Here is a 55,523-nt window from a genome sequence, read left to right on the forward strand (position 1 = left end):
CGTCCAGCAAAACGACCTCTGCACCGTCGCGAGCCAAGGTTTCCGCGATGGCCGCGCCGATGCCTCGGGCGGCGCCGGTCACCAGCGCTTTGCGTCCGGCCAGTGGGCGGGTCCAGTCCTGAACCTGCTGATTGCAAGCACTCAGGCGAATGACTTGACCGGAAATAAACGCGCTCTTCGGCGACAGGAAAAACCGCAGCGCGCCTTCCAGTTGATCTTCGGCGCCGTCCTCTATTTGCAGCAGCTGAACCGTGCCGCCGTTGCGCATTTCCTTGGCCAGCGAGCGGCTGAAACCTTCGATGGCTTGCTGCGTGCTGGCGGCCAGTGGATCGGATTGAGCCTCCGGCGCGCGCGCAAGCATCACGACGTGAGCGCTGTTATCCAGATGACGCAGGATCGGCTGGAAGAACTCGCGCAACTGACTCAGCTGAGAGGTGTGCAGCAGCGTGCTGGCGTCGAACACCACGGCCTTGATCTTCGCGCTCTGCTCGGCAGTCCAAGGGTGGGCGCCTGTGACTTCGCCGCCATGACTGAACAGCACATCAGTCAGACGCGGCGCAAAGGCGCTCACCCGCTCGGCCAGCGGACCTGTGCTCAGCAACAGCGCGCCTTCGACCGGACGCAGACGCCCGGCCTGCCAGCGCTCCAGACGTGCGGGGGCTGGCAAACCGACGGCGCCGACCAGCTTGCGGCCGAGGTCGGAGTTGACGAAGTCAATGTAGCGATCGGATGCCATGGAACACGCTCCTTGAGTCTGGGTTCAAATCAGTTGACCGCACCGGTGGGTAATAGGTCCTACGCTGTCAGTTGGCGAACTCTGTAGGAGTGAGCGTGCTCGCGATCGCTTTTCGTCAGGGGGCACAAAAACGCCAGGCCTGCTGCGGTCGTGCTTCCGCAACCGATGCCCGCAAGATCCAAAAAAGAGAAAGGAGATTTCGATGATTCAGACACGACGCGTGGCCATTGTCGGCGGTAATCGCATTCCGTTCGCACGCTCCAACGGCGCGTATGCCACCGCCAGCAATCAGGACATGCTGACCGCTGCGCTGGAGGGTCTGATCGAGCGCTTCAACCTGCATGGCCTGCGCATGGGCGAAGTCGCTGCCGGCGCGGTCCTCAAGCATTCCCGTGATTTCAACCTCACCCGCGAATGCGTGCTCGGCTCAAGGCTGTCGCCGCAAACCCCTGCCTACGACATTCAACAGGCTTGCGGCACCGGGCTCGAAGCGGCGCTGCTGGTGGCAAACAAAATCGCCCTCGGCCAGATCGAGTGCGGCATCGCTGGCGGCGTGGACACCACCTCAGACGCGCCCATCGGCGTCAACGAAGACCTGCGGCAGATCCTGTTGCAGGTCAATCGCAGCAAAACCACGGCCGACAAACTCAAGGCACTGACGCAATTACGCCTGCATAACCTCAAGCCGGAGCTGCCGCGCAACGGCGAACCCCGCACCGGTTTGTCGATGGGCCAGCACTGCGAACTGATGGCGCAGACTTGGGGCATCCCCCGCGACGCGCAGGACCAACTGACGCTGGAAAGTCACCAGAAAATGGCCGCTGCTTACGCGGAGGGCTGGCAGGACGATCTGCTCACGCCGTTCCTCGGCCTGACCCGCGACAACAACCTGCGCACCGACGCGAGCCTGGAAAAACTCGCGTCGCTCAAGCCTGCTTATGAGCGCAGCGCCAAGGGCACACTGACGGCGGGTAACTCGACGCCACTGACTGACGGCGCCTCGCTGGTGCTGCTCGCCAGCGAAGAGTGGGCGCATGAGCGGGGCTTGCCGATTCTGGCCTATTGGCGCGATGGCGAGGCTGCCGCCGTGGATTTTGTGCGTGGCAACGAAGGCCTGCTGATGGCCCCGGTCTACGCCGTCCCCCGCCTGCTGGCGCGCAACGGTTTGACGCTGCAAGACTTCGATTACTACGAGATTCACGAAGCCTTTGCGGCGCAAGTGCTGTGTACGTTGAAGGCGTGGGAAGACCCGGAATACTGCAAAACGCGGTTGGGGTTGGACGCGCCGCTGGGGTCGATTGATCGCAGCAAGCTGAATGTGAAAGGCAGCTCGTTGGCGGCGGGGCATCCGTTTGCTGCGACGGGTGGGCGGATTGTGGCGAACCTGGCGAAACTGCTGAGCAATAGGGGAGGAGGGCGTGGATTGATATCGATTTGCGCCGCGGGTGGGCAGGGCGTGACGGCCATTATCGAGGGCTGATGCTGATTAATTTTTAAAGAATGTTTTTTTAAAAGGGGCTGATTTATTTACAGCGTCTCATCGTAAATAAATCAGCCCCCGGTTTTAATAAATCAGCCCCGTTTATCGTTCAGTTGAGATAGGTCAGCCCACTTTGTCCTTGCCACTTACTATCTCGTAAATCGAAACCAATCTACAATTATCCAATCGTTCGGTCGGTACCTCGTTTCTGTCGTGCTGATATCTATACCTTTTAGATTCTCATGTGTAAATATCACTTCTGAGGGTTGATATCGATCGAGAAGCGGGGGGAGAGTTTGTTGAGAAAGGGTATTTCCATTCGAATCAAAAGCGCGAAATATCGTGTCATTATCATTCCAAGTACACCATAGGCTAACCTGTGAGTAAATATTCTTAAAGGTCAATTTTAATGTTTGATGTCCGCCGGTATTGTTGATGCCTAGATGTAATACCATTCCCTCTATTTTGCCAGGGACTGGTGGAGATCCACCGAGGACTTCTTGAGTCATAATTCCTGCTTGGCCTCCCCCTGAGATAAACTTTATGAACATTGATGGTGTTTCTATTTCTCCGTCTCGATATATGAGATTTTCCGGTAATAAATCAAAATTCTCAAACAGAGGTACTTGGATTACCTCTATACGTAGCGCTAAGATTGGCAGCGCTATTGTCTCTTCTATAATAGATGTTCCTGAAAACCCAGCGCTGCAAATAACCTGAATTTCACTTTCGTTTGCAAAAGTCTCCAGATCTGTCCGTCTGATAGCGATGTTAAGCCCACCGGTCACTTCAGGCGCTTGAATCGCATCACCCGCCAGCAAATTGATTGTCGGCACGCCGTCCGGACCGGTCACCGTCAACCAAACTGTCTGTCCCAATGCAATCAATGGCCAAGGTGCAACGGTGACATGCGCATCGCCAGTAAAGTCATTAAGATCCAACACTGACGTGGTCGGATTTACCTCTGGCACTACCGGCGTTGGCAGGGCGGCGGATGGTATTGCTAGCAACGTGAATGGCAAAATCTGTGACGTTGATACCTTGGGCCCTCTGATCACTTGATAGGCAAGATCGAAACTTTCGCCGAGGACGTCTGCCAGCATATCCACAGGGATATTGAAGTCGACCCTGTCTTGGTTACCCACCTCCTGCCATGGCACTACCACATTGCTTCCATTCCAGATCAATGCGGTCTGGTCGGTGGGCATCATGTCGTCATACTTCACGATCACGGCTGCGCCCGTTAGTGCGTCCATCGGGTTCAGTACGCCAGTTGGTGCTTTATCCACCGTAGGCGCCGGATAGGTTGCCGCAGGTTGGGCTTTTACCTGATACCCCGACACCGGCGAATTCTGGATACCCCCACCCACCTTGATTATTTGATAACTCAACTGCAGCGTCCCGCCGCCCAGCGACTCCAGATTAGCGCGAGGAACCTCGAAGCGCACCTCGCCGGCCTCGCCACCCGCCAGCACGGTGTATTCGCGGTTATAGGTGATCGGCGTGCCGTTGGCAGCGACTCCCGCCCAGAACAGCAAAAGACGGTCTCCGGCCGTTTGCCCTATGTAAGTGCGGGTGTGGACGGTCACCGGATCCCCGCTGACAACGCCCAGGTCAATGACATCTCCGGTGGCGCCAACCAGTTCCAGAGCTCCGAGAGCGTATTCCGGCGCGGTCTTGATTTGGTAAGTCCGAATCGGAAACGGCTGAAGCGGCAGCCCGTCATCGAACAACACTTCCAGCACCAGGTTTAGTTGTGAACCGTCGGTAAGGTTTTGCAGGTCTTTCCGCTGAACCGTGGCGACTTGCGCGCCAGTACTGCCAATTTCATACCCTTGCCAAACGGGCAGTTTTAAATTGCCGGAGCCTTGAAGTTGCATCCATGTCTTCTGTTTAAGCGCGATAAGTGGCCAGGCGTTTACGAAGATATCAGCGGCAGTTTGCAGCCCCCCGACGTCCAGAACGCCCCCTACCGCCTGAACGATCTGCGGCGCGGTTAATTGACCGACGGGAATCAGGTGCACGTCCAGATTGAGCGTTTGTGAGCGAGCCGCGCCAGTACTCCCTGCTACTGAATAGGAAACCTGCACGGTTTTGCCCACAGTCTTCGCAACATACTCCTTAGGCACGATGAAGGTTACTTTCAGCTCGGCGCTGCCCTTCTGCGGCACAAGAGTGTCCTCGCCGTTGAAGATCAGGGCAATCGTGTCGTCTACCGACATGGAGGGATACGTCACTTCCACAAGGAGGCCGTCGGGGTCTGCACGATTGGGTTCGAGCAGCACGCCGTCTGGGGCTAGAGGGACGTTGGGTGCAGGAAGGTTCGGGTCTTCTAGGGCTGCCGCATTCAAGGCCGAGTTGCTGGAACTCGCTGAAGCCAATTCATTGGCGGGTTGTTTTTCTTGCTCGTCGTTTGTCTGGGTCATTTCAGCGGTCCTTGGCTAGTTGGCGTGAAGGCGCGTCATCCATGGAGACAGAGTGCCTCGCGATACGCCGTGGTGACTACTGTCAGAAATGACAGTACGGCTGCGGTCTATTGATCAGTCGGCCGGTAAAGCAACGGCTGGGCGGCGTATATCGAGGATGGAAATTAGCGCTATGAGGAAATGGTCTGAGGCTCAAGGTGAGGGGGCTGATGTATTCAAGGATTTAAATAAATCAGAACCCTATATCCACTATATCAGGTCCCCTTATCAGGCGTAGGGATGACTAAGTTTCCAGGTTTCTGACAAATAGCTTTAAGTTGTCTATACGGATTTTTATTGGGAAGTCGTTATATATGGCAACGACTTTAAATGAGCTGATGTCATCGTGGATGAACTCGAAGGTCGTGATTTCCGCTAACTCTACCCGTTTCTCATCGACCTTGCCATTTTCATAAATGCATTGAAAAATCGCTGATCTCGAACTGCTCACCGACAGGTCAACCGTCGCGCGTTTGTAATGTGCTTTGAGATCTTTGAGATCTAAAGTCAGCTCTGCAACACCTGCTTGGATATCTGCGTCGAAGTATCTGTTGTCGTTTATTCCGGTACTGATCTGCAGATTTGTTCCTGTGAACGTAATGCTCGGCGTATCCCAAGGCGATGGCTTTACCCCGGATGCGTAGGTTTCAAAGTCCTCAGTTATATCTTTGGCGCCGTTTTGCAGCAGTAGTTTTAAATGGGGGAAGGGTCGGGCACCTGCGGAGGACCCACTGTCGTCTAATTGAACTTTCGCAGCGAACTCCAGAAGGGTGCCTTCTGGCTTAGCCACTAATGTATTTTCTAATACAGCTCTGCTAATCGATCCAGTTACACCTGCTGTCAAATCATCGGATGTCACTGAGTACTCCTTTAAAACGTGTTGCGTACTGCTCTCGCTTTCCATGTCCATCCAAACCAGTTGTTTTTCAGCAATTAGTGGCCACGGGGGGATAATGAACTCGGCATCGCCGGTAAATGTCGACAGATCGAGTTTGCCTGGCGTGCTCTCTGTCGCTTGTGGGATCTTAATCATTGTCATATCTTCTTCGAAGAGGGGTAGTATTTTTAGCGTTAACGATTCCGAGGCTATCTCGCCATCCACGCCGTTGATCACATATTTCACCAGAATGTCGTCACCAAGCGCTTTTGCCACATGGGAAGAGCCAACGGTGAAGATAACGGCTTTCGTGTCGTTGCCGTATTGCGGCACGAATGTGTCATCACCGTTGAAAATCAGAGCAATCACGTCATTGGGTGACATCGATTCATAAGTCACTTTCACGTGAATGCCTCCGGGGAGTACATCCAGAGGGGAAAGAACGTTGTTCGAGGCTTCCTCTACCGTCGGAGCTGGGTAGGCCGGATCTTGCCGGGCGGCTGCGCGTGGAGGCGAGGTGTCGGAACTCGCCGAAGCCAGTTCATTTGCAGGTAGTTTGTCTTGCTTTTCGTTTTTCCGGGTCATTTCTGCGGTCCTTTGCTAGTTGGCGTGAAGGTGCGTCATCCTTGGAGACAGAGTGCTCCGCGATATGCCGTGGTGACTACTGTCAGAAATGACAGTGATCGCTTGTAACTCCTCAAATTCTGCTCAGTGAAACAAGGCGTTATCAGGCGTTATCGCGTTGGGTTATAAATGTTATGAGGAATGCGTTTATAACTACCGCCTCCCAACACAGGCCCGTCCATGCCCACCACCGGACACATCTCCCCGCGAAACCCCGAAACCGAGCGACAAGTCCCTTCGCTTGACGATCTCCCGCATCCGCTTTACGCCCGCGCCGAAAGCCTTGGCGCGGGTTCCTGGATACCGATTCACCGCCACGACTGGGTGCAGTTTTCCTACGCCATCAGTGGCGTGCTCGGCGTGCATACACCCCACGGCAGTTTCTTCGCGCCGCCGCAATGGGGCGTGTGGATTCCCGCCGGGCTCGATCATGAAGTCGTCACCTCAACCCGGGCCGAGATGCGCAGCCTGTATGTGCGCAAAAAGGATCGCGGTAGGAAGGGGACTGATTTATTCACAACGCTCCACCGTAAATTAATCGGCCCCCGTTATTTAAATAAATAAGACCTCCTTTATCGCAAAAAAGCTTAGCGTGGTTATCTCTCATCCGAAGGCTGGCGTTTTTTTAGTATCTTTATTTCATTATGATATTGTCGATTGTCATCATTGTACCGAGGAACGGCCCCCTAAACTCAATGCGGTCTATGTTTTCTGTAAGAATCTCTACGGTCGTTGTCGACAAAGCTTCGAAAAATTGCGTTCTATTGTCTTGCGGATCGCTGCCGTAGCTTTCAATTACAGAATCTTCAGCTGTATAAAAGTCAAACGTGACGGTACAGTAGGTTTTCTTTATGAATTCCGCCACGGTCGCCACATTATTAAAGGCAATGAACTGAAGTTTCTTCGCACCAGGCACGCCTACGATTTCAGGCCTCATATCCGTGGCGCGGAACTCGAACTTAATGAGTGGTGTGTTCAGGAAGCCTCCGCTAATCAAGCCCAGCGACTCACCGTCAAAGTTCTCAATGTCCTCACCGCGACCTTTCTGCAGCACCACTAATTCAAGCGCTGGGAACGGAATAATTGCAGCATCACTAAAATTCACTTTCAGAGGCAGCTTGATCAACTTGTCGTGCGGCGCTTTTTCCAAATCCGTTCTAAGGATAGAGCGAGTCATTCCGGTCCCGACCTCGTCAGTAGTTACTTTCTCCCCAGCGATAATGGGGATAGCACCGGACTGGCCTTCGTATTCAAGGTCCAGCCAAACAGTCTGTCCTGCTTCAATCATTGGCCAAGGTGCCACTTTAACTTCTGCATCGCCCGTAAACGTCGCAAGATCAAGTACACCTGGCGTAGGTGGTGAGGCTTCCGTTATTTTCGCCATTTTCAAATCTCCTTCCATGAAAGGCAGCACTGTCAGCTGCAAGATGTCTGACTTCTGTCCAGCGCTCTCACCGCCAAGCGTGTATTGAATGTCGACGGTTGTTCCAAAGGCTTTGATGATGTGCGGCACCGAAACCCAGAAAGAAACAGAAGTCTGGTTCTCCACCTCTATCGGAACAAAGGTGTCGTCACCATTAAACTTCAGTGCGATCACATCCCCTGGCTTTATGGATGGGTAAGTCACCACCACTTCCAAACCCGAAGCGGTCACTTGCTTCGGCGACAGAAATTCGCCAAGCGCCACGGGAACGGTCGGTTTTGTGTAGATGGGGTTCTGCCGCTGCGGACTAGTGGACTGGCCCATTGGCGAGTTCACCGCTTTTTTGGGTTTAGACATGAGACGCTTCCTTGAAGGGGATCGCCTTGCACGTCTTCACCCCGTCGAAACTTGAAGGCTGGTTGAGGGCTGACCGCAAGGACGTTTTAATCTCTGGCGCAGGACCATCATCAGCGCCGGACAAGCATCTGTCTGCTGTCACAAATGACAGTGCACAAATCACGTAGGCGACGCACGCGCCTGAGAACAGGGGGTATAGGCAGCTAATCGCGAAACGAGCCATGCGTAATGAAAAATCCATCTAAGCCCTGAGCGCCGCACTCAATCAGCCTTGCGGGTCCCATTCGCAGCAAGCACGTAAACTGCAGCCTCTTACAGCAGGCCAGCCCATGCCCACCACCGGACACATCTCCCCGCGAAACCCCGAGACCGAACGACAAGTCCCTTCGCTCGAAGGCCTTTCGCGCCCGCTCTACGCCCGCGCCGAAAGCCTTGGCGCAGGTTCCTGGACACCGACTCACCGCCACGACTGGGTGCAGTTTTCCTACGCCATCAGCGGCGTCCTCGGCGTGCATACACCCCACGGCAGTTTCTTCGCGCCGCCGCAGTGGGGCGTGTGGATTCCGGCCGGGCTCGATCATGAAGTCGTCACGTCGACCCGGGCCGAGATGCGCAGCCTGTACGTGCGCAAAGAGGATTGCGATTGGGCGCCAGATCGTTGCCGGGTGCTCGAAGTCACGCCACTCGCCAGGGAGTTGATAAAGACGTTTTGTCAGTTGCCAGCGGATTACCCGGAGCTGGATAGCGCCGAGTCTCGTCTCGTTCAGGTACTGCTCGACCAATTGGCGAATTTGCCCGAGGTGGGTTTTTCGCTCCCGCTGCCTCGTCATCCACGCTTGCTGGGACTGTGTGGTGAACTGATCGAAACACCGGATCAAGCGGTCACCCTGAATGACTGGGCGACGCGTTTGAACATGTCGGAAAAGACGCTCACACGATTGTTTCAGCGCGAAACGGGCTTGAGCTTTCGGGGCTGGCGGCAGAGGGCACGCTTGCTGTCGTCACTCAATGCGTTGGAGGAAGGGGTGAGCGTTACGGGCACGGCGCTCAACTGCGGTTACGATTCGACGTCGGCTTTTATTGCTGCTTTCAAAGGGCTGTTCGGGAGGACACCTGGCGAACTGTTTCGCGGATGATGAGCGAAGCTTGCGTGGTTGCGCTGTGGTCGCTCGTCGACAAGCGCGGTGGTAGAGGCTATCAAGCGGTGTAGATATGCGTCGGCACGAATGCTGCTTGGCCAAGTGTCAGGGATATCGTGAGACAGCTGGCATACAGTCAATCGACCTGACCCCCTACTCGCTGGCAGAGGATTGCCGTATAACGAGCAACAATCGCGTGTTTGGCAACGAAGGACCCCCAATAAAAGCTGATGAAGACTCCTAAACGCATTGAACCCCTGATCGAAGACGGTCTGGTGGACGAGGTGCTGCGCCCGCTCATGAGCGGTAAAGAGGCAGCTGTTTATGTGGTGCGCTGTGGCAATGAGCTGCGGTGTGCCAAGGTTTACAAGGAGGCCAACAAACGTAGTTTCCGTCAGGCAGCGGAATACCAGGAAGGCCGCAAGGTCCGCAACAGCCGCCAGGCCCGCGCCATGGCCAAGGGTTCGAAGTTCGGCCGCAAGGAAACCGAAGACGCGTGGCAGAACGCCGAAGTGGCGGCTCTGTTCCGTCTGGCAGGCGCTGGCGTGCGAGTGCCCAAGCCGTACGACTTCCTTGAGGGCGTACTGCTCATGGAGCTGATCGCCGATGAATACAGTGATGCCGCGCCGCGTCTGAATGACGTGACGCTTGAGCCGGATCAGGCGCGCGAATACCACGCGTTCCTGATTCAGCAGATCGTGCTGATGTTGTGTACCGGTCTGGTGCATGGTGACCTGTCCGAGTTCAATGTGCTGCTCACGCCCACCGGCCCGGTCATTATTGACTTGCCGCAAGCGGTGGATGCAGCGGGCAACAACCATGCGTTTACCATGCTGGAGCGCGACGTCGGCAACATGGCGTCCTACTTCGGCCGCTTCGCGCCGGAGCTGAAGCAGACGCGCTACGCCCGGGAGATGTGGTCCCACTTCGAAGCGGGCACGTTGTCCCCAGCAACCATGCTGACGGGCGAATTCGCTGATCCGGACGAGATTGCCGACGTCGGCAGTGTGTTGCGCGAGATTGAAGCGGCGCGACTGGACGATGCAAGGCGTCAGGCCGCGAGAACGGCGGACGATGCGCCGCCGAACAAAACCGAAGAACCGCCTCCGCCCTGGATGCAGTGATCGACCCAGAAAAAGCCCGGCTCAGGCCGGGTTTTTGCGTTCACACCGATGCTACTCTGAGCAGTTGCGAGAACAGGTAGTGAGGGTCTCCCGGATTGACCCTTACGCTGCAATTGAAAACGGCCGGCTTTCCCCTGTTTCGAGCTAGCCAAGATGGATCAATCTTGAAGTTTAGATGAGGGTCGCTACCAAACGCATGCGTTATGTCTGCGGACCATTGATCACCATCAGCGCCAATGGCACGAACGCCAGTGGTGCTGTCGTCATTGAACTGGGGCTGCTTTTTTACCCGCAGATTATCGTGTCCATCGTTGATGGTCGGGGCATCCACTTGGAATGAATGTCCTTCTACGGTGAGGAGGAGTGTCAACGAGGTAAAAGTCTCTGTGTCGGGGGGGCGTTTTACGGTGTAGTAAAGAGATGCGTTGTGGCCTATGACATCAATGACTTCATATTTCGATATCGGAAACGGTTGCAGCGACGGTGGGCTTCCCACCGTTTGGATGGGTGAACCAATAGTGATGTTCCGACCCACCCAATACGCTTTCACGGTATCGCCAGACTTCATATTGTAGTTAGGAACGATACAGTGAATAACATCGTTTACCTGGTAATAATCCAGGCGCTCCCTGTTATCCGCAACCAAGGTTGCCTCCCTCACATGAGGTGCCACCAGATTCATCGCTGCCTCGGTCACCGTAATACGCCACTCATTGGAGCGACCTGTGATGGTGCGCGCGGTAAAAGTGTGCAAGCCCGATGGAAGATTTCGGGCGTTGAATGACCAAGTTGCACCGTTACTTGTAGCTGTGCCCAGCAGGGCTTCGCCATCGTAAATATTAATCAGGTCCACGTTTTGTGATGATTGGTCATTGGAAGGTGTGGGCAAATTCATGAACAGCTCCTTGCCGGTTTGCAAACTATAAGGTGAGAAGTGAAGGCTAGTAAGAGGGGTTTAAATCGTCAAGTTTACGCATTGTTTTTATTTTTTCTTGAGTAGTTGGTCGCCTGTCTCTTATAGGTTAATAATTTTTTCTTGCCCATGTACGGTTGCCAAGTGGCTAGAGCTATTTGCGATAAGCGCTGCATGGATTATTTCGAAGCGGTATCGATCACTGTCATATGTGTCAGTTGGCAAAGCCCGTCCAGTGAATGATGCTTGGACGGCCGAATATCATTTTTTGACATGGATTGCCATTGATTATCATCAGGAGATCAGCATGAATAGATTCGGATCTGTCGCCCTTGCACTTATCTATATCGGACTTGTTGCATGTGTAGGCGAGCAGTCTTCATTAAACGGGCCCCACGGTACTGATCCTCGATTTACGCAGAGTCCTGCTATTCAGCAAGATACCGGCGAAGATGTTGCGCGACATCTAGAAGACCGGTACAGCAAGACAGCTGCAGATTGCGGAACGCCTTCACAGCCGTCCTTTCTGTGCAATGGAGTGATGATTAGAGGCACCAGCAGTGAACCGACTTACCACGTATGGGAGAACAGTGCTGCTTCTATTGAAAAGGGTGGCGTCTCTATTTCCTACTTAAGGTCGGATGTTAATTACAATAAGCTCGCCTACGGGTACAACAACGGCTATATCTTGACCGCTTATTTTTATGCGGCTGAGAAACTGCACCCCGAGGTGCTGTGCCTCTTTCCGATCGATGCGGGTACCTCGGCCCGTACAAACAAGGGATGTGGTGATTACCCTGGTTATGCAGGTAGCGGCCCCTGCCATCTACAGGGCATTACCACCGCAACGGAGTGGTGGACGCATTACAACTCACACGCCAGCAGTCGCCATAGCTACCAATGCGGATTTGATGTTACCGATGCCAGAAACTCGGCGGCAGGACCTGCCTTCGCTGCGGGATTGGCGGCAATGGGTTTGATGGGGTCTGAGTCGTTTAGAGAGCAGAACGAGCTCATCCTTGCAGTCTGGGGAAATGGATTGGGCAAGACCCTCCCGCTGGAAGCTTTTTTCTACCTGGCTGGCCTGCCTGGATTGACTGTCGCACAACGTAATCAGCTGGATCTCAATAGTACTGATGGGGTATGGATACCTGTGATAGAGCTCACACTTCCGGCGAGTGAGGGGGGCAAGGCGACGTTTACTTACAGTGCAGGAGATCAGGCTATTACGAAGTCATAGTTATCATCCATTACTCCTGATGTTAACTCACAGATTTTTGGATGAATATTTGACGGAGTGTCCAGTTTTAAGTTGTTTCATAGCAGCTTGTGGTGTAACGAAACCGAGAAGGTGCAATGGTCTTTTTGGATTATTCTAGAAGTGTTCGTGTTTTGGCTTCGGAGGCCATTATGAGAAAGATTAATAAGGTGGTGTTTTTACTTGTATATGTCGTCCTTGTTGCTTGTGTCAGTGAGCAAAGATCGGGCTTCGATACAACTCAGCGTCCCATTCCGCATGTCGCGCACCGCGCTACGATACAGCAAGACTCTGGGGAGGACGTGGTCAGGCATCTCACCAACCGTTACGCCGACACAGCTGCAAATTGCGGAACGCCGTCGCAACCAGCGTTTTTGTGTAATGGGGTAATGATCCGCGGTACGAGCAATAGTCCCGGTGCGTATCACGTCTGGGACAACAGTCCAGCAAGTATTACACGAGGCGGCGTGTCCGCGTCTTACTTAAGGTCTGACGCTAACTTCAGAAAGTTGGCCTGGGGGTATAACAACGGATACATCTTGACGGCTTATTTATTTGCCGAGGGGAAGCTGCATCCTGAGGTGCGTTGCTTATTTCCGGTTGACGCAGGCACGGGGAGCAGGACTGACAGGGGGTGTGGTGAGCATCCAGGAACAGTAGGCAGTCGTCCCTGCCATTTACAGAACGTTACAACTGCAGCGCAATGGTGGACTCATTACACATCGCAGCCTGGCAATTTACACTATGCGCAGTGCGGATTCGACGTGAGCGACGATCGAAACAACAATGCAGGTCCCGCGTTTGTTGCTGGATTAGAAGCGATGTCCTTAATGGGATCTCAGGCTTTTGTAGAGAACAATGAGCTTGTCCTCGCCGTCTGGGATAGCGGCTTGGGAACAACGTTACCGCTCGAAGCTTTTTTCTACTTGGCAGGCTCAGCCGGATTGCCTGTCGCTCAGCACAACCAAAGCGATCTCATAAATACTGATGGAGTCTGGATACCCGTTATCAAAATTACCCTCCCCACTACCGCGGCCGGCAAAGTGACGTTTAGTTATAGCGCCGATGAGCAGACGCCTGTCCGTCCCCCTGTCCAGGGATGAAGGCTACATAACGTAGTTTTCAGACCATGTCCCCGCTGACCCATTCGCTTTGCGTGAGCTTACGCGTTGGGTCAGTTGTTATTGGGACATTGATGTCACCAGGAGGCGATTCAATAATTCAAATCCGCCTTCTTCAAGTACATCCCGTTCGGACCCGAAGCAATGCGGTATTTCAAAACGTCACCCGCATTGATGTGCAGACGCGTGTTGTTCTGCGCTTCGATGCCTGGCGAGCAGCCCGGCGTCTGACCAGGGAGCACACGCAAGCGCACCGACACGTCGCCTGCAGGCAGATTGAATGAGCGCGACTCCTCCTGGTACAGACGGCCGACCAGTTGGTCTTGCATGAAGATTCCGATTTCGCAGGAGGTGGAAACCTCCAGGCGCTCGCGGGAAATGATCAGCACGCCGTAGTCCTGATCGGCATGAGCCCAGGATGCGCACGCCAACAGGCCGGCAAAACCTGCAATACGAAAGGCTGACCAGCGCATGACTGATTCTCCTGATATGACGGTTGTAGGCGCACTCTGGCGCAGAGTGCAGATGAATGCCAGCCCGGCAGATCCCCCGGAAACTTGACCTTGCCCCGACGGGAAGGTCTTAGATGGCGCCATCACGTGTTTTCAATGAGAAGAGGAGTCAGCACATGCAGGTATTCAACGTTCAAGGCATGACCTGCGCACATTGCGTGCGTGCCGTTACTGGCGCCATTCAGGGGCAAGACCCCACGGCGCAGGTGCAGGTTGATCTGGCGAAAGGCGAGGTGAAAGTCCAGAGCCAGCTTGGCGCCGAGCAGATTGTGGAATTGATCGAAGAAGAAGGTTACGCCACGACGCGCACATAGCAGCGCTGGCCTCTTCCCGGCTAAAGCCAGTCCTACAGAACCGTCGCGCGCATCGTAGGACCGGCTTCAGCCGGGAAGGCGTCCGGCATCACATTGAGTAATTCGGGCGCCTGATACTCAATAGTGATACCACTTCAGCTCCAGCATCACTTCATTCACCGGCGAGGTCAGCTGGCTAAAATCCCGCTGCGCACTCAGCCGTAGGCCAAGGTTGCGCGACAGCTCCCACTGCTGGTTGAGGCTGATGTTGCGCCGCACTTCGCCGTTGGTGAAGTAATCGCCCTTGGTTTCCAGGCTGAAGTTACCCAGCGGATTACGCCACAGCACGCCGGTGTTGAAGCCCGCCGCCGGCGAAATCAGCGCGGAGAAATCGTTGTTGTGCTCGACTCGCACCGTTCCCATGGCGAAGCCCAGCACGTCATCTCCCAGCTTCCAGGTACCACCCGCGCCGCCGTTGACGTGACTGACCAGGTTTTCGTCGCCATGCTTGCCCAACACCCGCTCAAGGCCGCCCGCCACTTGCCACGACCATGGCTGCAGCAGCTCGTTGCGCGGTGTCAGCGAGCGGATGGTGGCCAGATCGAGCCGCTGCACCTGCCAGTGGCTGTCTTCGTACTGGCGCAGCTTGAGCTGCAGAATCTCGATCTGCGCGCCCAGCGGGAAGCCGTACGCGTTGTCGTTCAAATCGTGATACGCCATGCGCAGGCCGTATTCGGCAAATGCCTTGTCATCCCGCGTGCCCGCACCCAGTTGCCACGTGCGCGACTCATGCCCGTCTTCCGGCAGACCCGGGCGCTCAATCTCCAGCGCAGGCGGTGGATTGGTGCTGATTGCGCGCAGCAAGTCATAGCTGCGTTGCGCGCTGGTAGGGTCTCGCTCCTGACCGTTGGCGCGATACCGCTCCAGCCTGTAGGCCGCGTCCTGAATCAACGCGCGACGTTCCTTCGGCAGCGCGATGTATTCGGGGCTCTGCATTTGCTTCTGGTCCGCGCTGACTTTCAACACCCATTGCTGCTCGTCGTGGTTCAACGGCTCGGCGCGGCTCAGCAGTTCGCGCTCCCTGGACGGGCGATAGTCGATCTTCTCCACAAGCCCTGCTTCCTTCACCGCGCGCACGGTGTCCGTGGGAATCGCCGTCAGACGAAACTGCGGCGTCAGGTCCAGGCTCGGGCGAGCCACCTGAAGCAGCTCAAGCAGGCGATAGGAGCAGTTCTCGTCGAAGAAGAAATACCCAAAGCGAATCTGTTTGAGTTCCCACACGTGCTCGACCATGCGCCGGGTTTCTTCCGGCGTCAGATTGAGGCGGTATTCCCACAGATCGCGGTTCTCCAGGCTGCGGTATTCAGAAAGCTTTTCCTGGTACGGAACCAGTGCGAACAGCCCGGGGTAGCCGCCCGCCAGGCCTTTCCATGCGTACAAGATGCTGTTGTCGGAGCCCTCGATGTAGGCGCCGAAATTGATCGCGTAGCTGAGCAAGGCGGTCTTGTTCGCCTGCACGTCGGCCTGATCGATGCGCAGCAGCGTGTGGCCGAACATGGAGGATGGGCTATTGAGGTATGCCGCCGGGAAAATCAGCACCGTGCTGTCCGGGGCCACATCGGAAAACCATTTGTTGAATTCTTTGCAGTCGACCGCAGGCAAATCGGTCAGCTTCAATTCGTCACGCAAAAAGCGCGTGCGGGAGGGGTAGACGCATTGCGGGTGGACGTTTTCCTGGCCTTGAGTGACAGGACGGTAGATCGCCTCAAGCGTCGCAGACAGCTCGGCTTTGGGATCATGGGCGCCGTTCTGGGAGAGGAAAAACTTCGGGTCATCGACATAGCTGCGCCAGCCACCCAGTTTGCCGGCTTCGTAGTGACCGATGGAGATCCAGAACCTGGAATTGGCCAGTTGCTGCAAACGATCATTGTCGACGTGAGGCGCGGCGGACAGCGGGGCGCAGACACACAGCACCAGCCAGGCAAGGCGTTTGAGCATAGATAGGCAACTAGTCAGAAGTGGGCAGGGCGGAGAACCTGCCTTCCGGGGAGGAAGGCAGGCGGCACGACTTTAAGCTTGGGTCGCGTATTTAGCCAGAGTCGGATCGTTCTTCAGGACGTCGATGGTGTTGGTGTGAACATCTTCAGCAGTGGCGTCGGCCTTGGTGAAGATCTGCTGATAGTGCTCGTGGGTGACTGCGGCGAAATGCGCACGGTCTTCCGGTGCAACGCCCAACACGACCGCGTAAGTGGTCAGTGCTTCGCCTTGGCCCATGGCCATGTCTTTGGAGAGCTCGTCCATCATGCCGTTCATGGCAATCCAGGATTTGCCGCCGTAGGTCAGCGCGCTGTTGGTGGAGCAACCGTTGGTGCCCGAGGTCATGCCGAAGGTGGCGTTGCCCGAAGTACCGTTGGTGGTGGAAGCGAGGAAGTGAGCTGGAGTGCCGCGTTGACCTTCAAACAGCATGTTGCCCCAGCCGCAGTCCGGACCGCCAGGAGCTTGAGCCATGGCGTTGATGGACACAGCGGCGAAGAGAGTACCAAGAAGAATCCGTTTCATAGCTTTAGTCTCTGTTGTTTCAACCAAGGGTCGGATTCCTGGCCGGTAGGGCGCCAGGGCGGACCGGTTATTTAAATTGTTACCGGTCGCGCAAGTTGGAGTTTAGGCACGATATGAACGTTCCGTGAGTAATTGCAGATTGTTGTGCGTAATCCGCCTCCGCCGGGTGTGTAGGCCGGTTCCTCATACGGAAAAGCGATCACGCGGTTCTTGCCTTGCCAGTGCGGTGCGGCGAGCGCCAGAATGCGCCCATCTGCCCCGCCTGATGTAAGGATGTCCGATGCCCGATTCTGTTGCTGCCAGCTTGCGACTTGCGCCCGAAGCGCTGACCCGTCCCTTTTCCGCTGAACAGTTCAGCTTCACGACAACCAACGATCTGGAACCCTTTCGCGGCGTACTCGGCCAGGAGCGCGCTGTCGAAGCCCTGCAATTCGGCGTCGCCATGCCGCGCCCTGGTTACAACGTGTTCGTCATGGGCGAGCCCGGCACCGGCCGCTTTTCCTTCGTCAAGCGCTACCTCAAGGCCGAAGCCAAGCGCATGCAGACGCCGTCGGACTGGGTGTACGTCAACAATTTCGATGACGCCCGCGAGCCGCGCGCCCTTGAACTGCCGCCCGGCAGCGCCAGTGCGTTCATTGCCGACATCAACGGACTGATCGACAACCTGCTGTCGACATTTCCTGCGGTGTTCGAACATCCGTCCTACCAGCAGAAGAAGAGTGCGATTGACCGCGCCTTCAATCAGCGCTACGACCGCGCCCTCGATGTCATCGAACGTCTTGCGCTGGAAAAAGACATCGCGCTGTACCGCGACAACACCAACATTGCGTTCACCCCGATGCTCGAAGGCAAGGCGCTGGACGAGGCCGAGTTTTCGCAATTGCCGGAAGCCGAGCGCGAGCGTTTTCACACCGATATTTCGACGCTGGAAGAGCGGTTGAATGAAGAACTCGCCAGCCTGCCGCAGTGGAAGCGCGAGTCCAACAACCAGATGCGTGAGCTCAATGAAGAGACCATCATCCTTGCGCTTCAGCCGCTGCTGGCACCGTTGTCCGAGCAGTACGCCGAGAACGCCGCGGTGTGCGCCTACCTTCAGGCAGTGCAGGTCAACCTGCTCAGGACCGTGGTCGAGCAACTCGTCGACGACAGCAAAACCGATGCCCAGGCGCGCAAGCTGCTCGAAGAGCAATACTGCCCGAGCCTGATGGTGGGCCATTCCGCCAGCGGCGGCGCGCCGGTGGTATTCGAGCCGCACCCGACCTACGACAACCTGTTCGGACGCATCGAATACAGCACCGACCAGGGCGCGCTTTACACCACCTATCGTCAGCTGCGCCCCGGAGCATTTCACCGGGCCAACGGCGGTTTTCTGGTGCTGGAAGCCGAGAAAATGCTCAGCGAGCCGTTCGTGTGGGACGCCCTCAAGCGCTCCCTGCAATCGCGCAAACTGAAGATGGAAGCGCCGCTGGGTGAACTGGGTCGTCTGGCCACCGTAACGCTGACCCCGCAGACCATCCCGCTGCAGGTCAAAGTCATCATCATTGGCGCGCGGTCGCTGTATTACACGCTGCAGGACCTAGATCCGGACTTCCAGGAGATGTTCCGGGTGCTGGTGGATTTCGACGAAGACATTCCGATGGTCGACGAGAGCCTGGAGCAGTTCGCCCAGTTGCTCAAAACCCGGACGTCGGAGGAGGGCATGGCGCCGCTGACAGCGGATGCAGTCGCGCGCCTTGCCACGTACAGCGCGCGCCTCGCCGAGCACCAGGGGCGCTTGTCGGCGCGCATCGGTGATCTGTTCCAACTGGTCAGCGAGGCGGACTTCATTCGCAGTGTGGCCGGTGACGAGCGCACTGACGCCGGGCACATCGAGCGCGCGTTGAAGGCCAAGGCTACCCGCACCGGTCGTGTGTCGGCCCGAATTCTGGATGACATGCTCGCTGGCATCATCCTGATCGACACTCAGGGCGCGGCGGTCGGCAAGTGCAACGGCCTGACGGTGCTGGAAGTGGGGGATTCCGCGTTCGGTGTGCCGGCGCGCATCTCGGCGACGGTTTACCCGGGCGGTAGCGGCATCGTCGACATCGAGCGTGAGGTCAACCTGGGCCAGCCGATTCACTCCAAAGGGATAATGATCCTCACCGGTTATCTGGGCAGCCGTTACGCCCAGGAATTCCCGCTGGCCATTTCCGCGAGCATCGCGCTGGAACAGTCCTACGGCTACGTCGATGGCGACAGCGCTTCCCTCGGCGAGGTCTGCACGCTGATCTCCGCCTTGTCGAAAACCCCGCTCAAGCAGTGTTTCGCCATCACCGGCTCGATCAACCAGTTTGGCGAAGTCCAGGCGGTCGGCGGCGTCAACGAGAAGATCGAAGGCTTCTTCCGACTCTGCGAAGCCCGAGGTCTTACGGGCGATCAAGGCGCGATCATTCCCCACGCCAACGTCGCCACGCTGATGCTGGACGAGCGCGTGCTGCAGGCCGTGCGCGCGGGGCAGTTCCACGTGTACGCCGTGCGCCAGGTGGATGAGGCGCTGAGTCTGTTGGTCGGCATGCCGGTGGGTGAAGCGGACGAAGACGGTCAATTCCCCGATGATTCGGTGAACGGCAGGGTGGTGGACCGTCTGCGCGACATCGCTGAAATGCTCAGCGACGACGACCTCAAAGAGCTCGAAAAGGAGGCGCCACAATCACAGCCCGAGCTGAAAAGCTAGGCCTTTGACGTCAATGAAACGGGGCGCTTGATGGCCAAATGACCATTCGGCGCCCTTTTCGTTTTCGCGCTTTTCCAACGGGGTAGTTGTTCGATATTGTCGGGTTGCAGCAGTTGTCAAAGGGACTGACGCGTTTCCTTCGTTATGCGAAGGATATGAATACTGCAATCAATAAGGAGCTCGCCATGCCGCGCAGCCTCTGCCTTACTCGCCAATGCCTGGGTCTGGTGACCCGAATCGAATGTGTTGTTCGCCCGCTGTCAGGCGACAAAGGAATGTGGACCTTGTTGTTCGCCGCCGGAATGTCTGGCGAACAGCCCTCCGCACTTAAGGCTCAGGGGCCTTTTCATGGACCGGTTGCTGCCGAATCGGTCCTTGATGCCATTGCCGAAAGCCTCCTGCTGCATGGCTATCAAACGGCGGAAGAGATCCCGATCTGGGGGCTTCACCTCCAGGGGGAGCTGCGAAGAATCAACAGCGACGCCGCCGTGGGTCAGCGGACGTCTCCCGCCAACTGACCCCTTCGTTTCGAGGTGTTCCGCGTCTGCCTTCTACGGTCTGCAGACGCGGATTTGCCGAGCTTCCCCCATGCCCGATCGGGCGTTATTGTTTCAACTCTTTTCGCAGTGGGTTGTGCTAATCGGCCCTCGCCCTATACTCGCGAGCTTTTAAATTATCAGTGAGCTTCAATGGAACGTTTTATCGAAAATGCCATGTACGCCTCCCGCTGGCTGCTGGCGCCGATCTACTTTGGTTTGTCTCTGGGGCTTCTGGCGCTGGCGCTGAAGTTTTTCCAGGAAATCTTCCACATCATCCCCAACGTATTCGCGCTGGCCGAATCTGACCTGATCCTGGTGCTGCTGTCGTTGATCGACATGGCGCTGGTCGGTGGTTTGCTGGTCATGGTGATGATCTCCGGCTACGAGAACTTCGTGTCGCAGCTGGACATCGACGAAGGCAAGGAAAAGCTCAACTGGCTGGGCAAGATGGATTCTTCGTCGCTGAAGATGAAAGTCGCTGCGTCCATCGTCGCGATTTCGTCCATTCACCTGTTGCGGGTGTTCATGGACGCCAAGAACATCGATCCGCAGTACCTCATGTGGTACGTGATCATCCACATGACCTTTGTTGTGTCTGCCTGCGCCATGGGCTTTCTGGACAAAGTCACCAAGCACTGATCGACTTCCTGCGACCCGCGAGGATTTGCCATGAACCTTCAGGAACTCATTTCCCACGCCAGCACCGGTGGTGTAGAAGAGCTCAATCTGATCTCGATCGAAGGCGGCATTTACTTGCTGGAAGCCAGGATGCAGGGCGTCGCGCATCGTTTGGTCGATGCGCAGAACAAGGCATTGCACCTGCGCTCAGTCGAGCACGCACGCGAACTGCTGCAGCCAGTTGCGCCGATGCCGTTCAATCTGGTCCACGCCGTGGTTCACGACGAGATGTGCGGCGTGAACGACGACCTGAATCAAGACGTCAAAATCCCCCTGGCTTTTCGATCCGCCTGGTAGAGGTTACGGGTATTACGCTTTGTGCTAGGCTGCCCGGCCTTTAAATACGGGCGCCCGAGGGCGCTCTTCAGCGGAGCAGTCTCATGTCCGAAGTCAATCTGTCCACCGACGAAACTCGCGTCAGCTACGGTATTGGCCGTCAACTGGGCGACCAACTGCGTGACAACCCGCCACCGGGCGTCGATCTGGACGCTATTCTGGCTGGCCTGACCGACGCTTTCGCCGGCAAGCCGAGCCGTGTTGGCCAGGAAGAAATGGGCGCGAGCTTCAAAGTCATCCGCGAAATCATGCAAGCCGAAGCTGCAGCCAAAGCTGAAGCAGCGGCTGGCGCAGGCAAGGAATACCTGACTGAAAACGCCAAGCGTGATGGCGTGACCACTCTGGCCTCCGGTCTGCAATATGAAGTGATCACTGCGGGCGAGGGCGCTCAACCGACCCGCGAAAGCAACGTGCGCACCCATTACCACGGCATGCTGATCGACGGTACTGTGTTTGACAGCTCCTACGATCGTGGCGAGCCGGCTGAATTCCCGGTTGGCGGCGTGATTCCAGGCTGGACCGAAGCTCTTCAACTGATGAAGGCCGGCAGCAAATGGCGCCTGTACGTTCCGAGCGAACTGGCCTACGGCGCTCAAGGCGTTGGCAGCATTCCGCCACACAGCGTCCTGGTCTTCGACGTCGAGCTGCTCGACGTTCTGTAAGGTTCACGATTCACGCTCGACAGATGCCGAGTCAGCCCCGCGCTGGCTCGGCATCGTCGTTTTATCTGTTCTCATCAATGCAGTTCAATGGCCGGGCGCAATGCCCGCGCATAGCAGAACAGAAACAGACTTCGCACCATCTCCTTCTGAACACCGGGTTCGCTTGAGCTCAAGCTGCTGACATCCAGATCCCCCTGATCACGCAACTCGTCGAGCGCCTCCTCCTCCAGCACTGCACACACTTTGCCCGTCTCGCGATCCAGGATGCGAAGGTAGGGCTGTGGGCGATCAAGCCAGGCATCAATCAGATACGTCATGTGATTCTCCTTGTGTGTTTCAATGAGAATAATTCTTATCTGAGGAATAGCAAGGATCTATTTGAGATTAATTCGCATTAGAACGTGAGGTCTATAAAACGGTGCTGAATCGCAGGCAGCAAAAAGCCCGTCACGTGGACGGGCTTTTGGTGGAGCAGGGCAGCGGTCAGTGCGTGCGCGCGACCGCAAATTCACTCAGCTCGACGAGGGCGTCGCGGTAGATGCTCGGCGGCAGCACATCCAGGCAGGCAATGGCGCGAGCAATGTAGTCGCGTGCAAGCTGGGCTGTGTATTCGAGTGCGCCTGACTTTTCCACAGCATCGCGGATGCTTTCGAGATCTTCCAGGCCGCCCTTCTGAATGGCCTGACGAACCAGCGCGGCTTGTTCAGGGGTGCCTTCACGCATGGTGTAGATCAGCGGCAGGGTAGGCTTGCCTTCGGCGAGGTCGTCGCCGACGTTCTTGCCGAGGGTTTCGGCATCGCCGCGATAATCCAGCAGGTCGTCGACCAGTTGGAAAGCGACCCCCAGATGATCACCAAAGGTGCGCAGCGCTTCGCTTTGCTCGGGACCGGCATTGGCCAGTGCGGCGGCGCTGTGGGTCGACGCTTCGAAGAGCATCGCGGTTTTGCCGCGGATGACTTCCATGTAGGTTTCTTCGGTGGTGCTGGCGTCGCGCACTTTGGACAACTGCAACACTTCGCCTTCCGCGATAACCCGGGTAGCCTTCGACAGGATCTGCATCACCTGCATCGAGCCCAGTTCGACCATCATCTCAAACGAGCGCGAATACAGAAAATCCCCTACCAGCACGCTCGGTGCGTTGCCCCACATCGCGTTGGCGGTCGAGCGGCCACGGCGCATGCCGGACATGTCGACGACGTCATCGTGCAGCAGGGTCGCGGTGTGCAGGAATTCGATGGTTGCGGCCAACAGGCGTAGGTCATCACCGCCAGAGCCCAGCGCTTTGCCGCATAACAGAACGAGCAACGGGCGCAGGCGTTTACCGCCAGCAGAAGTGATGTAGTCGCCGATTTTGGAGACCAGCGGCACGCGCGATGTCAGCTGCTTCTTGATAATGTGGTCGACAGCGGTAAAGTCGTCTGCCACAGCGGTGTAGAAGGCTTGGGGTTGCATCAGCGAGACGTGCTCCAGAAGGGTTGCGCGGCATGCTAGGTTGCAGGCCCCACCCTGTCAAGGCGTGACATAACGCAGCTTGCAAGGCGTTGATCGCTTGCGTACAATCGCGCACCCTAACTTCCTGGGCAGCACCTGCCTTACGCAATTGCATGTCGGCCTTCCAGCCTTGTGCAGCCATGCCAGCCAATACCTCTTCCTATAAAGAGCTGGGTGAGCAGGATTATCGGAGATACACCATGTCTTATGCAGTAATCGTTACTGGCGGCAAGCAATACAAGGTCGCCCCAGGTGAATACCTGAAGATTGAGAAACTGGAAATCGCTACCGGCGAATCCGTTACCTTTGATCGCGTTCTGTTGGTTGCCAATGGCGACGACGTGAACATCGGCGCTCCAGTTGTTGCAGGCGCTACCGTTGTGGCTGAAGTGATCTCCCAAGGTCGTCACGATAAAGTCCGCATCATCAAGTTCCGTCGTCGTAAGCACCACATGAAGCGTATGGGCCACCGCCAGTGGTACACCGAGATCAAAATCACCGGTATTCAGGCTTAATTTCAGCCTAATCCTCACTAGGAGAATTGACTCATGGCACACAAAAAAGCTGGTGGTAGTACCCGTAACGGTCGCGACTCAGAAGCCAAACGCCTTGGCGTGAAGATGTATGGCGGCCAGGTTATCGTTCCGGGCAACATCATCGTGCGTCAGCGCGGCACCCAATTCCACGCTGGCTACGGCGTTGGCATGGGCAAGGATCACACCCTGTTCGCTAAAGTCGAAGGCGTGATCAAGTTCCAGGTTAAAGGCGCCTTCGGTCGTCGCTATGTAAGCATCGTGCCAAAGACTGAAGTCGCGGCATAATCTTGCGTTCAGGGGGTGTGAGGGCCTGACCTTCACGCCTCCTGAGCTGAAAAGCCCTGTCGATGACAGGGCTTTTTCGTTTGTAGAAGGTCCTGTTTCTGGTGAGTCTCTTGCAAAGCTGTTTGTGTGGGCCGTTGTGGTGTGAAGTCGCTGGTTTTTGATCGGTATCGCAACGCTCATCTTTGCAAGAGCCTTATGAATCAATGTTGTTTGCTCGTCTTTGTGACGGGAGGCGTGCGCTATGAAATTTGTTGATGAAGTATCCATTCGAGTAAAGGCCGGTGATGGCGGTAACGGTTGCATGAGCTTCCGCCGCGAAAAATTCATCGAGAACGGTGGTCCCAACGGCGGTGATGGTGGTGACGGCGGCTCGATCTACATGATCGCTGACGAAAACCTCAACACCCTGGTCGACTACCGCTACACCCGCCACTTCGACGCCGAGCGCGGTTCGAACGGCGGCAGCACCGACTGCACCGGTCGCAAGGGTGAAGAGCTGGTGTTGCGCGTGCCGGTCGGCACCACCGTGATCGACGCCGGTACCCAAGAGGTCATCGGTGACCTGACCAAAGCCGGTCAGCGTCTGCTGGTAGCTCATGGTGGCTGGCACGGTCTGGGTAACACGCGTTTCAAATCCAGTACCAACCGTGCGCCGCGTCAGACCACTCCGGGCAAGCCGGGTGAGCAGCGTGACCTCAAGCTGGAGCTGAAAGTACTGGCTGACGTCGGTCTGCTCGGTTTGCCGAATGCCGGCAAGAGCACGTTCATTCGTTCGGTATCGGCTGCCAAGCCAAAGGTCGCTGATTACCCGTTCACTACGCTGGTGCCGAACCTGGGCGTTGTCAGTGTTGATCGCTGGAAAAGCTTTGTCATCGCCGATATTCCCGGCTTGATCGAAGGCGCTTCCCACGGTGCCGGTCTGGGGATTCGCTTCCTCAAGCACCTGGCGCGTACGCGTCTGCTCCTGCACCTCGTCGACATGGCGCCGCTGGATGAAAGCAGCGCGCCGGATGCCGCTGAAGTCATCGTCAACGAGCTGGTCAAGTTCAGCCCTGCGCTGGCCGACCGTGATCGCTGGCTGGTGCTGAACAAGTGCGACCAGATCCTCGAAGAAGAGCATGAAGCCCGCAAGCAGGAGATCATTGATCGCCTGGAGTGGACCGGCCCTGTCTACGTGATCTCGGCCATCGCCAAAGAAGGCACCGATCGCCTGACACACGACATCATGCGCTACCTCGAAGACCGCGCTGACCGTCTGGCCAATGACCCGGCCTACGCTGCCGAGCTGGCTGAGCTGGATCAACGCATCGAGGACGAAGCCCGTGCCCAGCTGCAGGCGCTGGATGATCAGCGTGCTCTGCGCCGTAGCGGCGTGAAGAGCGTGCATGACATCGGCGATGACGATTGGGATGAGGAAGACGTGGAAGACGAAGATGGTCCGGAAATCATTTACGTCCGCGACTGATCGACTGCAGTAAACTACGACGCCGCTCTTGAAGCGGCGTTTTAGTATCTAGAATTCGGACTCTCTGGCTTAAGGTTGAAAGATCATGCGGAGCAAGGTGACAGGTGCCCAGCGTTGGGTGGTGAAGATCGGAAGTGCGCTGCTGACGGCGGACGGCAAGGGTCTGGATCGCAACGCGATGGGTGTTTGGGTCGAGCAGATGGTGGCGCTGCATGAGGCAGGTGTCGAACTGGTCCTGGTGTCGTCCGGCGCGGTAGCGGCCGGCATGAGCCGTCTGGGCTGGACTGCGCGACCGAGTGCCATGCATGAGCTTCAGGCTGCTGCAGCGATTGGTCAGATGGGTCTGGTGCAGGCGTGGGAGTCGAGCTTTGCCGAGCATCAGCGGCACACCGCGCAAATTCTGCTCACCCACGATGATCTGTCTGACCGCAAGCGCTACCTGAACGCCCGAAGCACGTTGCGCACCCTGGTTGAGCTGGGCGTCGTCCCTGTCATCAATGAAAACGACACGGTCGTCACCGACGAGATTCGTTTTGGCGACAACGACACTCTGGCGGCGCTGGTGGCCAACTTGGTTGAAGCCGACCTATTGGTCATCCTGACCGACCGTGACGGCATGTTCGATGCCGACCCTCGCAACAATCCTGAAGCGCAGCTCATTTATGAAGCTCGCGCCGATGATCCCGCCCTTGATGCAGTGGCCGGCGGCACCGGCGGTGCGCTGGGTCGTGGCGGCATGCAGACCAAATTGCGTGCTGCACGACTCGCCGCCCGTTCCGGCGCGCACACCGTGATTGTGGGTGGCCGCATCGAGCGTGTCCTTGCGCGTTTGAAGGCCGGTGAGCGATTGGGCACGTTGCTGTCCCCGGAGCGCGAGATGCTCGCGGCTCGCAAGCAGTGGCTGGCCGGGCATCTGCAAACCCGTGGCACGCTGGTGCTGGACGAGGGTGCGGTGAAGGCGTTGACCGAAAGCCACAAAAGTCTGTTGCCGGTCGGCGTCAAGCTGGTGCAGGGCAGCTTTCGTCGCGGCGAGATGGTCGTGTGCGTGGCGGCTGACGGTCGCGAGATCGCCCGCGGTCTCAGCAATTACAGTGCGCTCGAGGCGCAGAAGATCATCGGCCTGCCCTCTGACGCCATTGTCAAAGAGTTGGGTTACATGGCTGAGCCTGAGCTCGTGCACCGTGACAACCTGATTCTGGTCTGAAGTGCATTATCAAAAGAAGGAAGCATACATGCGAGTCATGAAAGGGCTGGTAGGCGCGTTACTGATGTTGCCAGTGCTGGTGTCGGCTGAAGAGATCGGCCAGGTATCCACCGTGTTCAAGATGGTCGGTCCGAATGATCGGATCGTGGTCGAAGCTTTCGACGACCCCAAAGTCGATGGCGTGACGTGCTATCTGTCCCGCGCGAAAACCGGTGGGGTGAAGGGCGGTCTAGGCCTGGCTGAAGACCGTGCCGAGGCGTCCATCGCTTGCCGGCAGGTCGGTCCCATTCACTTCAAGGAGCAATTGAAGGACGGTGACGAGGTGTTCAAGGAGCGGACTTCGCTGGTGTTCAAGACTATGCAAGTCGTGCGATTCCTCGACAAAAAGCGCAACACGCTGGTGTATCTCGTCTACAGCGACAAGGTGATCGAGGGCAGTCCGCAGAACGCCGTGACCGCGATCCCGATTCTGCCGTGGGCGCCTGCTCCCGCGCCTTGATGCTGAAGCGTCAAATCAAAGGCAATAAAAAACCGACCCTGAGGTCGGTTTTTTAACAAGCGGATCGCTTAGGCTGCAGCAGCAAGGTTCAGAGCCTTGATGTGGCCATTCAAGCGACCTTTATGGCGAGCAGCTTTGTTCTTGTGGATGATGCCTTTATCGGCCATACGGTCGATAACTGGCACGGCCAGAACATAAGCAGCTTGCGCTTTTTCAGCGTCTTTAGCGTCGATGGCTTTAACTACATTCTTGATGTAGGTGCGAACCATGGAACGCATGCTGGCGTTGTGGCTGCGACGCTTCTCAGCCTGTTTTGCACGTTTTTTGGCGGAAGGTGTGTTGGCCACCGTCGAGCTCCTCGAAAGACTTGGGAAATAGCTAACAAAATAGGCCGCGAATCATGCCGATGAGATTGACGCTTGTCAAGGGCAGTTGATGCGTTCCGCTGAGTGGTCGCGGTGTGGTGCCGAGGTGATTTCTTTCCGGCGTGCGACCTGTAAACTCGCGGGCTTTGGCTCTGAGCTGTTTTGCGGCGCGGAGTATCGCATATATGGAACGCGCTTTGGCGCTTCCTTTGGTCAGGCGTACAACCTTTCGATGAATCTACTCAAATCGCTTGCCGCCGTTAGCTCTATTACGATGCTTTCGCGGGTGCTGGGCTTTGTCCGCGATACCATCATCGCGCGCGCATTCGGCGCCGGAATGGCCACTGATGCCTTCTTTATCGCCTTCAAACTGCCTAACCTGCTGCGCCGGATCTTTGCCGAGGGCGCCTTTTCCCAGGCATTCGTGCCGATCCTGGCGGAATACAAAAGCCAGCAGGGCGAGGAGGCAACCCGCACATTTGTTGCGTATGTAACCGGCTTGCTGACGTTGGCGCTGGCGATCGTCACTGTGTTGGGCGTCGTGTTCGCCCCTTGGGTCATCTGGGCGACTGCGCCGGGATTTGCCGACACGCCGGAGAAATTCCAGCTCACCTCGGACCTGTTGCGGGTGACCTTTCCTTATATATTGCTCATCTCGCTGTCTTCGCTGGCCGGCGCGATCCTCAATACGTGGAATCGCTTCTCCGTTCCGGCCTTCGTGCCGACGCTGCTCAATCTGGCGATGATCTTCTTCGCCCTGTTTCTCACGCCGTATTTCCACCCGCCCGTCATGGCGCTGGGCTGGGCGGTGCTAGCGGGTGGGCTGCTGCAGCTTCTCTATCAGCTGCCGCATCTGAAAAAGATCGGCATGTTGGTGCTGCCGCGACTCAACCTGCGCGACACCGGGGTCTGGCGGGTGATGAAGCAAATGCTGCCGGCCATGCTCGGGGTGTCGGTCAGTCAGATATCGCTGATCATCAACACGATCTTCGCCTCGTTCCTTGTTGCCGGCTCGGTGTCCTGGATGTACTACGCCGACCGTCTGATGGAGCTGCCTTCTGGTGTGCTCGGCGTGGCGTTGGGGACGATTCTTCTGCCGATTCTCTCGAAAACCTACGCCAGCCGGGATCGCCACGAATATTCGCGCATCCTCGACTGGGGCCTGCGCTTGTGCTTCCTGCTGGTGCTCCCGTGCACCTTGGCGCTCGGATTGCTCGCCGAGCCGCTGACGGTTTCGCTGTTCCAGTACGGCAAGTTCGACGGCGAAGATGCCGCGATGACTCAGCGTGCGCTGGTCGCGTATTCGGTCGGACTGCTCGGGATTATCGTGATCAAGGTGCTGGCCCCCGGCTTTTATGCCCAACAAAATATCCGCACTCCGGTGAAAATCGCGATCTTCACCCTCATAGTGACTCAGCTGTTCAACCTGCTTTTCGTCTACGTCATCCACTTGGCTCATGCGGGTCTGGCGCTGGCGATCAGCGCGGGCGCATGCCTGAACGCCTTGCTGCTGTTCTGGCAGCTGCGCAAGCAGGACCTGTTTCAGCCGCAGCCAGGGTGGCCGGTATTTTTGGGCAAGCTGATCGTCGCCGTGGCGGTGATGTCCGCCGTGCTGCTGGGCCTGATGCATGTGATGCCCGCCTGGTCGGACGGTGAGATGCTGCAGCGTTTCCTGCGCATGGGTGCGCTGGTGCTGGCAGGTGTCCTGGCGTATTTCGGCACCTTGTTGGTGTTGGGTTTCCGGGTCAGGCATTTCGCCCGCAAGGCGATCCTGTAGGATCAGTCGTCGTTTTCTGCCGGTTAACGTCGATTGTTGCGGTTTGCCCGGATGTGTCGCCTGTCGTTGACGGCGGTGTGTGGTTATAATCGGCCACTTTATGAGCAAGAAGCGCGTTATGCAGCTGGTTCGAGGCCTTCACAATCTGCGCCCGCAGCACCGGGGCTGCGTCGCCACCATTGGCAATTTCGACGGTGTTCACCGGGGTCACCAGGCTATCCTGGCGCGCCTGCGTGAGCGTGCCGTCGAGCTGGGTTTGCCCAGTTGTGTGGTGATCTTCGAACCGCAACCGCGCGAGTTCTTCGCTCCCGAGACGGCGCCGGCTCGCCTGGCCCGACTGCGTGACAAGCTTGATCTGCTTGCTGGCGAGGGCGTTGATCTGGTGTTGTGTCTGGCATTCAATCAGCGCTTCAGCAGGCTCAGCGCCTCCGAGTTTGTCGACACCGTGCTGATAGACGGCTTGGGCGTTAAGCATCTGGAGGTCGGCGACGACTTCCGCTTTGGCTGCGACCGGATCGGTGATTTTGATTTCCTGCAAAACGTAGGCGCCGAGAAGGGCTTTACCGTCGAAGCGGCACAGACTGTCGAGATCGACGGCTTCCGCGTCAGCAGCACCAAGGTGCGCACCGCGCTGGCCGCCGCAGACTTCAAACTGGCGGAGCATTTGCTGGGCCGCCCGTTCGAGATTTCCGGCCGCGTGCTGCATGGCCAGAAACTGGCGCGTCAGCTGGGTACGCCCACCGCCAACGTGCAACTCAAGCGTCGTCGCGTGCCATTGACCGGTGTCTATCTGGTCAGCGCACAGATTGACGGCAAGGTGTGGCCGGGCGTCGCCAACATTGGCGTGCGTCCCAGCGTGGCGGGCGATGGACGTCCCCACCTGGAGATTCACCTTCTGGATTTTACCGGCGATATCTATGGCCGGCGTTTGACGGTGGTATTCCACCAGAAGCTGCGTGATGAGCAGCGCTTTGCCTCCCTTGAGGCGCTCAAGACGGCGATCGATGCGGATGTCGCTGCCGCTCGTGCCCACTGGCACGACCAACCGCTAAACTTTAGAGCCTGAAATGACCGACTACAAAGCCACGCTTAATCTTCCGGACACCGCCTTCCCGATGAAGGCCGGCCTGCCCCAGCGCGAGCCGCAAACTCTGCAGCGCTGGGACAGCATTGGCCTGTACCAGAAGCTGCGCGAAATTGGCAAGGATCGGCCCAAGTTCGTGCTGCACGACGGGCCTCCGTACGCCAACGGCAATATCCACATCGGTCATGCGGTCAACAAGATTCTCAAGGACATGATCGTTCGCTCGAAGACCCTTTCGGGCTTCGACGCGCCTTATGTTCCGGGCTGGGATTGCCACGGTCTGCCGATCGAGCACAAGGTCGAGGTCACCCACGGCAAAAACCTGCCTGCGGACAAGACCCGCGAACTGTGCCGTGCCTACGCGGCCGAGCAGATCGAAGGCCAGAAAGCCGAGTTCATTCGCCTGGGCGTACTCGGCGACTGGGACAACCCGTACCGCACCATGGACTTCGCCAACGAAGCCGGGGAAATCCGCGCGTTGGCCGAAATGGTCAAGAACGGCTTCGTCTTCAAGGGCCTGAAGCCGGTCAACTGGTGTTTCGACTGCGCCTCGGCATTGGCTGAAGCAGAAGTCGAATACCAGGACAAGAAATCGTCCACCATCGACGTGGCCTTCCCGGTTGCCGATGCCGACAAGCTCGCTGCAGCCTTCGGTCTGCCGAGCCTGAGCAAACCTGCTGCCATCGTGATCTGGACCACCACCCCGTGGACCATCCCGGCGAACCAGGCGCTCAACGTTCACCCGGAATTCACCTACGCGCTGGTCGATACCGGCGAGCGTCTGCTGGTGCTGGCCGAGGAATTGGTTGAGTCCTGCCTGAAGCGCTGGAACCTCGAAGGTTCGGTGTTGGCGACGGCCGAGGGTTCGGCGCTTGAGCTGATCAATTTCCGTCATCCGTTCTACGATCGTCTGTCGCCCATCTATCTGGCCGACTACGTCGAGCTGGGTGCCGGTACCGGCGTAGTTCACTGCTCGCCGGCCTATGGCGTCGATGACTTCGTGATCTGCAAAGCCTACGGCCTGACCAACGACGACATCATCAGCCCGGTGCAGAGCAACGGCGTGTACAGCCCGTCGCTGGAGTTCTTTGGCGGCCAGTTCATCTTCAAGGCCAACCAGCCCATCATCGACAAGCTGACCGAAGTCGGCGCGTTGCTGCACACCGAAACCATCACCCACAGCTACATGCACTGCTGGCGCCACAAGACGCCGCTGATCTACCGCGCCACCGCGCAGTGGTTCGTCGGCATGGACAAGCAGCCAGCGTCGGGCGACACCCTGCGCAACCGCGCCGTGAAAGCCATCGAAGAAACCAAGTTCGTCCCGGCATGGGGGCAGGCGCGCCTGCACTCGATGATCGCCAACCGCCCTGACTGGTGCATCTCCCGTCAGCGCAACTGGGGTGTGCCGATCCCGTTTTTCCTGAACAAGGAAAGCGGCGAGCTGCACCCGCGCACCGTTGAGCTGATGGAAGAAGTCGCCCAGCGCGTCGAGCAGGAAGGCATCGAAGCCTGGTTCAAGATGGACGCGGCCGAGCTGTTGGGTGGCGAAGCGCCGCAGTACGACAAGATCTCCGACACCCTGGACGTCTGGTTCGATTCCGGCACCACGCACTGGCATGTGCTGCGCGGCTCGCACCCGATGGGCCACGAAACCGGTCCACGCGCCGACCTGTACCTGGAAGGCTCCGACCAGCACCGTGGCTGGTTCCACTCGTCGCTGCTGACCGGTTGCGCCATCGACAATCACGCGCCGTACCGTGAATTGCTCACCCATGGTTTTACCGTGGACGAGAACGGCCGCAAGATGTCCAAGTCGCTGGGCAACGTCATCGCACCGCAGAAAGTCAACGACACGCTGGGCGCCGACATTATGCGTCTGTGGGTTTCGGCGACCGATTACTCCGGCGAAATGGCCGTCTCGGACACCATCTTGCAGCGCAGCGCCGATGCGTACCGTCGCATCCGCAACACCGCGCGTTTCCTGCTCTCGAACCTGACCGGCTTCAACCCGGCCACCGACCTGCTGCCCGCCGAAGACATGCTCGCGCTGGATCGCTGGGCCGTGGATCGCGCGCTGCTGCTGCAACGTGAGCTGGAAGAGCATTACGGCGAGTACCGTTTCTGGAACGTCTACTCGAAGGTGCACAATTTCTGCGTGCAGGAATTGGGCGGCTTCTACCTCGACATCATCAAGGATCGCCAGTACACCACCGGCGCCAACAGCAAGGCGCGTCGGTCCTGCCAGACCGCGCTGTTCCACATCTCCGAAGCGCTTGTTCGCTGGATCGCACCGATCCTGGCGTTTACCGCCGACGAGCTGTGGCAGTACTTGCCGGGCGAGCGTAACGAGTCGGTCATGCTCAACACCTGGTACCAGAACCTGAGCGAGCTGCCAGAAGGCTTCGAGCTGGACCGCGCCTACTGGGAGCGGATCATGGCGGTGAAGGTCGCGGTCAACAAGGAGATGGAGAACCTGCGCGCGGCCAAGGCCATCGGCGGCAACTTGCAGGCCGAAGTCACGCTGTACGCTGAAGACGCGCTGGTAGCGGATCTGTCCAAACTGAGCAACGAGCTGCGTTTCGTGCTCATCACCTCGACGGCCAGTGTCGCGCCTTTCGTCAGCGCGCCTGCCGATGCCGTGGTTACCGAAGTGGCCGGTCTGAAGCTCAAGGTCGTCAAATCCGGTCACGCCAAGTGCGCGCGCTGCTGGCATCACCGCGAGGACGTCGGGGTCAATCCTGAGCATCCGGAAATCTGCGGTCGTTGCGTCGACAACATCAGCGGTGCAGGCGAGGTTCGTCACTATGCCTAATGCATCGGCTGGCCGTATGGGCCGACTGGGTTGGTTGTGGCTGAGCGTGCTGGTGGTGGTCATTGACCAGGCGAGCAAGTTCTACTTCGAAAACCGTCTGGAGTTGTACGAGCAGATCGTCATCCTTCCTGACTACTTCAGCTGGATGCTGGCCTACAACACTGGCGCTGCGTTCAGCTTCCTGGCCGACAGTTCCGGCTGGCAGCGCTGGTTGTTTGCGCTGATTGCGGTCGTGGTGAGTGGGGTGCTGGTGGTCTGGCTCAAGCGCCTGGGGCGTGACGAAACCTGGCTGGCGATTGCCCTTGCCCTGATATTGGGTGGGGCGCTCGGCAATCTGTATGACCGAATCTTCATCGGCCATGTCATAGACTTTATCTTCGTGCATTGGAAAGAACACGGCTTCCCGGCCTTCAATGTCGCGGACAGCGCCATCACCGTTGGCGCGATCATGCTGGCTCTGGACATGTTCAAGAGCAAGAAAACCGGAGTAACCGTCAATGACTGATCAGTTGATGACCGAACAGGCTGCACAGGAAACACGCATCGGTCAGAACACGGAAGTCACCCTGCATTTCGCCCTGCACCTGGAAAACGGCGACACCGTCGACAGCACGTTCGACAAGGTCCCAGCGACCTTTAAGGTTGGCGATGGCAGCCTTCTTCCGGGCTTTGAAGCGCTGATCTTTGGCTTCAAAGCCGGCGACAAACGTACGCTTCAGGTGCCGCCGGAAAACGCGTTCGGTCAGCCGAACCCGCAGAATGTGCAGATCATGCCGCGCTCGCAGTTCCAGAACATGGAGCTGTCCGAAGGGCTGCTGGTGATCTTCAACGACGCGGCGAATACCGAGCTGCCGGGTGTGGTGAAGGCGATTGATGATGATCAGGTCACCGTCGATTTCAACCACCCGCTGGCGGGCAAGACGTTGACCTTCGAAGTGGAAATTTTCGAGGTGAAGGCACTCTGAGCATCGCCAGAGCGCTTGGCCCCGGCACTGTTCGGGGCCTTTTCGTTTTTATGTTTCATTGCGCGTAGACACGAGGCACATCATGCAAATCAAACTCGCCAACCCACGAGGCTTCTGCGCCGGGGTGGACCGTGCGATCGAAATCGTCAATCGCGCGCTGGAAGTGTTTGGCCCGCCGATTTACGTGCGCCATGAAGTGGTTCATAACAAATTCGTCGTCGAAGACCTGCGCAGCCGTGGCGCGATCTTCGTCGAAGAGCTCGAGCAGGTGCCGGACGACGTCATCGTGATTTTCAGTGCCCACGGCGTGTCACAGGCGGTGCGCACCGAGGCGGCAGGTCGCGGTTTGAAGGTGTTCGACGCCACGTGTCCGCTGGTGACCAAAGTGCATATCGAGGTGGCGCGCTACAGCCGCGATGGCCGCGAGTGCATCCTCATCGGTCACGCCGGCCACCCGGAAGTCGAAGGCACGATGGGCCAGTACGACGCCAGCAATGGCGGCGCGATCTATCTGGTCGAAGACGAAGCGGACGTCGCCAAGCTGCAGGTCGGCAACCCCGAGAACCTGGCTTTCGTGACCCAGACGACGTTGTCGATGGACGACACCAGCCGTGTGATCGACGCCTTGCGCTCGCGATTCCCGGCCATTGGCGGTCCGCGTAAAGACGACATCTGCTACGCCACGCAAAACCGTCAGGATGCGGTCAAGGTTCTGGCCGATGAGTGTGACGTGGTGCTGGTGGTCGGCAGCCCGAACAGCTCCAACTCCAATCGCCTGCGCGAACTGGCTGAGCGCATGTCGACCCCGGCCTATCTGATTGATGGTGCCGAAGACATGCAGCGCAGCTGGTTCGACGGCGTGGGACGCATCGGCATTACCGCCGGTGCTTCGGCGCCCGAGGTGCTGGTGCGTGGCGTGATTGAGCAGTTGCACGCCTGGGGCGCGACCGGCGCGGACGAACTGGCCGGGCGCGAGGAAAACATCACCTTCTCGATGCCCAAGGAATTGCGCGTCAAGTCACTGCTGTAATCCGGTCATCCTGTCACCGCATCATGCGCAGGGCTCGCTGCCGAATCCCTCTGATCGCAGCGTGACCCTGCCGGTCACCGCGATCGCCAACTGATAGCGGCTGGCGGGTGCGTCTTTGAGACACACCGCGAGCGTCCCGTTGGCGTTGTTCAGCAGCCGCCCCGTGTTATCAAAACCTATCCGCGCAGCCACTTTGCTGTTGCCGACGACCCTGACATTTCGGTGGCTGGCGAACTCGGCCAGTGAAAGCTCGCCCTCGTCCCTGAGCTGGTTGCGGTTGCTGTCAACGAACACATTCCAGCCTCGGCTCCAGTCGTTGTCCAGCGCCTGCATCACCACCGGCTGACTGCGCAGAATCGCCTCCGTGCGAGCCATTCGCAGCCCACTGGCCAGTTGCTGAGCCGTGTCCTGACGGCGTTGAGAATCGATCAGTTGCCCGAAGGCGGGGATCGCCAGCGTGGCGACGATGCCGACAATCACCAACCCTGCCAGCAGTTCAATCAGCGTCAATCCTTGCTGTTTCACGAGCGTCTTCCGTTGAATGCGGCGCTCAAGCAAACACCCGCGTGGCCGCGCTGACAACCGGGTCGATTGTCAGCCGGTATGTCCGCAAGCCGCCGTTACACATCCTCCGGGCAAACCGCCGCGCATCGGCTTCACTGGTGGCTGCACAGCGGATGGCAGAGGTGGACGATGCGAGGGAAGACGATGCAATCAGGGATGACATTGATCGAGGTGTTGGTCGCGTTGCTGATCTTCAGTGTCGGCATATTGGGCGTGGCGATGTTGCAGCTCAACGCCCTGAAATACACCGACAGCTCGATGCGCAGCATGCACGTCAGCTTTATCGCCCATGACCTGTTCGAGCGCATCCGCGCCAATCCGGCGACCAGTTACGCGCTGGCTTCGCTGAGTCAGGCGCCTACTTCCGGCAGTCTCGCCGTGCCCCGCCAGCAAGACCTGTACGACTTCGCGACGCAGTTGAAACGCGCGGTCGGTGACGACGCCGAGGCATCGATTGCGGTGGCGGGATCGAGCGTGAACCTTACATTGAAGTGGGACGATTCCCGTGCCAGCCAGGAGCTTGCGGACAAGCAAACACTTACGCTGACCGCCGATGTCGCTGCCGAGCGGGGCGCACGGCCATGAAGACTCTGGAGAGGGGCTTTGGCCTCGTCGAAGTCATGTTGGCGCTGGTGCTGGGGTTAGTGATGTCGCTGGCCTTGGCGCAGATATTTGTCAGTTCAAAGAGCAGTTATGCGAGTCAGACATCGTCCGCCAGCCTGCAGGAAGACGCACGATTCGTGGTCAGCAAAGTGGTCCAGGAAGTGCAGCTGGTAGGGATGTTCGGCTGTTTGGAGAAGGTCGAAGACGCCAGCATCAGTAATGGTTTCTCCAGGGCGTTTGAAGACCCCATCACGTGGGACGCCAATTCGCACACTCTGACCCTCGCCACGGCCGGAACCGGGGAGGGCGGCGGCTGGTCGACCTGGGTCATTCACACCGACTGCATTTCATCCGCCACCGCGTACTCCAATGGCCGGGCGCCTCGACTTGCCGTGGGTGAGACCGCTATGCCGATTCACCGGCAGGTCTATCGCTTCAACAAGGCACGCAATGAGCTGTCGCTGAACGGCCAGCCTCTGGTCAGCAACGTGCGTGCGTTCAGCGTGTTGTTTGGCGTCGCCGGATCCATCAACGACCGCTCCATCGCGCGGTACGCCGCCACTGCCGAACCCTCCCTCATCCGCAGCGTGCGATTGACCCTGACCCTGTTCGACCCTGCAGACCGAGCGCAGGAACAAACCGTCGACGTCGTCGCCGCCATCCGTAACCGGCTGGGGTGAGGACATGAACGTGAATGCACAACGTGGTGCGGTGTTGATCGTCAGCCTGGTGTTCCTGTTGTTGCTGACCCTGCTGGCAACATCGTCGATGCAAAACGCCACGCTCCAGGAAAAAGTGGCCGGCACGCTAAAGCTGCGCGATGCGTCGTTTCAGTCCGCCGAGACAGCGCTGCGCATTGCGGAAGCGAAAATCCTGGCACCGGGTTTTTCCCTGCCAGCTTGTTCGTCGCCAGCCAAATGTGTGCCACCGCCTGAAGCGTTGACCCTTTCCAGCAGCGGAACGGGCGCGGCGTCGGGCGTGGATTGGGTCGCGACGCGAGGTGGTTTTTACGGCATTCAGCATGTTGGCCAAACCGACCAGCCGGCCGGAGGCGCAGACGGTCAGTTTTGGAACTTGTATCGCGTGACGGCTGTTGGCATCGAGGGCGACTCACGCACCGTGCTCGAAAGCATCCACACCCAGGAGCGTCGCGTGATGTGGCGGCAGCGGCAATGAACAGAGCAACCGCAGGCTTCACCCTGATTGAACTGCTGATTGCCATCGCCATCGTCGCGATTCTCGCCGCCGTCGCGTACCCGCAGTACAGCGAATACACCCGTAAAACTCACCGCTCCGAGATCGCCGGGGTGCTGGTTGAAGAGGCGCAGAAGCTGGAGCGGTTTCATTCGCGGGCAGGGCAGTACTCGGACGTCAGCGGGTCGCCGGCGTTTAGTCATGAGGTGTCAGTGGGAAATGCATTTTATCGGATAGGGGCTGAGCGCAAGGAGCGGACATTTACGCTGACCGCGTCGCCGATTGGCGGGGGCCTGATGGGAGGCGATGCCTGCGGCAGCTTTGTGCTGGAACACACCGGCAGGCGCGACAATCTTGGAATGTCCGGGGCTGCCAGTGTGGCGGGGTGTTGGGGGCGGTGAGATGACCTAGATCGGCTACGGCGCCGCGCGTCAGGGCGTTCGTCCGCCGAAAACAGCCACACATCCCCCCGGCAAATATTGAAACAACCGGTTGCTATATAGTTTCTCCATTAAGGAGAGATTAAATGGCTAAAGGGTGTCGGGGTTTTACGCTGGTCGAGTTGCTGGTGACCATCACGTTGGTCGGCATTCTTGCTGCGATCGCCATTCCCAGTTTCAGTACTGCCATCCAGAATTCCAAGGCCGACACCGAGGTAAGCGACTTCCAGCGTTTCCTTAATTACGCCCGGCAACAGGCTATAAACAGCGGCACTGTCATCCGTGTAACACCATCGGTGGCGGGCACTGCCTGGAATACTCAGCTGAGTGCCATTGATCCTGCGGCAACGGCGCCGATTCCCATTCTGCGAGTTTTGCCAGCGATGGACTCTGCATCAGTGCTGGCAGTGAGCGGGAACCCTACTGCGATTGACTTCAACAACCTGGGCGGTTTGGCGGCCCCGGTTCCGGCGGCGGCCGCTGCCGTAAGCATCACCTATACACGCGGCACCATCACCCGAGTGATCAACATTTGCCTGAGCGGCCGTATCGTGTTGGGCGGTTGCTGATGAGCGCCAGAATTGATTCCAGGCAACAGGGCACGACGCTGATTGAGGTGCTGGTTGCCCTGCTTGTTCTAGCCATTGGGCTGTTGGGTGCGGCAGCGCTCCAGTTGAATGCGCTGAAATACACCGACAGTTCAAGGCTCAGCAGCCAGGCCAGCTTTATCGCGTACGACATGATGGACCGCATACGCGCCAATCCTGATGCTGACTATAAGTTGGCTTCTCTGGCGGCAGCGCCTTCTGCCGGCGATTTGAATACGCCGCGCACGCAGGATCTCTACGACTTCAAGACCAATATCCGAACTCTCGACCCTGTTACGGGCGATGGGACCATTACGGTGGATCCGACGTATAAGAGGCTGGTCACCATTACTGTGACCTGGAGTGATGCTCGTGCAGCCAATACGGCAAATGCCCCGCAGACCTTCACTGTGACGAGTCGTGTGGCGATAGACACGAAGGTGACGCAATGAAGCACCGCGCCATGGGCTTCGGCCTGATCGAGATCATGATCTCGTTGCTATTGGGTCTACTCATTGTGGCGGGCGTTATTCAGATTTTCATTTCAGCCAAAAATACTTATCTGTCGCAGAACGCCTCGGCCGTGATGCAGGAGGATGCGCGTTTCATCCTCACTAAAATGGCTCAGGAAATCCGCATGGTGGGGATGTTTGGCTGTCTGGCGACGGTCAAAGACTCAAGCGCCAACAGTGACTTCGCCGCTGCGCAAATGACGCCGGTCCGGTGGGATAGCGCAACATCGAAATTGACGCTGGTAACAGCCGACGTGGGAAATAATGGCGGTGTTCCGACCTGGACCGTTGTCTCCGATTGCAAGTCAGGAGCGACCGCTCGGACCGGAACGGCCATCCCTGCCGCCACCGAATTAGCATTTCCAATACGCCAACTCGTCTACCAGTTTGCGAATAAGCAATTACTTCTTGGGGGGGCTGTCATCGTCAATAACGTGAATGATTTCTCGGTGATGTTTGGTACTGCCAATACGGCGTCGGACACAACGGTTACAGCGTACACCGCGACGCCCGCCAGCATGGCTACGGTGCGCAGCGTCAGGCTGACCCTAGAACTGCAGGACGCAACAGGTCGAGTTAAAAACCAGAAGTTCAGCGTTATGACCGCTTTACGCAACCGTCTCTACTAGGTGTTGCCATCTTGAATGTAACCAGACACAGAGGTGTACAACGTACCCGGGCCCGCGAGCGCGGAATGGCGCTGATCGTCAGTCTGGTGTTTCTGTTGCTGCTGACGTTGATCGGGATTTCATCAATGCAGAACGCTACGCTTCAGGAAAAGATGTCAGGCAGCGTCAAGTTCCGCAACGAGTCCTTTCAGATTGCGGAGGCGGCTGCGCGTATGGGCGAGTCTGCAGTTCAGGCCAGTAATTACAAGCTGGCGACATGCATAAAATGTGCTCCACCTCCGGAAGCTACAAGCGTAACGGGACCGGGTGCCAACAGTACCTCGGGAGTGACCTGGTTCGCTACGACAGACGTGACGGGCGGTTTGTGGGCTGTCCAGAAAATCGCCACAACCAAGGACCCGGTTAACATCAATTCTGTGGGGTGGGATGAAAGTAAGTCGTGGACGCTTTATCGCATCACAGGCGTTGGCATCTCTGGTAACTCACGAACTGTAGTGGAAAGTATTTATGCCAAACGTTGAGTGGTGCCGCAGGGCAAGGCTTTATCTGTGCAAGCTGATGATGGGCGCACTGCTTGGCCTTTATGGCTCGGCCACCGCTTTCGCCGCATTTGTGCCGTCTGATTCTCCCTTGTTAACCGTGGGGTCGGTGACGCCGAACGTCATGCTGCTGGTGGATGACTCCGGGAGTATGAACAGTATTATCTGGGCCTCGGGGTTTGATCCCAACGCGGATCCGGTTCAAGTTTACAGCTGCAATTCGGATTTCAACTGCAGTAATGTCACTGCAATGGATATGACGGACACCAACTTTTTTGTGGGAAACCTGCGTGCCGGCGGCTGCGATAATGGGTATGACGGTTTCTACAAGTTCACCACACGCACGCGTGTCTGTCTCAAACTCCCCGACCCGGTGGGCAACGGGAATACCCGGTACACCACTGCTTACATCAGCTACTTGCTTTACGCCACGTCGTTGTCCAAAAAAGACTACACGGATGATTCGATTCCCGACGATTACAGAATCAGTGTCGCGCGCACGGTGTCTGCCGCGCTGGTGGCCAGCAATCGAAATCTGCGAATTGGCCTGGCCACCTTCAATCCCCCTACGAGCGGAAACGCCGGGCCTGGCGGCAACATCGCAAGGGCGATCAGCGATCTGTCCCAGACGACCGCTACAACTACCGCGCAAGCCAATGCCAACTACAACTCGCTGATCTCGTCCATCAACAGCCTTGCGGCAATCGCCAACACGCCATTGGCTGAAACCTATTACGAGGTGACCCGCTACTTTCGCGGAATGACGCCCTATTACAATACGACGCCTTCAACCTACACCAGCCCGATTCAGTACCGTTGTCAGCGAAACTATGGCGTCGTGATTACCGACGGTCTGCCGACCTACGATCGAACCTTCCCCACGAATGATCCGCTGGGCGGTGCAAGCTTGCCCAACTGGGACGGTAAGAACAACGACGGTGATAACCTCAATGGCGATGGGGAGGGTGACACCCTTTATCTGGACGATATCGCGAAATTCGCCTACGACATCGATATGCGAGCGAGCGGAACCGACGCCGCCGGCAAGAGCTGGGACGCTGCAGATTTCACCAAACAGAACATGTTCACCTACACAGTAGGATTTACAGCAGCCAATGCAATGCTCTCGGACGCGGCCACTTACGGTAAGGGTACCTATTACCAGGCGACGGACAGCGCGGGTCTCAATACTGCATTATCCGCGGCTCTGAACGACATCACCTCCCGCGCAGGAACCGGGGGAGGTGTAGCGTCGAATTCATCCACACTGTCGAGCTCATCGGTTTATTTCCAGACGCAATACGATCCGACTGACTGGCGGGGCACAATCAAGGCTTCGGCAATTTTGGCTGATGGAACCGTAAACACCGCATCGCCTATCTGGTCCACCGACAAACAAATCGTTCCGGGCATTACTGCTACTTACGAATCGTGGAACTCCCTGACCAATGCCGTTATTCCGTTGTCCTTTCCAAGCTTTTCATTGCCCCAACAGACCGTGCTCAACGCCAATCTGCCCCTTGGGATTTCTGGGCTGGATTTAGTGCAATGGAGTAAAGGGACGAACAAGACAGGATTGAAAACGCGTACGGTGTTGCTCGGTGATGTGATCAACTCGCCCTTGACGTACGCCTCACCTACGGACAACCCAGCGTCGGACCCTGCCTCTGATAATAGCTATTCCACGTATTTGGATATCAAATCAAACTCAATGAATCCCTCCCTCGTGGTCAACACCAATGATGGGTTGGTCAACGTGATCGACCCGTCGACGGGTAACAGGCTTTATGGGTACATGCCATCCACCGTTCTCGCGAACCTGCATTACGTCGCCGACCCTAACTACATCAACGGCGTATCTCACAAATTTTTGGTAGATGGGCAAATTTCCGTCGTAGATGTCCAGTTTGCTTCGTCCTGGAAAACTCTAGCCATCGGGGGGACGGGCTCCGGTGGCAAAGGGTTCTATGCGCTGCAGCTGTTTAATGCCGGTGCTTCTAATACAGTTAAAGCGCTTTGGGACATCAGCAGCGTTAGCACAGGTTTTACCAACATGGGTTACGCGTATGCCAAACCGGAGGTGGCTCAACTGCCAGACGGCCGATGGGCAGCATTCATCTCTAATGGCTATGGCAGCACCAATGGCGTGGCGTCGCTCTTTGTCGTTGATGTCAGCAATGGTGCTCTGATAAGAGAGATCGCCGTCGATACCTCAGGCAACAATGGATTGTCTTCAGTCAAGTTACGCGTCAATGCACAGAGTGTTGTTCAGTACGCTTATGGCGGTGATTTGAAGGGTCAGATGTGGAAGTTTGACTTCACGGGGCAAACCGCATCAACCTGGAAAGTAGGGCTGGGTGGAAGTCCACTGTTCACTGCCTCAGGAGGGGCAAATCAGCCGATCACTGCTCAGCCGGTCGTGGGAAATAATCCGAACGGCGGCAAGATGGTTTATTTTGGCACGGGCAAATTGCTCGAAACCGCGGACAAGACCACGACCGCGACTCAAGCGTTTTATGCGGTCTGGGACAATGACGGGACGAGTGCCAACTATCGCGAAAGCGACCTTGTAGCGCAGGCTATAAATGGGGTCTCAAGCGGAGCTTCTGGGCAGTTTTTTACCACTACCCAAAATGATGTGAATTATGCAGCCAAGAAAGGCTTCTATCTTCCGTTGATCTATAACACCGTCGCGACGGGGGAGCGTGTCATCTATCCGGCAACACTCGCGTTCGGCCGGGTTCGATTTACCACGGCTATCGTCGACACAGGTGATCCATGTTCAAGCTCTGGATCGGGCAGATACGTTGAACTTGATGCGTTAAGCGGGCGGATGCTTAGCTATCCGGTTCTGGATACAAACGGTGATGGGCAGGTCAACAGTGCTGACGCTAATTCAAGCGGTATCCTGATAAGCGGTGGCGTGCCTAACGCAGCCGTTACGCTTGATAAAGAGAACGGCAATCAAGCAATTCCTTTGGGCGGTTTAGGTACCCCTCAAACAATTACTGATTTGGGCGGGGTGTCAAACCGACGCATCATGTGGCGACAGATCAGATGAGGAAGGAAAAAATGATGGGCAGTAAAGCGAAGGGATTCACCCTCATCGAACTGATGATCGTGGTGGCCATTGTGGGTATTCTCGCGGCGATCGCGTATCCCAGTTACACCGAATATGTCAGGCGCACTCACCGTACCGAGATTGCCGGAATCCTGATGGAGCAGAGCCAGGTTCTAGAGCGTTTCTATACCAAGAACAATACCTATGTTGCCGCGCCGGTCGCTGGCTCCAATGCCTGGTACAAGGTTGCGTTAGTGTCCGACGCTACAACCTTTATCTTGACGGCAACACCCGACCCCGCCTCCATGATGAACGGCGACAAGTGCGGCAGCTTCACCATCACCAATACCGGCGTACGCAACAATAGTACCGGGCTGTCCAACAAAGATTGTTGGGGCCGTTGAATTAGACAGGGTAGATAAGCCGTGGCCGTTTTGCTGAATCAAGACATAGTCATCATCGGCGGCGGCGTCATCGGCCTCCTGACGGCCTTCAACCTCGCCTCCAAAGTTCGAAGCGTAACGCTGCTCGACCGCTCGGAAGTCGGCCAGGAATCCTCCTGGGCCGGCGGCGGCATCGTGTCGCCGCTCTACCCGTGGCGCTACAGCCCGGCCGTAACGGCACTCTCGCACTGGTCGCAGGATTTTTATCCGCAGCTCGCCGAGCGCTTGCTGGCAATGACTGGCATAGACCCGCAAGTGCACAAAACCGGCCTGTATTGGCTGGACCTGGACGACGAAGCCGAAGCGCTCGAGTGGGCGGCGCTTATGAATCGTCCGCTGACGTCGGTGGATATTTCCGCGGTATACGATGCCGTCCCCGTCATGGGTGGCGGCTATGCACGTGCAGTGCACATGGCCGACGTCGCCAACGTGCGCAACCCGCGTCTGGTCAAGTCGCTCAAGGCGGCACTGCTGGCGTTGCCCAACGTGGTGATTCGTGAGCACTGCCAGGTCATCGACTTCGTGCGCGAAGGTGATCGCGTGCTGGGCGTCACGACGGAAGAGGGCGATGTGCTCGGGGACAGCGTGGTGCTGGCGGCGGGCGCATGGAGCGGTGAGCTGCTGGGCAAACTGGGGCTGGCGCTGCCCGTCGAACCGGTTAAAGGGCAGATGATCCTCTACAAGTGCGCCGCCGACTTTCTGCCGAGCATGATCCTCGCCAAAGGCCGTTACGCCATCCCCCGGCGTGACGGACATATCCTCATCGGCAGCACGCTCGAATACGAAGGTTTTGATAAGACACCCACTGAAAATGCTCTGGAAAGCCTGAAAGCTTCGGCGATCGAACTGATTCCAGCGTTGGCGGATGCGCATGTGGTCGGGCACTGGGCAGGGCTGCGGCCGGGATCGCCTGACGGCATTCCTTTCATCGGCCCTGTGCCGAATCATCAAGGCTTGTGGCTCAACTGCGGCCACTACCGCAACGGCTTGGTGCTGGCGCCGGCGTCGTGTCAGTTACTGACGGATTTGCTGGTGGGGGAAAGGCCGATTATTGATGCGGCGCCTTATGCGCCAGAGGGGAGACTGAAACCATGAGCGGCCATCTCCGACGCCAGTAGGCCTCGAAGTGCTTCGGTACTCGTGAGTAGCTCCGCGAGCAGCGCATCATCGATATCCATGTAGCCTTCGTATTCAGCGAGGTTTCTGCGCTCGTGGCAAAGCGCAAAGAGCCTTACCCGCACTTTATCCAGATTCAGCGTGTGTGGAAGGCACTGAAACACGAGATAGCGGCGGTCTGACCGGTATCCTTTCAGGCGCATTGCCGCCAGCGCCAGTGCGTGTGCAGCGTTATAGGCCAGATCAAAACGGCTGGCGTATGAAAGCGCGGAATTATGAGCGTCCAACAGCCTATCAAGCGCCGAGCGGACCAGTCCGATACATTCGTTCTTGTCAGCAGGCTCGGCTTTCAATCCGCCGGTACGTACCAAGTTCGCCAAAGGCTCGTTGCCCATTCCATAGGTTCTCCCTAATCGCTTCCGATGATGTCGATCTTTTCCTGCTCTGCCACTCGGGTCACAAAGCTGTTGCCGGTGGCGAGCTTCGCTTTCCAGTCCGATGGCGTGTAGAGCGTCGGGTTGATGGGTCTGCCCAGCATCTCTTCGAGCGGGATCATACGCTCCATCACTTCGCTGTAGCTGACGCCTTCACCGATCAGCATCAGATCTATGTCGCTGGATGTGTTTGCGGTCCCTTTCGCAACCGAGCCGTAAATAAACGCTCGCTGAATCTGGTCTGCGAAAGGCAACAACTCCACTCGGAGGTGATCGGCGATGCCGAATGTTTTGCGCACAAGGCCAACCAGTTCGGGGTACACCGGACTTTCAGAATTCGCCTGATAATGGATTTGGTTGCCTTGGCGGGTTGCGGTCAGCAAACCTGCTGAGTGCAATTTCTCCAGCTCACGAGTTGTGCTGCCTTTGCCGACCTGGGCCCAGCGACTGATTTCGTTGGTATAGAAACTCCGCTCCGGATTGCCGAAGAGCAGGCCCAGCACTCGTTGCTGAGTCGTGGTGAAGAGCGCATCGCCGATGTTCATAGGGATTTGTCTGGATAAGTCTCAAAAAGGGAACGATAGGTCCCTTTTTGGGACTTATCAAGCCTACGTCGTCGAATTCATCACTCCAACCCCAACTTCTTCAACCGATAGCGCATCGACCTGAAGGTCAAATTCAAACGCTGCGCGGCCGCCGTGCGATTCCAGCGGGTTTCTTCCAGCGCTTGCAGGATCAGTTTGCGCTCGATGCTTTCCAGATAGTCTTCCAGATTATCGATGTCGGCCAGGCTCGGGCCGTCTTGCTCGGTGGGGCGTGACGGCTCGGCCAGGCGCAGGTCTGCGGTGTTGATCTGATCGTCTTCGCACAGCGTGTACGCCCGTTCGAGCATGTTTTCCAGCTCGCGCACATTGCCGGGGAAACGATAGCCCTTGAGCGCCGCCAGCGCATGGGGCGGGAGGAGGGTGGAAGGCTCGCCGGCGGATTCAGTCAGGCGACGCAGCACGCTGTTGGCGATCTCTTCGATGTCTTCGCGGCGCTCGCGCAAGGGCGGTACGCGGAGCTCGATGACGTTCAGCCGGTAGTACAAATCCTGACGGAAACGCCCGGCGGCCACTTCCTGATTGAGGTCCTTGTGGGTGGCACACAGCACGCGAACGTCCACCACTTGCTCCTGCTGGCCGCCGATGGCGCGAACGGATTTTTCCTGGATCGCGCGAAGCAGTTTCACTTGCATCGCCAGCGGCAGGTCAGCGACTTCATCGAGAAACAGCGTCCCACCATTGGCGACCTGAAACAGCCCGGGCTTGTCTTCGTGGGCGCCGGTGAAGCTGCCTTTGCGGTGCCCGAAGAATTCGCTTTCCATGAGCTCTGACGGGATTGCGCCACAGTTGACCGGCACGAACGGCTGCTCGGCGCGCGGGCCTTGCTCATGAATCAACCGGGCGACCAATTCTTTGCCGCTGCCCGATTCGCCACTGATGTAAATCGGCGCCTGGCTGCGGGCCAGTTTGGCGATTTGCTTGCGCAGCGCCTGCATCGGTGGCGAGCTGCCGAGCAGGCGGTTATCGATGCGGTTGTCTTCAGCAGGCGCAATACGCAGGCGCAGAGCGCTCGTCACTAGCTCACGCAATCGCGTCAGGTCGACCGGCTTGGTCAGAAAGTCGAACGCGCCGGCTTTCAGGGCATGGATCGCTGTGTCGAGGCTGCCGTGGGCGGTGATCATCGCCACCGGCACCTGGTTGTGGCGCTTTTGAATGTGCTGCACCAGCTCCAGGCCATTGCCATCGGGCAGGCGCATGTCGGTCAGGCACAGGTCGAACGCTTCGCGGGCCAGCCACTCTTGGGCTTCCTTGACGTTTCGCGCGCTGCGGGTGTCCAGCTTCATCCGTCCGAGCGTGATTTCCAGCAACTCACGAATGTCCGGCTCATCGTCGACGATCAGAATTTTTTGCCGTGGGCTCATGTTCAGCTCAGCTTGAACGGATGGGCGAAGGTAATTCGCATGCAGCTTCCGCCACCTTCCCGTGGTGTGTAATTGAGGCTCGCCTGATTGCTTTCGCACAGTTCGCGCGACAGGTACAGGCCCAGGCCGGTTCCTTTGCTTTCGGTGGTGAAGAAGGGCTCGAAGATTTTCGCGAGATGCTCTTCGGCAACGCCCGGCCCGTCGTCAAGAACTTCCAGCGTCGGCAGTTCGCTGAACGGGGCTTGAAACAACCTTAGCCAAACTTGCGCGTGTGCGTGCATCTGGCCGCTGTAGCGCAAACCGTTTTGCACCAGATTGCTCATCACTTGCTGCAACTGTTCCGCGTCCATCTGCGTACTGAGCACGCCTGCGCCGATGTCCAGATGCACGCTTTGCCCCGTCGTCAGCTCATCGCGAAGGTTGCGCACGAACGCCTCGAGCCACTGCTTGAGGTCGAGCAGATGGGGTTCGGTCTGACGTCGGCGAGACAACTGCAGAACGTTCTCGATCACCAGATTCATCCGCCGCGATTGATCGTGAATGATCTGACTGAGACGCCGGTCCGGAACGGTCAGTTCCTCGGATTCCAGCAGCAGTTGGGCGGCATGACTGATGGCGCCCAGCGGGTTGCGGATCTCGTGGGCGATACCGGCGGTCAGTCTGCCCAGCGCGGCCAGTTTGAGCTGCTGGGCCTGTTGGGAAATCTGCGACAGGTCATCGAGAAATACCAACGTATGGCGGTAACTGCCGCGCGCCAGGGCGATAAAGCCCGGACGCAGCACCGGGCCGATTGCCGAAGTGGTAATGCTGCGCGGTGCCATGGACGGATTGGTCATCCACTGACCCAGGCGCTCGACCAACTGCGGCGAGTAAACATCGACGATCTCGCCCAGCAAGCGTTCGTGGCCCAGCAGATTCAGCGCGCTCTGGTTGGCCAGCAGCACTTTATGATCCTCGTCGAGCACCAAAATGCCGGTCCGCATGCGCTGCAGGATCAATGCGTTGAGCTCTTCAAGGTTGTCGACGTCAGCGGCGCGACGTTCGGCGATGTCTTCGCTGAGCTGCAGCCGGCGTGAGAGGGCCTGGACCAGCAGGGCCGCCGCAAAGCACAGGGCACCCAGCGAGCCGGCCTGCACGAAATGATTGGCGGCAGAGGGCTTGTGATAGCTGATGTAGAAGGTCAGGTAAATGATGCCGATGGCTGACAGCGCGGCAATCAGCAGCCCGGTTCGTTTGCGCAGCAGCACATTGCTGATCGCCACAGAGGCAATGATCAGGTTGCCAATGCCGCTCGGCGCCCCGCCCCCGGCATAGAACAGCGCCGCCAGCATCAGCGTGTCAGCCATGGCCAGGGAGAACAGTTGCCCTTGGCGGCTTGGGCGTTCGAGCAGCACCACGACGAGGATGTTGAACACCAGATACAGCCAACAGCCGATCCGGAACAGCTCGATATCGGCCAGCTCCAGCAGTTCGGCATCCAGGCTGCTGGAGATAAGCAGCACAAGCAACACGCCAATGCTCAGACGATAGAGGTGATACAGCCGCAGGATGCGTTGTGCCTGAGGCGTGGTCAGCGAAAGGCTGTCAGCGGTCACGTGCAGCGGGACCCTGCAAACGGTGCGCTTCGGTGCAATACCATTGCTGATTCTGGCTCAGCGCGCGATCGCGAGGGACGTGCACGCCACATTGCGCGCAACGCACCATGGGCGCAGCGTCGACTTCCGGCGTTGCGGGTTTCGGGCGTGGGGCAGGGCCTTTGGTCAGGCGTTTGAAAAACCAGATGGCCGCCACGATCAGGGCGATCCACATAATCAAGCGAATCATGTCTGTCAGCTTATGAAGTGAAGAGCGCGCAGTGTAGCCAAGCGGGTGTCGGGCGCACAGTCATCTCCATCGCCGGATGCTGTCGGAAAACGGTCAGGCATGAAAAAAGGCCCCGAAGGGCCTTTTTCAGCTGACGCTTGGCAGGGAATCAGTCGAACAGGCCAAAGGTCATGTAGCTGAAGATCGAGCGGCTTTTCGGCGTGCCGTCGTCGTCATTGTTTTTCTTCTCTTCGTCAGCCGACTGGTTCTCAGGCAACAGGTCGGCAGGGATGGCTTCCTTGGCGTCCTGGTACTGCTTGATCACGTCCTGGTTGGCGCGGGTTTGTCCTGGCGGCAACGGCGGACGGCTTTCGATCAGGCCCAACGTCGCCTTGGACAGCCACGAGCGGTTGTCGGCTTCTGCCGTGCGCGCTTCGAACTTGCCGTCGACCAGTTGCGGGTGATCCGGGTAGTTGGTTTTCAGGACTTGCAGGCTGGTGTCAGCCAGGTCGTCCAGGTGCAGGCGCTGATAGGCCTCGACCATGACCGCCAGGCCGTCACCGACCGATGGGGTTTCCTGGAAGTTCTCAACCACGTAACGACCGCGGTTGGCGGCTGCGACGTAGGCCTGACGGGTCAGGTAGTAGTCGGCAACGTGGATCTCGTAGGCCGCCAGCAGGTTGCGCAGGTAAATCATGCGCTGCTTGGCGTCTGGGGCGTAGCGGCTGTTCGGGTAACGGCTGGTCAGCTGAGCGAACTCGTTGTACGAATCGCGAGCGGCGCCCGGGTCACGCTTGGTCTGATCCAGCGGCAGGAAGCGGGCGATGATGCCGACGTCCTGGTCGAACGAGGTCAGGCCCTTGAGGTAATAGGCGTAGTCAACGTTCGGGTGTTGCGGGTGCAGACGAATGAAACGCTCGGCCGCCGACTTGGCAGCTTCGGGCTCGCCATTCTTGTAGTTGGCGTAGATCAGCTCCAGTTGCGCCTGGTCAGCGTAGCGACCGAACGGATAACGCGACTCCAGCGCCTTGAGCTTCTCGGTGGCGCTGTTATAGCTGTTGTTGTCCAGATCGGCCTGCGCCTGCTGGTACAGCTCGACTTCACTGAGGTTTTCGTCGATGACTTCTTTCTTCGAAGAACAGGCAACAGTAAGTCCGAGGATGGCTATCAGCAGCAGGTGTTTCACTTGCATGGCGGCTTGCGTCCCTATAACGGCCTGCTGTCTTGCGCAGGACCGTCCTGTTATGATGGGCGCCCCGTGGAACCCCCGGGACAAAAGACGCCGTATTTAACCACAAGCGCACAGCCGAAACCAAAGGCCAGTGCCACCTCCTAGTTTGAGCATGTCTGAGATCATAGAACTCCGCGCAGAGGTGCCGTCCGAATTGGGCGGTCAACGCCTCGACCAAGTCGCCGCCCAACTATTCGCAGAGCACTCGCGCTCGCGCCTTTCCGCCTGGATCAAAGACGGTCGCCTGACTGTGGACGGAGGCGCGTTGCGCCCGCGTGACATCGTGCATGGTGGCGCCGTTCTGCTCCTCAAAGCCGAGCAGGAAGCCCAGGGCGAGTGGATCGCGCAGGACATCGAGCTCGACATCGTCTACGAAGACGACCAGATCCTGGTGATCAACAAGCCGTCCGGTCTGGTTGTGCATCCGGCAGCGGGTCACGCCGACGGCACCCTGCTCAATGCCTTGCTGCACCATGTGCCGGACATCATCAATGTCCCGCGTGCCGGCATCGTGCACCGCCTGGACAAGGACACCACCGGCCTGATGGTGGTCGCCAAGACCATTCAGGCGCAGACGCAGTTGGTCACCCAACTTCAGAATCGCAGCGTTAGCCGCATTTATGAGTGCATCGTCATCGGCGTGGTGACCTCGGGCGGCAAGATCAACGCACCGATCGGTCGTCATGGTCAGCAGCGTCAGCGCATGGCGGTCATGGAAGGCGGCAAGCCTGCCGTCAGTCATTACCGGGTCCTGGAGCGTTTCCGTTCGCACACCCACGTGCGGGTCAAGCTGGAAACCGGGCGTACCCACCAGATCCGTGTGCACATGGCCCACATCAACTTCCCGCTGGTCGGCGACCCTGCCTACGGCGGTCGTTTCCGGATCCCGCCTGCGGCCAGTGTCACCATGGTCGAATCGCTGAAACATTTCCCGCGTCAGGCGCTGCATGCGCGTTTCCTTGAACTGGATCATCCGACGACCGGTAAGCGCATGAGCTGGGAATCGCCGCTGCCAGACGACTTTGTCTGGTTGCTGACGCTGCTCAAGCAAGACCGCGAAGCGTTCATCGGATGACTGAGAGCGTGACGGACTGGCTGATTCCCGACTGGCCTGCGCCGGCGGGTGTCAAAGCGTGCGTCACGACGCGATCGGGCGGAGTCAGTACGGCGCCGTTCGACAGCTTCAATCTGGGTGATCACGTTAACGACGATCCAGCGGCCGTTGCGCACAACCGTTCCTCACTGACCTCGCGCCTGAATATCCAGCCCGCATGGTTGAAGCAGGTTCATGGCGTCAACGTGGTCGAGGCCGCGCCGGCAGAAGTGCTTGAGGCTGATGCCAGTTGGAGCAAAACCCCGGGCGTGGCCTGCACCATCATGACGGCCGATTGCTTGCCGGCACTGTTCTGCAATAAAGCGGGCACTCAGGTTGCCGCCGCCCATGCGGGCTGGCGCGGTCTTGCGGCGGGTGTGCTTGAGGCGACGGTGGACAGTTTTGCCGATGCGCCCTCCGACATCCTGGTCTGGCTCGGTCCTGCCATCGGGCCGCAGGCATTCGAAGTCGGTCCCGAAGTGCGCGAAGCCTTCATGGCGACGCACCCCGAGACAGGCGATGCGTTCGTGCCGAGCGCCAACGCTGGCAAGTTCATGGCCGATATCTACCAGTTGGCTCGCCTGCGTCTGGCCGCCCACGGCGTGACAGCGGTGTATGGCGGCGGCCTCTCAACCTACAACGATGAGCGATTCTTCTCCTATCGCCGTGGCGCACGCACCGGACGGTTCGCCTCGCTTGTCTGGCTCGAAGCCCGGTAGCCTCCGCGCTCCCGCACTAATTCCTTCTGAATTCCTTCCTTCAAGCTAATGTTGATCCATGTCAACCCGTCAGCGCTTGAATCCTGCCTAATCGGCCGCATGTAAAGAACCATCTGGCAGGTTTTCTTTATTAGGTGTGTTCATTACTCCGGCCTGCCCATTTAGGAAGGTGACCCATGCGTATTGACCGTTTAACCAGCAAATTGCAACTCGCTCTTTCAGATTCTCAATCACTGGCGGTGGGCCTGGACCATCCGGCCATCGAGCCTGCGCACTTGATGCAGGCGCTGCTTGAACAGCAGGGCGGTTCGATCAAGCCTTTGTTGCTGCAAGTGGGCTTCGACATCAATAGCCTGCGCACCGCGCTGACCAAAGAGCTCGATCAACTGCCGAAGATCCAGAACCCGACTGGCGACGTGAACATGTCGCAGGATCTGGCGCGCCTGTTGAATCAGGCCGATCGTCTGGCTCAGCAAAAAGGCGATCAGTTCATCTCCAGCGAGCTGGTGTTGCTCGCCGCGATGGACGAGAACAGCAAACTCGGCAAGCTGCTGCTCGGCCAGGGCGTCAGCAAGAAAGCTCTGGAAAACGCCATCAGCAACCTGCGTGGCGGCGATGCTGTCAACGACCCGAACGCGGAAGAATCCCGTCAGGCGCTGGACAAGTACACCGTCGACCTGACCAAGCGCGCCGAGGAAGGCAAGCTTGACCCGGTGATTGGCCGCGACGATGAGATCCGTCGGACCATCCAGGTACTGCAACGCCGGACCAAGAACAACCCGGTATTGATCGGTGAGCCTGGCGTGGGTAAAACCGCCATCGCTGAAGGCCTTGCTCAGCGCATCATCAACGGCGAAGTACCGGATGGCCTGCGTGGCAAGCGTCTGCTGTCCCTGGACATGGGCGCGCTGATCGCGGGCGCCAAGTTCCGTGGCGAGTTTGAAGAGCGCCTGAAAGGCCTGCTCAATGAACTGTCGAAGCAGGAAGGGCAGATCATTCTGTTCATCGACGAACTGCACACCATGGTCGGTGCCGGCAAGGCCGAAGGCTCGATGGACGCCGGCAACATGCTCAAGCCGGCGCTGGCCCGTGGCGAGCTGCATTGCGTGGGCGCCACGACGCTCAATGAGTACCGCCAATATATAGAGAAGGACGCCGCTCTCGAACGTCGCTTCCAGAAAGTGCTGGTGGATGAACCGAGTGAAGAAGACACCATCGCCATCCTGCGTGGCCTGAAAGAGCGCTATGAGGTTCACCACAAGGTGGCGATCACCGACGGTGCGATCATTGCGGCGGCCAAGCTCAGCCATCGGTACATCACCGATAGGCAGCTGCCGGACAAAGCCATCGACTTGATCGATGAGGCGGCCAGCCGCATTCGTATGGAGATCGACTCCAAGCCGGAAGTGCTCGACCGTCTTGAGCGTCGCCTGATTCAGTTGAAGGTAGAGGCGCAGGCGCTGAAGAAGGAAGACGACGAGGCCGCGATCAAGCGCCTGGAAAAACTCCAGGAAGAGATTCAGCGCCTTGAGCGGGAATATGCCGACCTCGAAGAAATCTGGACCTCCGAAAAAGCGGAAGTCACCGGTTCTGCGCAGATTCAGCAAAAGATCGAGCAGTCTCGCCAGGAACTGGAAGCGGCGCGGCGTAAGGGTGACCTCAACCGCATGGCTGAATTGCAGTACGGCGTGATTCCCGATCTGGAGCGCAGCCTGCAGATGGTCGACCAGCACGGCAAGCCGGAGAACCAGCTGCTGCGCAGCAAGGTGACCGAGGAAGAGATTGCCGAAGTCGTGTCCAAGTGGACGGGCATTCCGGTGTCGAAGATGCTCGAAGGCGAGCGTGACAAGCTGCTGAAAATGGAAGAGCTGCTGCACCAGCGCGTGATCGGGCAGAACGAAGCGGTCGTCGCGGTGGCCAACGCTGTGCGCCGGTCGCGTGCCGGGCTGTCGGACCCTAACCGCCCGAGCGGCTCGTTTATGTTCCTCGGCCCAACCGGCGTGGGTAAGACCGAACTGTGCAAGGCGCTGGCGGAGTTCCTGTTCGACACCGAAGAGGCGATGGTGCGGATCGATATGTCCGAGTTCATGGAGAAGCATTCCGTGGCTCGTCTGATCGGCGCGCCCCCTGGCTATGTCGGTTACGAAGAGGGTGGCTATCTGACCGAAGCGGTACGCCGCAAGCCTTACTCGGTCATCCTGCTGGACGAAGTCGAGAAAGCGCACCCGGACGTCTTCAACGTCCTGCTGCAAGTGCTCGAAGACGGGCGTTTGACCGACAGTCACGGGCGTACGGTGGATTTCCGTAATACCGTGATCGTCATGACCTCCAACCTGGGCTCGGCTCGCATCCAGGAGCTGGTGGGCGATCGGGAAGGGCAGCGCGCAGCGGTCATGGATGCGCTCACCACGCACTTCCGTCCGGAGTTCATCAACCGGGTCGACGAAGTGGTGATCTTCGAACCGCTGGCTCGCGACCAGATCGCCGGCATCACCGAGATCCAGTTGGGCCGTCTGCGTCAGCGTCTGGCGGAGCGCGATCTGCGCCTGGAACTGTCCACCGAGGCGATGGACAAGCTGATCGCCGTCGGCTACGACCCTGTGTACGGCGCGCGTCCGCTCAAACGAGCGATCCAGCGCTGGATCGAAAACCCGCTGGCTCAGTTGATCCTGTCGGGTGGCTTCATGCCCGGCACCAGCATCAGAGGCACGGTGCAGGACGACGAGATCGTCTTCGGCTGATCCGCGCCTCTATATAAAGGCGCAGAAGGGCTCTCCTGGTGGGAGCCCTTTTTTATGCGCCGTGATTTATTCACTGAACCGCAGGATTTTCGGGGGCTTGAGGACGATCCACAAAAAAATCGCAAATCATTGTCTTGAAAGCAATTTAGAGGGTTGACAGGTGTTTCTGGAAATGTAGAATAGCGCGCCTCAGAGACGTGAACGCAGCGATGCAAACAGGTCGAAGAGGCTGAAAATGCGGTAGGTTCAGTGAGGTAAATTCCAGATTCGTCTGGTGAAGATTTACTGAATTTGTTGTGTTGAAGCGCGTCAAACGCTGCATCTGAAATTGATAGATTTGAAAAGATCGTTCCGTGATAGCTCAGTCGGTAGAGCAAATGACTGTTAATCATTGGGTCCCAGGTTCGAGTCCTGGTCACGGAGCCAATTTCAAGAGTTAGTACCGTCGGGGTATAGCGCAGTCCGGTAGCGCGCCTGCTTTGGGAGCAGGATGTCAGGAGTTCGAATCCCCTTACCCCGACCA

Annotated in this window: 54 protein-coding genes, 2 tRNA genes and 1 pseudogene (1 of these 57 only partly in view); 39 read left to right on the top strand and 18 right to left on the bottom strand. The window is 57.9% G+C overall.

Annotated features, from left to right (window positions below):
- Positions 1 to 736, bottom strand: partial view of a 3-oxoacyl-ACP reductase gene (locus AC07VF_RS11635; RefSeq protein ID WP_495008480.1) — the 5' portion only. The gene continues 620 nt to the left of window position 1, outside the view; only the first 736 of its 1,356 coding nucleotides appear in the window; its start codon is at positions 734 to 736; its stop codon lies off the left edge, out of view.
- Positions 737 to 938: 202 nt separating this feature from the next.
- On the opposite strand from AC07VF_RS11635, the gene AC07VF_RS11640 reads away from it, so the two are divergent.
- Entirely contained in the window at positions 939 to 2,216 is a 1,278-nt protein-coding gene (locus AC07VF_RS11640; protein WP_495008479.1) for an acetyl-CoA C-acetyltransferase, read from the top strand.
- 149 nt (positions 2,217 to 2,365) lie between these two features.
- Here the strand turns inward: AC07VF_RS11640 and AC07VF_RS11645 are convergent, their stop codons facing one another.
- Together AC07VF_RS11645 and AC07VF_RS11650 are read right to left on the bottom strand one after the other, a co-directional pair.
- The gene (locus AC07VF_RS11645) at positions 2,366 to 4,642 is read right to left on the bottom strand and encodes a hypothetical protein (protein WP_495008478.1); all 2,277 of its coding nucleotides are present in this window, start codon (positions 4,640 to 4,642) and stop codon (positions 2,366 to 2,368) included.
- A 283-nt stretch (positions 4,643 to 4,925) separates the two neighbouring features.
- Complete coding sequence (locus AC07VF_RS11650; protein WP_495008477.1) at positions 4,926 to 6,143, bottom strand: hypothetical protein; 1,218 nt, start codon at positions 6,141 to 6,143, stop codon at positions 4,926 to 4,928.
- A 219-nt stretch (positions 6,144 to 6,362) separates the two neighbouring features.
- On the opposite strand from AC07VF_RS11650, the pseudogene AC07VF_RS11655 reads away from it, so the two are divergent.
- A pseudogene (locus tag AC07VF_RS11655) lies at positions 6,363 to 6,662 on the top strand (AraC family ligand binding domain-containing protein); the annotation flags it as partial.
- Between the two features lie 154 nt (positions 6,663 to 6,816).
- On the opposite strand, the gene AC07VF_RS11660 reads toward AC07VF_RS11655, so the two are convergent.
- Entirely contained in the window at positions 6,817 to 7,962 is a 1,146-nt protein-coding gene (locus AC07VF_RS11660; RefSeq protein ID WP_495008476.1) for a hypothetical protein, read from the bottom strand.
- A 329-nt stretch (positions 7,963 to 8,291) separates the two neighbouring features.
- Between AC07VF_RS11660 and AC07VF_RS11665 the strand changes: the two genes are divergently transcribed.
- Positions 8,292 to 9,098 (top strand): AraC family transcriptional regulator, encoded by an 807-nt coding sequence (locus AC07VF_RS11665; protein WP_495008475.1) that lies wholly within the window; start codon positions 8,292 to 8,294, stop codon positions 9,096 to 9,098.
- A 233-nt stretch (positions 9,099 to 9,331) separates the two neighbouring features.
- Positions 9,332 to 10,225 carry a PA4780 family RIO1-like protein kinase gene (locus tag AC07VF_RS11670; protein WP_495008474.1) on the top strand — a complete coding sequence of 298 codons (894 nt, stop codon included), beginning with the start codon at positions 9,332 to 9,334 and terminating at the stop codon, positions 10,223 to 10,225.
- Between the two features lie 40 nt (positions 10,226 to 10,265).
- Here the strand turns inward: AC07VF_RS11670 and AC07VF_RS11675 are convergent, their stop codons facing one another.
- Positions 10,266 to 11,120 (bottom strand): hypothetical protein, encoded by an 855-nt coding sequence (locus tag AC07VF_RS11675; protein WP_495008473.1) that lies wholly within the window; start codon positions 11,118 to 11,120, stop codon positions 10,266 to 10,268.
- Positions 11,121 to 11,373: 253 nt separating this feature from the next.
- Between AC07VF_RS11675 and AC07VF_RS11680 the strand changes: the two genes are divergently transcribed.
- The gene (locus AC07VF_RS11680) at positions 11,374 to 12,378 is read left to right on the top strand and encodes a hypothetical protein (protein WP_495008472.1); all 1,005 of its coding nucleotides are present in this window, start codon (positions 11,374 to 11,376) and stop codon (positions 12,376 to 12,378) included.
- Positions 12,379 to 13,160: 782 nt separating this feature from the next.
- The gene (locus AC07VF_RS11685) at positions 13,161 to 13,499 is read left to right on the top strand and encodes a hypothetical protein (RefSeq protein ID WP_495008471.1); all 339 of its coding nucleotides are present in this window, start codon (positions 13,161 to 13,163) and stop codon (positions 13,497 to 13,499) included.
- Positions 13,500 to 13,609: 110 nt separating this feature from the next.
- Here AC07VF_RS11685 and AC07VF_RS11690 read toward each other — a convergent pair whose 3' ends face one another.
- Positions 13,610 to 13,990 (bottom strand): hypothetical protein, encoded by a 381-nt coding sequence (locus AC07VF_RS11690; RefSeq protein WP_192173408.1) that lies wholly within the window; start codon positions 13,988 to 13,990, stop codon positions 13,610 to 13,612.
- 155 nt (positions 13,991 to 14,145) lie between these two features.
- Between AC07VF_RS11690 and AC07VF_RS11695 the strand changes: the two genes are divergently transcribed.
- A complete protein-coding gene (locus tag AC07VF_RS11695) occupies positions 14,146 to 14,343 on the top strand; it encodes a heavy-metal-associated domain-containing protein (protein WP_495008470.1) in 198 nt (65 codons plus the stop codon).
- 117 nt (positions 14,344 to 14,460) lie between these two features.
- Here the strand turns inward: AC07VF_RS11695 and AC07VF_RS11700 are convergent, their stop codons facing one another.
- Entirely contained in the window at positions 14,461 to 16,320 is a 1,860-nt protein-coding gene (locus AC07VF_RS11700) for an Lnb N-terminal periplasmic domain-containing protein (protein ID WP_495008469.1), read from the bottom strand.
- 72 nt (positions 16,321 to 16,392) lie between these two features.
- Entirely contained in the window at positions 16,393 to 16,881 is a 489-nt protein-coding gene (locus AC07VF_RS11705) for a DUF3015 domain-containing protein (RefSeq protein ID WP_122535346.1), read from the bottom strand.
- Positions 16,882 to 17,161: 280 nt separating this feature from the next.
- Here AC07VF_RS11705 and AC07VF_RS11710 point away from each other — a divergent pair, with 280 nt between their 5' ends.
- The 5 genes from AC07VF_RS11710 (at position 17,162) to bamJ (ending at position 21,809) form a co-directional block, all read left to right on the top strand.
- Positions 17,162 to 19,594, top strand: coding sequence for a Lon protease family protein (locus AC07VF_RS11710; protein WP_495008468.1), 2,433 nt, complete (start codon positions 17,162 to 17,164; stop codon positions 19,592 to 19,594).
- Between the two features lie 185 nt (positions 19,595 to 19,779).
- On the top strand, positions 19,780 to 20,112 hold the full coding sequence (locus AC07VF_RS11715; RefSeq protein WP_192173472.1) for a PA4575 family protein: 333 nt from the start codon (positions 19,780 to 19,782) through the stop codon (positions 20,110 to 20,112).
- A 171-nt stretch (positions 20,113 to 20,283) separates the two neighbouring features.
- A complete protein-coding gene (locus AC07VF_RS11720; protein ID WP_423573422.1) occupies positions 20,284 to 20,772 on the top strand; it encodes a TIGR00645 family protein in 489 nt (162 codons plus the stop codon).
- Positions 20,773 to 20,802: 30 nt separating this feature from the next.
- Entirely contained in the window at positions 20,803 to 21,108 is a 306-nt protein-coding gene (locus AC07VF_RS11725; RefSeq protein ID WP_192173404.1) for a DUF6482 family protein, read from the top strand.
- 83 nt (positions 21,109 to 21,191) lie between these two features.
- The gene (gene bamJ / locus AC07VF_RS11730; protein WP_122535350.1) at positions 21,192 to 21,809 is read left to right on the top strand and encodes a BamJ family beta-barrel-assembly machinery protein; all 618 of its coding nucleotides are present in this window, start codon (positions 21,192 to 21,194) and stop codon (positions 21,807 to 21,809) included.
- Between the two features lie 74 nt (positions 21,810 to 21,883).
- Here the strand turns inward: bamJ and AC07VF_RS11735 are convergent, their stop codons facing one another.
- The gene (locus AC07VF_RS11735; protein WP_192173403.1) at positions 21,884 to 22,126 is read right to left on the bottom strand and encodes a PA4570 family protein; all 243 of its coding nucleotides are present in this window, start codon (positions 22,124 to 22,126) and stop codon (positions 21,884 to 21,886) included.
- Between the two features lie 166 nt (positions 22,127 to 22,292).
- Positions 22,293 to 23,261: a polyprenyl synthetase family protein gene (locus AC07VF_RS11740; protein ID WP_192173402.1), complete on the bottom strand. Its 969-nt coding sequence runs from the start codon at positions 23,259 to 23,261 to the stop codon at positions 22,293 to 22,295.
- A gap of 239 nt (positions 23,262 to 23,500) precedes the next feature.
- Between AC07VF_RS11740 and rplU the strand changes: the two genes are divergently transcribed.
- The 5 genes from rplU (at position 23,501) to AC07VF_RS11765 (ending at position 27,289) form a co-directional block, all read left to right on the top strand.
- Positions 23,501 to 23,815 carry a 50S ribosomal protein L21 gene (rplU, locus tag AC07VF_RS11745; RefSeq protein ID WP_003176051.1) on the top strand — a complete coding sequence of 105 codons (315 nt, stop codon included), beginning with the start codon at positions 23,501 to 23,503 and terminating at the stop codon, positions 23,813 to 23,815.
- A 33-nt stretch (positions 23,816 to 23,848) separates the two neighbouring features.
- Complete coding sequence (gene rpmA / locus AC07VF_RS11750; protein WP_037015434.1) at positions 23,849 to 24,121, top strand: 50S ribosomal protein L27; 273 nt, start codon at positions 23,849 to 23,851, stop codon at positions 24,119 to 24,121.
- A 241-nt stretch (positions 24,122 to 24,362) separates the two neighbouring features.
- Positions 24,363 to 25,586 carry an Obg family GTPase CgtA gene (gene cgtA / locus AC07VF_RS11755; protein ID WP_282367114.1) on the top strand — a complete coding sequence of 408 codons (1,224 nt, stop codon included), beginning with the start codon at positions 24,363 to 24,365 and terminating at the stop codon, positions 25,584 to 25,586.
- Positions 25,587 to 25,671: 85 nt separating this feature from the next.
- Positions 25,672 to 26,790 (top strand): glutamate 5-kinase, encoded by a 1,119-nt coding sequence (gene proB / locus AC07VF_RS11760; RefSeq protein ID WP_282367112.1) that lies wholly within the window; start codon positions 25,672 to 25,674, stop codon positions 26,788 to 26,790.
- Positions 26,791 to 26,818: 28 nt separating this feature from the next.
- Positions 26,819 to 27,289: a CreA family protein gene (locus tag AC07VF_RS11765; protein ID WP_495008467.1), complete on the top strand. Its 471-nt coding sequence runs from the start codon at positions 26,819 to 26,821 to the stop codon at positions 27,287 to 27,289.
- A gap of 68 nt (positions 27,290 to 27,357) precedes the next feature.
- Here AC07VF_RS11765 and rpsT read toward each other — a convergent pair whose 3' ends face one another.
- Positions 27,358 to 27,636, bottom strand: coding sequence for a 30S ribosomal protein S20 (rpsT, locus tag AC07VF_RS11770; RefSeq protein ID WP_037015424.1), 279 nt, complete (start codon positions 27,634 to 27,636; stop codon positions 27,358 to 27,360).
- Positions 27,637 to 27,886: 250 nt separating this feature from the next.
- Here rpsT and murJ point away from each other — a divergent pair, with 250 nt between their 5' ends.
- The 6 genes from murJ (at position 27,887) to ispH (ending at position 35,325) form a co-directional block, all read left to right on the top strand.
- A complete protein-coding gene (murJ, locus tag AC07VF_RS11775; RefSeq protein WP_495008466.1) occupies positions 27,887 to 29,431 on the top strand; it encodes a murein biosynthesis integral membrane protein MurJ in 1,545 nt (514 codons plus the stop codon).
- Between the two features lie 118 nt (positions 29,432 to 29,549).
- Entirely contained in the window at positions 29,550 to 30,497 is a 948-nt protein-coding gene (ribF, locus tag AC07VF_RS11780) for a bifunctional riboflavin kinase/FAD synthetase (protein ID WP_192173398.1), read from the top strand.
- 1 nt (position 30,498) lies between these two features.
- Positions 30,499 to 33,330, top strand: coding sequence for an isoleucine--tRNA ligase (ileS, locus tag AC07VF_RS11785; RefSeq protein ID WP_495008465.1), 2,832 nt, complete (start codon positions 30,499 to 30,501; stop codon positions 33,328 to 33,330).
- Entirely contained in the window at positions 33,323 to 33,835 is a 513-nt protein-coding gene (gene lspA / locus AC07VF_RS11790; protein ID WP_495008464.1) for a signal peptidase II, read from the top strand. The genes ileS and lspA overlap by 8 nt, the downstream gene beginning before the upstream one ends.
- Before the next feature lie 7 nt (positions 33,836 to 33,842).
- The gene (fkpB, locus tag AC07VF_RS11795; protein WP_495008609.1) at positions 33,843 to 34,295 is read left to right on the top strand and encodes an FKBP-type peptidyl-prolyl cis-trans isomerase; all 453 of its coding nucleotides are present in this window, start codon (positions 33,843 to 33,845) and stop codon (positions 34,293 to 34,295) included.
- An 82-nt stretch (positions 34,296 to 34,377) separates the two neighbouring features.
- Entirely contained in the window at positions 34,378 to 35,325 is a 948-nt protein-coding gene (ispH, locus tag AC07VF_RS11800; protein ID WP_192173395.1) for a 4-hydroxy-3-methylbut-2-enyl diphosphate reductase, read from the top strand.
- A 21-nt stretch (positions 35,326 to 35,346) separates the two neighbouring features.
- Here ispH and AC07VF_RS11805 read toward each other — a convergent pair whose 3' ends face one another.
- Entirely contained in the window at positions 35,347 to 35,850 is a 504-nt protein-coding gene (locus AC07VF_RS11805) for a GspH/FimT family pseudopilin (RefSeq protein ID WP_495008463.1), read from the bottom strand.
- Positions 35,851 to 36,033: 183 nt separating this feature from the next.
- On the opposite strand from AC07VF_RS11805, the gene pilV (AC07VF_RS11810) reads away from it, so the two are divergent.
- From pilV (AC07VF_RS11810) to thiO, 11 genes are all read left to right on the top strand, one after another.
- Positions 36,034 to 36,474: a type IV pilus modification protein PilV gene (gene pilV, locus AC07VF_RS11810; RefSeq protein WP_495031056.1), complete on the top strand. Its 441-nt coding sequence runs from the start codon at positions 36,034 to 36,036 to the stop codon at positions 36,472 to 36,474.
- Positions 36,471 to 37,172: a PilW family protein gene (locus AC07VF_RS11815; protein WP_495008461.1), complete on the top strand. Its 702-nt coding sequence runs from the start codon at positions 36,471 to 36,473 to the stop codon at positions 37,170 to 37,172. Before pilV (AC07VF_RS11810) ends, AC07VF_RS11815 begins: the two co-directional genes overlap by 4 nt.
- 31 nt (positions 37,173 to 37,203) lie before the next feature.
- Positions 37,204 to 37,668 (top strand): pilus assembly PilX family protein, encoded by a 465-nt coding sequence (locus AC07VF_RS11820; RefSeq protein WP_495008608.1) that lies wholly within the window; start codon positions 37,204 to 37,206, stop codon positions 37,666 to 37,668.
- A complete protein-coding gene (locus AC07VF_RS11825) occupies positions 37,665 to 38,087 on the top strand; it encodes a type IV pilin protein (RefSeq protein WP_495008607.1) in 423 nt (140 codons plus the stop codon). The genes AC07VF_RS11820 and AC07VF_RS11825 overlap by 4 nt, the downstream gene beginning before the upstream one ends.
- A 125-nt stretch (positions 38,088 to 38,212) precedes the next feature.
- The gene (locus AC07VF_RS11830; protein ID WP_495008460.1) at positions 38,213 to 38,695 is read left to right on the top strand and encodes a GspH/FimT family pseudopilin; all 483 of its coding nucleotides are present in this window, start codon (positions 38,213 to 38,215) and stop codon (positions 38,693 to 38,695) included.
- On the top strand, positions 38,695 to 39,165 hold the full coding sequence (pilV, locus tag AC07VF_RS11835; RefSeq protein ID WP_495008459.1) for a type IV pilus modification protein PilV: 471 nt from the start codon (positions 38,695 to 38,697) through the stop codon (positions 39,163 to 39,165). Before AC07VF_RS11830 ends, pilV (AC07VF_RS11835) begins: the two co-directional genes overlap by 1 nt.
- Entirely contained in the window at positions 39,162 to 39,854 is a 693-nt protein-coding gene (locus AC07VF_RS11840) for a PilW family protein (RefSeq protein ID WP_495008458.1), read from the top strand. Before pilV (AC07VF_RS11835) ends, AC07VF_RS11840 begins: the two co-directional genes overlap by 4 nt.
- Before the next feature lie 65 nt (positions 39,855 to 39,919).
- Complete coding sequence (locus tag AC07VF_RS11845) at positions 39,920 to 40,375, top strand: pilus assembly PilX family protein (RefSeq protein ID WP_495008457.1); 456 nt, start codon at positions 39,920 to 39,922, stop codon at positions 40,373 to 40,375.
- Positions 40,362 to 43,454 carry a pilus assembly protein gene (locus tag AC07VF_RS11850; protein ID WP_495008456.1) on the top strand — a complete coding sequence of 1,031 codons (3,093 nt, stop codon included), beginning with the start codon at positions 40,362 to 40,364 and terminating at the stop codon, positions 43,452 to 43,454. The genes AC07VF_RS11845 and AC07VF_RS11850 overlap by 14 nt, the downstream gene beginning before the upstream one ends.
- A gap of 14 nt (positions 43,455 to 43,468) precedes the next feature.
- Positions 43,469 to 43,858, top strand: coding sequence for a type IV pilin protein (locus tag AC07VF_RS11855; RefSeq protein ID WP_495008606.1), 390 nt, complete (start codon positions 43,469 to 43,471; stop codon positions 43,856 to 43,858).
- Positions 43,859 to 43,888: 30 nt separating this feature from the next.
- A complete protein-coding gene (thiO, locus tag AC07VF_RS11860) occupies positions 43,889 to 44,992 on the top strand; it encodes a glycine oxidase ThiO (RefSeq protein WP_346629535.1) in 1,104 nt (367 codons plus the stop codon).
- Here thiO and AC07VF_RS11865 read toward each other — a convergent pair.
- The 6 genes from AC07VF_RS11865 to AC07VF_RS11890 form a co-directional block, all read right to left on the bottom strand.
- Complete coding sequence (locus AC07VF_RS11865) at positions 44,962 to 45,408, bottom strand: hypothetical protein (protein ID WP_192173382.1); 447 nt, start codon at positions 45,406 to 45,408, stop codon at positions 44,962 to 44,964. The genes thiO and AC07VF_RS11865 overlap by 31 nt on opposite strands.
- A gap of 14 nt (positions 45,409 to 45,422) precedes the next feature.
- The gene (locus AC07VF_RS11870; protein ID WP_192173381.1) at positions 45,423 to 45,992 is read right to left on the bottom strand and encodes a nucleotidyltransferase domain-containing protein; all 570 of its coding nucleotides are present in this window, start codon (positions 45,990 to 45,992) and stop codon (positions 45,423 to 45,425) included.
- Between the two features lie 80 nt (positions 45,993 to 46,072).
- Positions 46,073 to 47,413 (bottom strand): sigma-54-dependent transcriptional regulator, encoded by a 1,341-nt coding sequence (locus tag AC07VF_RS11875; RefSeq protein ID WP_495008455.1) that lies wholly within the window; start codon positions 47,411 to 47,413, stop codon positions 46,073 to 46,075.
- 2 nt (positions 47,414 to 47,415) lie between these two features.
- Positions 47,416 to 49,008: a sensor histidine kinase gene (locus AC07VF_RS11880; RefSeq protein WP_495008454.1), complete on the bottom strand. Its 1,593-nt coding sequence runs from the start codon at positions 49,006 to 49,008 to the stop codon at positions 47,416 to 47,418.
- Positions 48,998 to 49,237, bottom strand: coding sequence for a PP0621 family protein (locus tag AC07VF_RS11885; protein WP_346626756.1), 240 nt, complete (start codon positions 49,235 to 49,237; stop codon positions 48,998 to 49,000). Before AC07VF_RS11885 ends, AC07VF_RS11880 begins: the two co-directional genes overlap by 11 nt.
- Positions 49,238 to 49,385: 148 nt before the next feature.
- A complete protein-coding gene (locus AC07VF_RS11890; protein ID WP_192173378.1) occupies positions 49,386 to 50,408 on the bottom strand; it encodes an outer membrane protein assembly factor BamD in 1,023 nt (340 codons plus the stop codon).
- 151 nt (positions 50,409 to 50,559) lie between these two features.
- On the opposite strand from AC07VF_RS11890, the gene rluD reads away from it, so the two are divergent.
- The 5 genes from rluD to AC07VF_RS11915 all read left to right on the top strand — a co-directional run bounded on the left by rluD (position 50,560) and on the right by AC07VF_RS11915 (position 55,523).
- The gene (gene rluD / locus AC07VF_RS11895) at positions 50,560 to 51,522 is read left to right on the top strand and encodes a 23S rRNA pseudouridine(1911/1915/1917) synthase RluD (RefSeq protein WP_065987655.1); all 963 of its coding nucleotides are present in this window, start codon (positions 50,560 to 50,562) and stop codon (positions 51,520 to 51,522) included.
- Positions 51,523 to 51,530: 8 nt separating this feature from the next.
- Positions 51,531 to 52,259 carry a peptidoglycan editing factor PgeF gene (pgeF, locus tag AC07VF_RS11900; RefSeq protein ID WP_495008605.1) on the top strand — a complete coding sequence of 243 codons (729 nt, stop codon included), beginning with the start codon at positions 51,531 to 51,533 and terminating at the stop codon, positions 52,257 to 52,259.
- 176 nt (positions 52,260 to 52,435) lie between these two features.
- On the top strand, positions 52,436 to 55,000 hold the full coding sequence (clpB, locus tag AC07VF_RS11905; RefSeq protein WP_282367068.1) for an ATP-dependent chaperone ClpB: 2,565 nt from the start codon (positions 52,436 to 52,438) through the stop codon (positions 54,998 to 55,000).
- Positions 55,001 to 55,350: 350 nt separating this feature from the next.
- Positions 55,351 to 55,426, top strand: a tRNA-Asn gene (locus AC07VF_RS11910).
- Positions 55,427 to 55,446: 20 nt separating this feature from the next.
- Positions 55,447 to 55,523: transfer RNA gene (locus AC07VF_RS11915), tRNA-Pro, on the top strand.

The organism is Pseudomonas sp. GW821-FHT02H06, assembly GCF_059421525.1.

Excerpts from the sequence above, each read along its gene's own strand:
- AC07VF_RS11865 (WP_192173382.1), bottom strand. The coding sequence starts at position 45,408 with ATGGGCAACGAGCCTTTGGCGAACTTGGTACGTACCGGCGGATTGAAA.
- ribF (WP_192173398.1), top strand. The coding sequence starts at position 29,550 with ATGCAGCTGGTTCGAGGCCTTCACAATCTGCGCCCGCAGCACCGGGGC.
- fkpB (WP_495008609.1), top strand. The coding sequence starts at position 33,843 with ATGACCGAACAGGCTGCACAGGAAACACGCATCGGTCAGAACACGGAA.
- AC07VF_RS11735 (WP_192173403.1), bottom strand. The coding sequence starts at position 22,126 with ATGACGTATCTGATTGATGCCTGGCTTGATCGCCCACAGCCCTACCTT.
- AC07VF_RS11710 (WP_495008468.1), top strand. The coding sequence starts at position 17,162 with ATGCCCGATTCTGTTGCTGCCAGCTTGCGACTTGCGCCCGAAGCGCTG.
- cgtA (WP_282367114.1), top strand. The coding sequence starts at position 24,363 with ATGAAATTTGTTGATGAAGTATCCATTCGAGTAAAGGCCGGTGATGGC.
- rluD (WP_065987655.1), top strand. The coding sequence starts at position 50,560 with ATGTCTGAGATCATAGAACTCCGCGCAGAGGTGCCGTCCGAATTGGGC.
- AC07VF_RS11850 (WP_495008456.1), top strand. The coding sequence starts at position 40,362 with ATGCCAAACGTTGAGTGGTGCCGCAGGGCAAGGCTTTATCTGTGCAAG.
- ileS (WP_495008465.1), top strand. The coding sequence starts at position 30,499 with ATGACCGACTACAAAGCCACGCTTAATCTTCCGGACACCGCCTTCCCG.
- AC07VF_RS11815 (WP_495008461.1), top strand. The coding sequence starts at position 36,471 with ATGAAGACTCTGGAGAGGGGCTTTGGCCTCGTCGAAGTCATGTTGGCG.
- rpmA (WP_037015434.1), top strand. The coding sequence starts at position 23,849 with ATGGCACACAAAAAAGCTGGTGGTAGTACCCGTAACGGTCGCGACTCA.
- bamJ (WP_122535350.1), top strand. The coding sequence starts at position 21,192 with ATGTCCGAAGTCAATCTGTCCACCGACGAAACTCGCGTCAGCTACGGT.
- AC07VF_RS11725 (WP_192173404.1), top strand. The coding sequence starts at position 20,803 with ATGAACCTTCAGGAACTCATTTCCCACGCCAGCACCGGTGGTGTAGAA.
- rplU (WP_003176051.1), top strand. The coding sequence starts at position 23,501 with ATGTCTTATGCAGTAATCGTTACTGGCGGCAAGCAATACAAGGTCGCC.
- AC07VF_RS11845 (WP_495008457.1), top strand. The coding sequence starts at position 39,920 with ATGGCGCTGATCGTCAGTCTGGTGTTTCTGTTGCTGCTGACGTTGATC.
- AC07VF_RS11705 (WP_122535346.1), bottom strand. The coding sequence starts at position 16,881 with ATGAAACGGATTCTTCTTGGTACTCTCTTCGCCGCTGTGTCCATCAAC.
- AC07VF_RS11675 (WP_495008473.1), bottom strand. The coding sequence starts at position 11,120 with ATGAATTTGCCCACACCTTCCAATGACCAATCATCACAAAACGTGGAC.
- proB (WP_282367112.1), top strand. The coding sequence starts at position 25,672 with ATGCGGAGCAAGGTGACAGGTGCCCAGCGTTGGGTGGTGAAGATCGGA.
- AC07VF_RS11840 (WP_495008458.1), top strand. The coding sequence starts at position 39,162 with ATGAAGCACCGCGCCATGGGCTTCGGCCTGATCGAGATCATGATCTCG.
- AC07VF_RS11690 (WP_192173408.1), bottom strand. The coding sequence starts at position 13,990 with ATGCGCTGGTCAGCCTTTCGTATTGCAGGTTTTGCCGGCCTGTTGGCG.
- AC07VF_RS11720 (WP_423573422.1), top strand. The coding sequence starts at position 20,284 with ATGGAACGTTTTATCGAAAATGCCATGTACGCCTCCCGCTGGCTGCTG.
- murJ (WP_495008466.1), top strand. The coding sequence starts at position 27,887 with ATGAATCTACTCAAATCGCTTGCCGCCGTTAGCTCTATTACGATGCTT.
- AC07VF_RS11715 (WP_192173472.1), top strand. The coding sequence starts at position 19,780 with ATGCCGCGCAGCCTCTGCCTTACTCGCCAATGCCTGGGTCTGGTGACC.
- AC07VF_RS11885 (WP_346626756.1), bottom strand. The coding sequence starts at position 49,237 with ATGATTCGCTTGATTATGTGGATCGCCCTGATCGTGGCGGCCATCTGG.
- AC07VF_RS11825 (WP_495008607.1), top strand. The coding sequence starts at position 37,665 with ATGAACAGAGCAACCGCAGGCTTCACCCTGATTGAACTGCTGATTGCC.
- AC07VF_RS11765 (WP_495008467.1), top strand. The coding sequence starts at position 26,819 with ATGCGAGTCATGAAAGGGCTGGTAGGCGCGTTACTGATGTTGCCAGTG.
- lspA (WP_495008464.1), top strand. The coding sequence starts at position 33,323 with ATGCCTAATGCATCGGCTGGCCGTATGGGCCGACTGGGTTGGTTGTGG.
- AC07VF_RS11670 (WP_495008474.1), top strand. The coding sequence starts at position 9,332 with ATGAAGACTCCTAAACGCATTGAACCCCTGATCGAAGACGGTCTGGTG.
- AC07VF_RS11890 (WP_192173378.1), bottom strand. The coding sequence starts at position 50,408 with ATGCAAGTGAAACACCTGCTGCTGATAGCCATCCTCGGACTTACTGTT.
- AC07VF_RS11700 (WP_495008469.1), bottom strand. The coding sequence starts at position 16,320 with ATGCTCAAACGCCTTGCCTGGCTGGTGCTGTGTGTCTGCGCCCCGCTG.
- AC07VF_RS11830 (WP_495008460.1), top strand. The coding sequence starts at position 38,213 with ATGGCTAAAGGGTGTCGGGGTTTTACGCTGGTCGAGTTGCTGGTGACC.
- AC07VF_RS11660 (WP_495008476.1), bottom strand. The coding sequence starts at position 7,962 with ATGTCTAAACCCAAAAAAGCGGTGAACTCGCCAATGGGCCAGTCCACT.
- AC07VF_RS11875 (WP_495008455.1), bottom strand. The coding sequence starts at position 47,413 with ATGAGCCCACGGCAAAAAATTCTGATCGTCGACGATGAGCCGGACATT.
- pilV (WP_495008459.1), top strand. The coding sequence starts at position 38,695 with ATGAGCGCCAGAATTGATTCCAGGCAACAGGGCACGACGCTGATTGAG.
- AC07VF_RS11695 (WP_495008470.1), top strand. The coding sequence starts at position 14,146 with ATGCAGGTATTCAACGTTCAAGGCATGACCTGCGCACATTGCGTGCGT.
- clpB (WP_282367068.1), top strand. The coding sequence starts at position 52,436 with ATGCGTATTGACCGTTTAACCAGCAAATTGCAACTCGCTCTTTCAGAT.
- AC07VF_RS11650 (WP_495008477.1), bottom strand. The coding sequence starts at position 6,143 with ATGACCCGGAAAAACGAAAAGCAAGACAAACTACCTGCAAATGAACTG.
- AC07VF_RS11870 (WP_192173381.1), bottom strand. The coding sequence starts at position 45,992 with ATGAACATCGGCGATGCGCTCTTCACCACGACTCAGCAACGAGTGCTG.
- AC07VF_RS11640 (WP_495008479.1), top strand. The coding sequence starts at position 939 with ATGATTCAGACACGACGCGTGGCCATTGTCGGCGGTAATCGCATTCCG.
- AC07VF_RS11855 (WP_495008606.1), top strand. The coding sequence starts at position 43,469 with ATGGGCAGTAAAGCGAAGGGATTCACCCTCATCGAACTGATGATCGTG.
- AC07VF_RS11665 (WP_495008475.1), top strand. The coding sequence starts at position 8,292 with ATGCCCACCACCGGACACATCTCCCCGCGAAACCCCGAGACCGAACGA.
- pilV (WP_495031056.1), top strand. The coding sequence starts at position 36,034 with ATGCAATCAGGGATGACATTGATCGAGGTGTTGGTCGCGTTGCTGATC.
- AC07VF_RS11740 (WP_192173402.1), bottom strand. The coding sequence starts at position 23,261 with ATGCAACCCCAAGCCTTCTACACCGCTGTGGCAGACGACTTTACCGCT.
- ispH (WP_192173395.1), top strand. The coding sequence starts at position 34,378 with ATGCAAATCAAACTCGCCAACCCACGAGGCTTCTGCGCCGGGGTGGAC.
- AC07VF_RS11645 (WP_495008478.1), bottom strand. The coding sequence starts at position 4,642 with ATGACCCAGACAAACGACGAGCAAGAAAAACAACCCGCCAATGAATTG.